Source organism: Streptomyces albospinus, assembly GCF_014648695.1.
Classification (GTDB): Bacteria; Actinomycetota; Actinomycetes; order Streptomycetales; family Streptomycetaceae; genus Streptomyces; species Streptomyces albospinus.
The window spans coordinates 95363-152774 of record NZ_BMRP01000004.1 but is presented as its reverse complement, the minus strand read 5'-3'; the positions used below and the strand labels follow the sequence as shown (position 1 = coordinate 152774).

Below are 57412 nucleotides of genomic sequence, written 5' to 3'. Positions count from 1 at the left end.
GCTCCAGCAGGCCGCGTCCCGGCGCCGCAGGACCTGGCGTCTGCAACTGGCCGGCGCTGCCGCCTCGCTGACGTTCATCGCGGCAGCGGCCGGCGGCACTTGGCTGGCGGCCGTCGGAACCCTGGGCACTCAGGCCACGCCGCCCGGGCCCACCGCGCCGGCTACCTGGCGCACCTTCTCCGGAAGCGATTCCACCACCGGCGTCACCGCCTCGGTGAAGGTCTCGCCCTCTGCCTGGGGCAGTGTCGTGCAGGTCTCCGCCAAGGGGGCACCCGCCGGAATCACCTGCCGTCTACAGGCGATCGGGCCCGGCGGAGCCCGGACGGACGTCGCCACCTGGCGGGCAGGCACCTACCCTCCCGGCACCACCATCCAAGGAGCGGTCGCCATGTCGCCGGGAGCCATCGAGCACTTCGAGATCCACGCAGGCAACGGTCAGAAGCTGGTCACCATCCGGGCGTGACGCGAGGCCAGGACGGTCGGGCCCTGGTCACCCTCGCCCCCGGGCTCCAACGAATCGGCCCAGCCCTCAGCCGACTTGATGCGTGAGTGCGCCGACGGGTCGTGCACTCCCTGTCCGGGTGGCCGGTGGCGCCGCCTGGTCTTTACGGTGGCCCGGCCGAGGTGTTCCCCTCCCCCGCGCGAGCAGCGGTATGCGGTTCACCGGACGGCCCGCGACCTCAACTCTCCTTTTCCTCCGAAGTCCGTGCAGCCCGGAGGAGAGGATCCAGGATGTCCGTACGCCGAGTGGCGCGACCAAGCCGAGGTGCGGGCAGGGACGTTCGTCCGGCTCGACGGCGTGAGGTTCCCGCGAGGCCGTCCGGAAGACCACGGGCGGGGAGACCGAGCCGCCGGTGCCTGGTTCGGCCGAGTGCGGCATCGAGCTCCGACAGAGGCGAGTGGGTCCAGCCAGGCCGCCGGCAGTGACATGACTCGCAAGAAGTCGAACAAAAGGGATGAATAACTCGAACCGTTCGGCATGCGTCGTCCGTGGAACTTAATGAGCGCGGCCATACAGGATCCCGCCCACCGACCGCCCCCGAAGTTGTCGGCGGTCCCCCATTCCGGCCTCCGCACATCCACAGAAGAGCCAGAAGACCATGTTTGTGACCGATTTCCCCAGCCCGAGTTCGCTGCTCGGCCGGCCCAGCCGCCACGAGGCGCTGCTCACCCTGCCCGCGCAGGAGGCGCACGTCTCCGCCGCTCGTCACTTCGCGGCCGATCTGCTGGAGACCTGGAGTGTGCCCGCGAGCGAGCGGGACTCCGCCGTTCTCATCGTCGACGAACTCGCCGCCAACGCCGCGCAGTACGGCCACGAGCGCATGACCCTGCTGCTCGTCCTCGACGACGGCACTCTGCACATCGTGGTCACCGACTCCGGCACGACCGTGGAACACCATCGCCCCGACATCGCCCCCGACGAACACGGTCGCGGCACCGGCATCGTCCAGTACCTCTCCCAGTCGACCGAGGTCCACCAGACACGCAGTGGCCGCGAAGTCCGCGCCTGCCTGAGGTGCTCGCCATGACCGGGCCGGACGTTCCGCACGAGCTGCGACCCCCTGCCGGGGCCGGCGCCGCCGCACAGCGACGGGTCACCGGGGGCGGCTGCGGCGCCGGGTCACCCGACGACCCGTCGCGTGGGCCTTCGCGACCCACAAGCCGTGCCCCGTCGACGGCAGCCCGAGCCCGGCCCCAGGTGCCCATGCGGTCCGCGGCACACCCATCGAGCCTTGATCACGGCGACCCCGACCACGACACGGTGCTGTCAACGCTGCGGCGCCGGCCCCTACGTACCGACGGAGGTGTGAGCGTGAACGCCACCCCGAACAGCGACGCGGGCATCAGCGCCCCGCCCCCGCACGAGGCGTACGCGAACGCGCCGGACCTGCGCCGCGAGATACACCAAGTGCTCGCACTCGGGGCCGAACGCGACGGCCGCCAGGCCAGGCCCGTCACCGGCCCCCCGGTCGACGCGACGGCCGCCGAACGCACCTGGCGGCTACGCCAGGCCGCCCTCATGGACCGGATGGCCCTGGACGACCGCGGCCCCGGCCCGGTCGCAGCCGCCGCAGAGACCGCCGAACGACTCGTCCTGCTCGACCGCCGCCATCCCGACCTGGTGGCCGGCCCGCACCACCCCGACGCGATCACGCTCGCCCCCAGCCGCCGCCTCTACGTCCGCCAGGAGTACGCCGCCTGGACGGCCGCCGGGCACCCCGGGACCTGAATCGACCCCGACCCGACAGGAAGAAGGAGACATGACCCGCAACGACATCGACACCCGGCACGCCCCCGCAGCAGCCGGCCGACTCCACTCGCCTCGCCTTCCACGCCCGACAGCCAGGTGTGAACATCGCGCCGGCCGTCGACAGGAACGGTCACGCCAGGGAAGGCCGTTGAACGCACCGTGGCCGAACGCGAAGACGCATCGGCTGCTCCAGGTGCCCGCACGTGGTTGCTCCCAGGGACGGCGGCTGGGCCTCCATCCGGCGGCCCAAACTCCCCCGCACACTCCGCGGGCCGGACAGTCGGCGCAAGGGGCCATGCAGGTCACAGGCGGCGAACTGCGCCTCGCCGTACGCCCGTTGCCGGTCGGGCTCCCCGCGATTGCGCCGGCGGCGCACGACGAATTCACTTGCCAGGCCCGGCTGGACGACGCCGTGGGAATCTCCCGATGGTGCGGGCGGCGGACACCGGTGAAACCGCCGTGCCACGTGCACCGGGAATCCTCCTCCCAGGCGCCCGCGCACGAGACCGCGCGCGCTCCCGCTCCCACCGCTGCCGCGCAGGAACAAGCGGCACGGATCGCCAAGTCCGGTATGAAGGCCGACGCGTTCGAAAGGGTGGTGTGACGATGTTCCGCAACGCGCTGGAACCCTGGCACCTGCTGATCCTGGTCGCGGTGGTGGTTTTGATCTTCGGCTCGAAGAAACTCCCCGACACGGCCCGGGCGCTGGGCAAGTCCATGCGGATCCTCAAGAGCGAGACCAACGCCATGAAGGACGACGGCGCCTCGAACGAGCCACGCCCCGAGCCCGAGCCTGCACCGGGACCGCGGACGATCTCGGGCGCTCCCGGAGACACCGCCACCGCCCGCACCGCGCCCACCGACAGCACGACCAGCCACTGGGACTGAGCCCGGTCCTGCGCGCCCCTGGCAGCACTGTTTCCCGGCCCGAGCGCGGCGCGCGGACGGTCTGAGGACCTTCGTAAGCCGCCCACCCTCGGGCCGGGCAGGGCAGATCGGCTCGCGGTAAGTGGGCCGACCTGGACCAACTGCCTCCTGGACGCGCTACCCGCCGCAACCGGCGCCGTGGCGAGCTCGCGCCCCACCGGGTGACGGAGACGATCAAGTACTGACGCAGGGCCGGTAGTTTCCGGTCTGCCGCACGAGATGAGGACTGGCGTGTCCCAGTCGGCCCGCACCAAGCAGAAAGATCCCGAGGGGCGGATGCCGCTCGCGGAGCACCTTCGTGAGCTCCGCAACCGGCTCGCCAAGACCGTCCTTGCCATCCTGGTCGTCACGATCGCCGCGGCCTTCTCCTACAAGGGCATCGTCAACTTCCTCACCAGGCCGGTGCTGGACTCGGTCGGCTGCCCGACGTCCTTCGCCGATCTGGCCAAGCAGACCGCGGACACCGCCTGCGCGCGGATCACGATCAGCGGTCTGCTCGCGCCCTTCACCCTGGCGCTGAAGGTGTCCCTGATGGCCGGCGTCGTGTTGGCCTCGCCGGTATGGCTGTACCAGCTGTGGGCGTTCGTTGCCCCCGGCCTGCACAAGCACGAGCGGAAATACGCCTACGCGTTCGTCGGCGCGGGCGTCCCGCTGTTCTTCGGCGGCGCCTTCTTCGCCTACAAGGTGCTGCCCAAGACCGCGAAGGTGCTGATCGGCTTCACCCCGCACGGGGTGGACAACCTGCTGCCGTTGGACGATCTGCTCGACCTCGTCACCCGCATGGTGGTCGTCTTCGGTCTCTCCTTCGAGATGCCGCTGCTGCTGGTGATGCTGAACCTCACCGGAGCGCTGTCCGGTCGGCGGATGCTCGGCTGGTGGCGCGGCATGATCATGGGGATCACGGTCTTTTCGGCTGTGGCGACGCCGAGCACGGACCCGCTGACCATGCTGGCGATGGCCGCGCCGATCTGGGGGTTCTATTTCGCCGCCGTTGGCTTTTCGCTTCTCCATGACCGGCGCAAGGCCCGAAGAGAGGCAGCGGGACCCGGCGACGACGAGATCTCCGACCTCGACCTCACACCGCAGGACATCGGCGAAGTGGAATCGGTGTCCGCCGGCCGGGCCCTGCCCGCGCAGCCGGACGCCGGCGACGACCGCGTCGACGGTGAGACGACGTGACCTGAGGGGGCCTTCACCAGGGCCGGGGACCGGCGCGGTGGCCTGTGAGGGCTCCGTGTGACGCTTCAGCCAGCGACTTCCGCCGGTCCGGCCGCCGGTCGAGGAGTTCGAACGGTGCGCAGGCCGCGCGCTGTGGAGGGGCCTTCCCAGCGCACGGCTCGCTCACTGTCCAGGCCGAACTGGTCCATGACACGGGCGACGACGTGGTCGACGAGGTCGTCGATGCTCTCCGGCTCGTTGTAGAAGGCCGGCATCGGCGGCAGGATCGTCGCGCCCATCCGGGACATGGCCAGCATGTTCTCCAGGTGGAGGGTGGACAGGGGCGTCTCGCGGACACCGAGTACGAGGCGCCGGCCCTCCTTGACGACGACGTCCGCGGCCCGCGCGATCAGATCGCTGCCGTACCCTGCCCGGATCGCCGCGAGGGTCTTCGCACTGCATGGCAGGATCACCATGCCGTCGGTGCGGAAGGAACCGCTGGAGATCGACGCCGTTTGATCGTCCGCGCCATGCGTGACGTCGGCGAGGGCGGCGACGTCCTGGGACGTCCACTCCGTTTCCATGGCGATGGTCGGCTTCGCCCAGCGGCTCATGACCAAGTGGGTCTCCACGTCCGGCTGTTCCCGCAGTTGCTGAAGGAGCCGGATGCCGAACATGGCCCCGGTGGCTCCGGTCATTCCGACGATCAGTCGCATGAGACAACCTTTCGTGTGCTTCTCTTCGTGTCGTTGGGTGGTCCTGCTCGCTCAACACACCGGCCCCCGCGATGAACCGGGTCAGCGCGACAACCAGCGACGGCAACGTCAGCGCCGGACGAACGGCTCACGCAAGCTGTCGAGGCGGGCGCGGATCATGCCCGCAAGCCGCGGGTCGCAAGCCGCGGGCAGGCCCGTCGAGACCGGCCCGCGGCTGCCAGGGCGCCGGGACCGAGTGCGCCGGGCGCCCTGGCGGTACGTCAGCGTGCGTACCGCGCCAGCACCTTGGCCCGCACCTCGACCGGATACGCGTCCGCGAAGGTGCTCTGCCGCTCGCGCTCGCCGGGCGCGGGGAGCAGGGCCTCGTGGACCACCTTGGTCGCCCGGGCGGCGTGCCGCTCCTGAGCCGTGTAGCAGGTGAGCAGGGGCAGGACCGGGCCGTCCTCGAAACGGACCACGCGCCCGTCGGGGTGGACGCGGGTGGCCAGCGCCCACAGCAGGTCGGCGTCGTCGGTGGGGTCGAAGTCGTCGTCCAGCAGGAAGACCTGCGGGAGGCAGGAGCCGAACCTGGTGGCGAACACCGCCTCGCCGACGCGGCGCGCGTACTGCTCCTCGCCGACCCCGGGCAGCAGCTCACGCCAGTTCCCCGGCGCGGTGACGACCAACCAGTGACTGGCACAGCTCAGCGGTGCCCAGGCGGAGGCCGCGGGCAGCCCGGCCTCGCGGATCGCGTCCAGCGCGCCCGCGGCTTCACCGATCCCGGTCACCGTGTGGAAGTCGTCCACCGGCCTGCCCTCCGCGACCAGCGGCCAGATCGGCGCGTCCCGGTGGGTGATGGCCTCCACGCTGTAGACCGGCTGGAGGCTGGTCTCGCGCGGGACGTAGCCGGCGAACTCGCCGAACGGGCCCTCCAGGCCGTCCCGTTGGACGGACAGGTGGCCCTCGATGACGATCTCGGCACCGGCCGGGACCATCAGGTCGGACAGCTCCGCCTCGACCACCTCCAGCGGGCGGCCGATCAGCGCGCCTACGTACGCGGCTTCCGCCACGCCGTCCCCGATCGGGATGCCGCCGACGTACGGGATCGCCGGGTCGCCGCCCTGGACCAGCGCATAGGGCATGGGTTTGCCGAGGTCGGCCCACTGCTGCCAGACCTGTGCGATGTGCTGGGGGTGCATGACGAGACCGGTCATGTGCTTGCCGTCGATCATCATGATCCGGGCGATGGACCAGTTGGTCCACGAGCCGTCCGGAGTCCGGGCGATGATCACGCCGTAGGTGTTGGCGTAGCGGTTGCCGTCGCCCTCGTGCACGAAGGGGACGGGGAAGCGGTTGAGGTCGGCGTCCTCTCCGAGCAGGACGTTCTGCTTGACCGGGGCCGCCTCGGCGGCGACCGCGACCGGCGGCACACCCGGGCGGTGCCGGGTGGCGACCAGGTGCTCGACGATCTCCCGCCCGGTGGCCTCCGGCCGCAGGCCGACGCTGAGCGCGACTCGCGCGTAGGGCCGGCTCGGGTCGGAGCTCAGTGCGGCCGGGGCGCCGAGCAGGCGGAAGCCGTCGGCGACGCCCGCGACGTTCTCGAAGAGCGGAGCCGGGAGGCGGCGCTCGGTGCTGTACCGGGTCTGGGCGGCGGCCTCCAGGTTCCAGTCCACCTGCTCGTGGACGTGGTCGAGATCACCCAGCTTCTCCAACGCCTCGATGTGCTCGCGAAGATCGGACGGATGCTGCACGGGAACCTCCTTGACGAAGATCATCAGTACACTGACATCAGCATACGGACACTCAGTGTACTGACATTGAGGGTTGGCGGATTCGTCCTGTTCCCGGCCGTCTGTGCCAAGATCTTCGTCAGGGGCCCGCACGCCCGGCCCCGCTCCACACCCGCCCGCACTGGAACGATCGGAGACACCGCGCTCATGGCCGAGCAGCCCCTCACCGACATTCCGATGCATCTGCTGCGCCGTGCACTGCAACAGCTCACCGCGGTCTGGCAGGCCGAGGTCCCCGACCTCACCGCCCCTCAGTACGCCGTCCTGACCGTCCTCGCCGACTCCCCGGGCCTCACTCAGGTCGAGCTCGGCAAGGCCACCGCCATCGACCGGTCCACGATGGCCACCATGCTCGACCGGCTCGCCTCCCGCGGTTGGATCACGCGCGAGGTCGACCCCGCCCACCGCCGCCGCCACCGTGTCCAGCTCACCTCCGAGGGCCGCACCCTCCTGCACCGCGTCGCCCCCGCCGCCGACCGCGCCAACAACTGGCCCGTCGAGCGGCTCGGCGCCCAGCGAATGGAGGAACTCCTGCCGCTGCTGCGGGTGTTGGCCGAGGTGGACGCCGAACCCGGCGACTGAGGGCTCGCCATGACCGACGGCCTTCGATCCGCGTGGGGGTGCGCGACGAGGAGCCGCCGAAGGTCACCGGCCGGCCGAGGGGCCAACGGGGCCCGCCCCCGCCACCTGATCGCCTCCGTGGCCGCGACTGCGCCACTCCCCTCATGCCCGCCGCGTCCTGCGCCGGGGCAGCGTGCCGAGCCCCCGTCCCCGCGGTCGCGCCGGGTCCGTCGATCGATGCAGCGGCTCATTCGTCATGGGCGGGAGGAAGCCGACGGAAGGTCGGGACCATGCGCGGAGGACGCTTGCGCCTTTCGGCCGTCCCGCTGGGCGAGGCCGCTTCGTACGGTGCTTGAGCAGCCGGACGTCGGCTGGGCAGCGGGGGAAGGGATTTCCCCTTCACCTGACACCCGACTCCGACAACGGCTATGAGGCCAAGGCGGCCCTGCACCAGGTCGGGTAGACGGACTGGGTAAGGCGTGACTTCGGCTCGTCAGGTGGTGCGGGAGGTATGCGGATGGCGGTCTGACCGCTGCGGGGCACAGGGCGATGGACCTCGGTAGCCGCTCTTTGCGCTCTTCGGCATGGCGCGAAGTGTGGGGTGTGTGTCGTTGACGCCACCGGCGTCGGATCACAGGGTGGAGGGGTGAAGCAGCGCCGCATCGTCTTCGTCGTCTTCGAGGGTTTCCAGCCTCTGGACCTCTTCGGTCCGTACGAGGTGTTCCAGCACGCCGACCGGCTCACCGGCGGATACTCCTGCCAGATCACAGCACCGCTGCCGGGCCCGGTGCGGTCCGGCAGTGGTCTTTCGGTACACGCTCCCTACGGTGTGGCCGATCTGGACCCTGCCGGGATCGACACGTTGGTGGTGGCCGGCGGCGACGGAATCGACCAAGTTCGGCACGATCCGACGCTGACACGTTGGATCGCCACCGCGGGGGCCACCGCTCGGCGCGTCACCTCGGTGTGCAGCGGGGTGTTCCTGCTGGCCGCCGCCGGACTGCTGCACGGGCGGAGGGTGACCACTCACTGGGCGCGCGAGGCGCAGCTCCTCCGGGAGCATCCCGAACTGGTCGTCGACTGCGATCCGATCTTCCTCAGGGATGGGCGGGTGTGGACGTCGGCCGGAGTGACGGCGGGGATGGACCTCGCGCTCGCCTTGGTGGAGGACGACTTGGGCCGGGAGGTCGCCCACGCCGTCGCGCAGGAGATGGTGTTGTTCCTGCGCCGCCCCGGCAGCCAGTCGCAGTTCAGCGTGGCGTTGTGGTCCGCGCAGCCGGCCAGCGACCCGATCCGCGCCGTGGTCACGGCGATCCACTCTGATCCCGGTGCCCGGCATGGCATCAACGACCTCGCTTCGCACGCCGGTCTGAGTTCCCGTCATCTCCAGCGCAGGTTCACAGCCGAGCTCGGCATCCCGCCCGCGACGTATGTCGAGGGCGTACGCATCGAGGCTGCCAAGCGGGCGCTCGCCGAGAGCGACCACCCCATCGAGACCCTCGCGCGTCGGTACGGCTTTGGCACCGCGGAGACGTTGCGCCGCGCCTTTCACCGGCATCTGGGCGTTGCACCGTCCGACTACCGCGACCGATTCCGATCCACCAAGGAGTGCATATGACCACCTACGGGATACTGATTTTCGACGGAGCGGAGGAGCTGGACTTCACCGGGCCGTGGGAGGTGTTCACCGCCTCCTCCATGCTGCGCGACCACACCGACACCGTGCTGCTCATCGCCGAACACCCCGGCGCCGTCCGCTGCAACAAGGGCATGCGGGTCCTGCCGGACCACACCCTGGACGACCACCCTCCGCTGGACGTCCTGCTGGTCCCGGGCGGCAACGGGACCCGCCACGAAGTGTCCAACACCGTGCTCATCGACTGGATTCGCACCACCGCCGCCGGCGCCGCATGGACCACCAGCGTGTGCACCGGAGCCCTGCTGCTGCACGAGGCAGGCCCGGCCCGCGGCCGAAGGGTCGCAACCCACTACCTGTTCGAGGACACCCTGGAGGCCAGGGGCGACGTCACCGTGGTCCGCGAGGCCCGCTACGTCGTCGACGGGAACCTCGTCACCAGTCAGGGCGTCTCGGCCGGAATCGACATGGCCCTGTGGCTCATCGGCCGCCTCCACGGCCGCGACCACGCCCGCGCCGTACGCCAGTACATCCAGTACGAACCTGCCCCGCCCTACCTCGCTGACGAGCCCTTCGCCGCAGGAGGGGAAACCACCCCAGCTGCCCCGTCAAACGACTGTGACTCCTGTGCGACTTCGAGGACGACAGCGGCCAAGGTGTGCAGCTGACGGAGGTCTGATGCCGACGATGTCCTGAAAGCGTCCCCCGCGCACGCCACCGGCGCGCGCATCGGGTACGTCCACGTCTCCGCCAAGGGACGGACGTGCGGCCGCCAGCTCGCCCCGCTCGTAGGCGCGGGCTGTGCCCGCTTCTTCGCAGGCAACAGTCCGACGCGGTCCGATGCCTGTTCAATGGCCTCCGGTGCGGCTCCACAAGGCGGCCTGGAAGACGCGTCCTTTGTTGCTGTCGCCGGTTGCGACGAAGATTTTGAACGAGACGACGGGCTGCTTGGGGTGACGAGGACACGATCGAGCGTGCTCTGTTCGCTCTGGCCCGCGCACAGGGCATCGACCCCGACACCGCCCCCCGACATCTGGTTTCCCGTCGTCGCGTTGTCTGTCCTCAACCGGCAGTCAGCGCGACCCGGCCAGCCGAGTTCGATGTCAGTGGTGGCTGGCAGCATGGCGATCATGAGTCGAATCATCTCGTTCAACAGCGCCGACAAGGCCGACGTCGTGGCCTTTCTCGGGGCCGCCGGGAACCTCACATCTGACCAGCAGCGCAACCTCCGCGTCATGCGCGAACTCGCGCAGGCCAGGCAACTCGACCTCGACGGCCAGGGCATCGACTGGGGCCTGTCCATTCCCGATGCGCTCGACCACCTGATAGCCGGCCACGCCAGCTCGGACGCCGAGTACGCAGCCGAGGGGCAGCACGTCATCCCCTACCCGGCTGGCCGACGCCGGTGATCGTTCACCGAGTCCACGGACGGACCCGGCATGTCAGCGCAGGCCGATGAGTTCCGCCTCGCCGCGTCGTCTCCATGTGGGGAACGTCCCCCTTCCGCGCCTGCGGAGGCCAGAGATGAGATGACAAGGAGCGTGCACACCGTGGACCAGGAGAACGTGAGCGCCACCCTGACTGTCGCCGTGCCCGCCGCGAGGGTGTTCGCGGTGCTGGCGGACCCGACGACCCATTCTGCGATCGATGGCACCGGCTGGGTCCGGGAAGCTGTCGACCAGGCGCCGCTGACCGAGGTGGGGCAGATTTTCCGGATGCACATGTATCACGCCAACCGTCCAATCGGTGACTACCAGGTGGCCAACAAGGTCCAGGTGCTCGACCCGCCGCGCGCCATTGGCTGGCTGACGGGGCAGGAGAAGGCCGACGGTCACCTGGAGTTCGGCGGCTGGATCTGGCGTTACGAGCTTGCGCCGCTCGGTCCGTCCGAGACTGAAGTCACGCTCACCTACGACTGGTCGGCGGTGCCGCAGTCCATCCGGGAGAACATCCGGTTCCCGCCGTTCGGCCCTGAGCATCTCACCAACTCGCTGCACCACCTGGCCGAGCTTGTCTCCGGTAGGTGATGTCGTCGACCAAGATGCCCACCAGCGCCGGAGACCTCGGATGCGGACGATGCCGGATGGCGCCCGCTTGATCCGACCGAGCCCAGTGGGCGGTGCTCGAACCGCTGCTGCCGGTCGGGGCGGCGCCGGGCCGACCGCCGGTTCACCCGCGGCGGCGTCTGGTCGACGGGGTGAGCCGGCGGGTGCGGGTCGGTGCGCCCTGTTGGACGACGGTGGAGGTGGATACCGGCTGTTGCGGACGGCCGCGGCCGGGGTGCAGTGATCCCCAGGGGCGGCGCAGGTGAAGGACGACAGGGCCGGCTTCGTCTCATGTTGCGGCCGTCGGGACGGCTGTCTGTCCGTCGTCCGGACTCGGCTCGGCGGTGCCGTCCGAGGTCGTTTCGGTTCTGCTGTAGAGGACTTCGCGTCCCTGTTCCGCGGCGCGGATGAGTCCTTCGCTGACGAAGTCGAGGAAGCGGGCGGCGTTTTCGAGGCGGGTGGCGGCCGGGGTGCCGGGGCGGAGGATGCCGACGCCCTGCCGTGCGGTCTCGATGAACTGGTCGTTGGCCCGGGCGCTGCGGAGCATCGCCTGGTACCAGAGGTCGTCGTCGACGACGTAGCGCTCGCGGCGGCGCTGTTCGTCGCGTTCGCGGCGGACGAGGTCCTGGCCTTCGAGGAACGTGATCGCTTTGGAGATGGACGCCGGGCTGACCTGGAGGCGTTGGGCGAGTTCGGAGGCGGTGAGGCTGCCGGTGTCGGTGGTGTAGAGGCAGCCCAGCACCCGGGCCATCATCTTGGGCAGGCCCGAGGTCATGTAGACGGTGGTGAGGGCCTCCTGGTAGTCGCGCACGGCTTCGGCGTCGCGTCCGTAGGGTTGGTGGGACGCCTGCGACCCTCTGGGTGCGGCCTGCCTGCGCTGGTGGGTGCGCTGTTGGGTGGCGCGGTGGGCCAGGTCGGCGCGGTAGCCGGCGGGGCCGCCGTTCCGCATCACCTCACGCGTGATGGTGGAGGTCGGACGGTCGAGACGGCGCGCGATCTCGGCGTAGGCCAGGTTGTCGGCCAGCCCCATCGCGATCTGCTGGCGTTCCTGCTGGGTGAGCCTGCCTCCCGGCATCACGACCCCCTTCCTGCCCCACGGGTGCCCCATGGCGCTGCTCGGTGTACCTCGACACCTCCACCATAGCGTTCACCTTCAATGCATTGCAACGGTCGACTGCCTCATCGTTGCGTTAAGCGAGAGGGTGTTGCAATGATTACCCCGCCACCACCTGCATAGATACCACTCCCAAGCAAAGGAATCGTTGCGCATACTTGGAAAGCAACGTAGCGTTTCCATCGTTCGGAAACAGCGAGTCGCAAGTACAAGGGAGAGCACGATGCAGAAGTTCCACACCCCCGCCCCGATCTCCGCCGTCCTGGAGATCCCCGCCGGGCGCGTCCAGTTCATCGCCGCAGACCGGGCCGACACCGCGGTCGAGGTCCTGCCCGCGAACGCCTCGAAGGGCCGCGACGTGAAGGCAGCGGAGCAGACCACGGTCCAATTCGCCGACGGAGTCCTGCGGATCGAGTCGTCGGCGAAGGACCAGTACTTCGGCCCCACCGGATCCATCGAGGTGACGGTCAAGCTGCCCGCCGGTTCCCACATCGAAGCCAAGACGGCCAGCGCCGAACTCCGGACCCTCGGCCGCCTCGGCGACGTCGCCTTCGAAGGCGCCTACCGCCAGATCAAGTTGGACGAGGCCGCGAGCGTCCGCCTCACCGCGGTCGACGGCGACGTAGAGATCGGCAGGCTGGGCGGCCCCGCGGAGATCAGCACCTCAAGGGGCGACATCCACATCACCGAGGCCACCGGCGGCAAGGTCGTGCTCCGCACCCAGTCCGGCGACATCACCATCGGCGCCGCCGCCGGCGTCTCCGCCGCCCTGGACGCCGGCACCAGCCACGGCCGCATCAACAACGCCCTCAAGAACAACGGCACCGCCGAACTCGACATCCACGCCACCACCCCCAACGGCGACATCACCGCCCGCAGCCTCTGACCCGTTCCCTCCAAGGAGTACCCCTCGTCCGCCCCGCCCGCCGGCCCGACACCAACCGGGCCGGCGGGGCGAACAGGCCGCGCAAGTCCTTTGGCGACAAGGTCGTCTGAGGTGCCCGCAAGATCACGGGCAGGTGCAACCGGACTCTGACCACGACAGGCCCACCAGGCCGAACTCGCCAACGCCATGGACGCCGCGCCAGGGAGGCATCCCGCACGGCGCACGCAGCACGGCCACCGCCCTGGACGCGCACGCCCGCTCACGCCCACGCCCTCGGCGGCCGGCACCACCTCATCGCCGCCCTGGGCAGCCACACCCGCACCGCAACAACCACCCACGCAACTCATAAGGAGCACAGCCATGTCCCTCACCCTCACCGGGCAGGATCGCCCGGAGCTGCACAAGGCCATCGAGGAGATCGTCGATTCCGGTTTCGCCGGAGTGCAACTGCGCGTGAACGACGAGCGGGGCGAGTGGGTCGGCAGCGCCGGGGTGCGCAAGCTGGGCGAGAGCGCCAAGCCGCCGACGAACGGGCACTTCCGGATAGGCAGCACCACCAAGACCTTCACCGCGACCGTGGTGCTGCAACTGGTGGCCGAGGGCAGGATCGGGCTGGACAGCCCGGCGGATGACCACCTGCCCGAGTTCGGGCTGGACCGGCGGATCACGGTGCGGATGCTGCTCCAGCACACCAGCGGGCTGTTCAACTACACCGGCGAGTACTACGACGACGGGACGGTCGCGCCGGGGATCCCCTGGCAGGGCCAGGAGTACGTGGACAACCAGTTCCACACCTACCAGCCGCAGGAGCTGGTACGGCTGGCGTTGTCCAAGCCGGCGCGGTTTGAGCCGGGGACGGACTGGAGCTACTCCAACACCAACTACGTGCTGGCCAAGTTGCTGATCGAGGAGGTCACCGGACGCTCGTTGGCCGAGGAGATGCGGCGGCTGATCCTCCAGCCGCTGGGACTGTCGGGCACCGTGGTGCCGGGCGCCTCGCCGGAGATCCCCACCCCGCACGCTCACGGCTACTACCGGTACGAGCACGCCGGCCAGTGGAAGGTGGTCGACGTCACCCGCTTCAACGTCTCCTGGATCTCCGCCGCCGGCGACATGATCTCGACCACCGAGGATCTCCACACGTTCTTCTCCGCCCTGATGAGCGGCAAACTGCTGCCGGACTCACTGCTGGCCGAGATGCGCACGCCGCACCCCGAACTCGGCTACGGCCTGGGGCTGTTCGTGGAGGAGACGGACGGCGGCACCGTCTTCCACCACAACGGCGGGTTCTTTGGTTGGGCGGCGCTGATGTACAGCACGCCCGACGGCAGTAAGACCCTGACCGCCTCGCTGACCACCGGTGACGCCGAACTCGACTTCGCCGCCACGGCCGAGGCGTTCCAGAAGGCGCAGCAAAGGCTCGTCAAGGAGGTGTTCCGCGGCGGGCAGGCCGAGCCGGCTCACGAGACGGCCCAGTCGGCTCGGTAGCGACGATCTGCCGGCCAGGCTCGACCGGCACACCGCCGATCATCCGGAAGAATCCTCTGTTGCGCGCCAGGCAGCCTCATCCCCCCGAAGGACTCCCGGAGCCAACCACCAAGGCCGGTCCGGGGGATCCCGAGGATCCCCGGGTGCCGGCCGCCCCACCGGTCGAGCACCAGCCACACCGGACCGCCGGTCGGTCGAGGAGGAGCTGCCTTTACGCTGGGGCGCCAGGTGCGAACGATGAACAGCGACGGATGGTAAGGGAACGGGGCATGCGGTGACGGCGCGGGAAGCGGGCGGCGATGAGCTGATAGGCAAGGTCCTCGGGGGCCGGTACCGGGTGACCGCGACGATCGGGCGCGGCGGCATGGGCGTGGTCGCCCGGGCGACGGACGAACTGCTGAACCGCGAGGTCGCCGTCAAGGTCCTGCGGGCCTTCACCGACGCCTCCGCACCCGAACTGCGCGATCTGCGGACCCGGATGCAGCGGGAGGCGCAGGCCGCAGCCCGTATCCGGCACACCGGTGTGGTCACCGTGCACGACGTCACCGAGGAGCAGGGCCTGCCGGTCATCGTCATGGAACTCGTCGACGGGCCGTCGCTCGACGAGGTGCTGACGGAGCGCGGCCCGCTGGATCCGCACGAGGCGGCGGCGATCGGCGCCAAGCTGATGGACGCGCTTGACGCCGCGCACCGGGTGGGCGTACTACACCGGGACGTCAAGCCGGGGAACGTGCTGCTGGAGCACGGCGGACGGGTCGTGCTCACCGATTTCGGCATCGCCACCATGGAAACCTCCGACGACGAGGCCGTGGCCAAGCTGACCCAGAGCGGTCAGCTCGTCGGCTCCCTCGACTATCTGCCGCCGGAGCGCGCGCAGGGCACGCTGCCCAGCCCCGCGTCGGACATCTGGTCGCTCGGCATGACGCTGTACGCGGCGGTGGAAGGCACGGCACCGTTCCGCCGCGCGTCCGTGTGGACCACCCTGTCGGCGATCATCGCCGAGCCCCTGCCGGAACCCCGGCGCGCGGGGCCGCTGACGCCGGTGCTACGGGCCCTGATGTCGAAGGCGCCGGAGGACCGGCCCACGGCCGAGCAGGCACGCGAGATGCTGGAACGAGCGGCCTCAGGCCGGACGATGAACCTCACGCCGCCAACCCCCGTGCCTCTCGCGGCTCCCGTCCCCGCCCCTACATCGACGGAGTCCGCGGCACCGCCCCCACCCGGGGCCGCCGCCCCGACACCGCCCCCCGGCTTCAGCGCCGCACCGACGTTCCAGCCCCCCTCCCCCTCACCTCAGGCTCCGTACACCGGCTACCCACCCTCCGGCCTGCCGCCCACACTTCCCCAACCCGGTATGCCGACCGCCGGTCACGCTCCAGGCGCCGACCCCACCACGGCCGACAGCGGCCGGCGCCGAAGCCGTACCCTCATCGCGGCGGCGGCTGCCTTCGTCGTGATCGCGGGAGGCGGCGTCACCTACGCCTTGACCAGTGGGGCGAGCGGTAACGAACCGCCGGCCGCCTCCGCAAGCAACTCCCCTGCCGGCAGCGGTCAACCGAGCGGCGGTGGAACGGTCGACGGCGGGAACTCCCTGCCCTCCGCCTCTCCGTCGTCCAAGCCGAGCGCCAGGCCGAGCACATCCGCTTCTTCATCGGCCAAGCCCACTTCGGTGCCGAAGACCTGCGGCGGCTGGAACCATCTCGACCCGAAGCCGGGAACGTACGGCTACCTGTCCGGCGACCACAAAGTCCTCACGGGGCCCTACAAGGAGTGCTCCTCCGCGGCCTCGGCCAAGTCCGGCACGAAGCTGTGGTTCCACTGCTCGGTCGAGAACGCCTACGGCCACAAGTGGATCTACGCCCGCATCGCCGGGACGAAGGACGCGGGCTGGATGTCCGCCGACAACATCATCCGCCAGAGCGGCAAGACGGTCCACTGCTAGAGATCTTCAACGGTTGGGGTTACGGCGGTTGGGGGTTGAGCCCGGTCTCGGCGATGAGGCCCTCGATGAGGCGTGGGGCGGTACTGCATCCCTTTCGGCCGTGTCTTCACCAGCGCGGTGAGCTGGTCGAGGCTGTGAGACGCTCGCGTCGAGCGCGGCCTCACGGAACACCGCACCCTCCGCATGAGTGCTCTGCGCCAGGAGACGTTCCCGGCGCATCGGCACCGGAATCCGACAGCATGGTCATGCTCGTTTCCGGGCGTTGACACCGATCATGCCGCGGCGGCGGGACCGGGCGGCTGCGGCCAGGATCGGGGTGGTCGCGGCGGTGGCGGCGGCGCCGAGTGGGGTGTCGGTGGCCAGGATCCAGCGGACTGTTTTCATGGCCAGGGTGAGGATCTCGCTGCCCCGCCGGCGCATGCCTGCCTCGAACCGGCTGACGGCCACGGTGAGAGCGGTGGTGCCGTCGGCGGCTTCGCTCAGCTGGTCGAGCAGACCGGCGGCGTCGCGGATGGCCGCGCCGGCGCCCATTCCGGCGGTGGGTGGTGTCGCGTGGACGGCGTCGCCGAGTGCGGTGATCCGGCCTGCCGGCCATGGCGCGAGGTCGGATGCGCGGGTCGAGGCGGCGTTGAAGCGGAATGCGGCCACGCTGTGCGGGTCGGCGCGGGCGATGACCTCAAGCGTGTGCTCGGCCCAGCCCCGCTCACGGAACCGGTCCAGCAGCGCGGCCTGCAACTCGCCGTCACGCAGCCCACGCAGGGCGTCGGTGGCGGCGGATTCGGGGAACATGCCGCCCCAGATGTAGGTGGGTCCGGTGGTGACGGACATCCGCAGCTCGGGTGCGTCGAGCACGGCGTTGCCGACCGGGTCGAGGAAGCCGACGTAGAGCGCCGCGCCCCGAGGGCCTATTGCCAGCCCCGATCGTGGTCCGAGCCGCTGCTGTTCGCGAGGGCTCAGGTCTCCCAGGGGGGTGCGGCCGGAGAACCCGATGATGCCCGCCGGGCGGTTGGTCGGGCCTCCGGCCAGGTGCCGGGCGACGAGGGAGTGGGCACCGTCCGCGCCCACCACCAGATCAGCCGTGACGGGTGCGGCGTCGGTGAACCGCACCTGGGGTGTGCCGTCTTCGTCGAGGCCGACGCCGGACACGGTCCGTCCCAGGTGCAGATCATCGCCGACCGCCTCGGCCAGCAGCGTGCGCAGGGTGATGCGGTCGATATCGACGCCGGAATCACTGCTGAGATCCGGCCCGTGGCCGAGGAGCCTGCCCCGGCGGTCCCAGAACGCATCGCGGTCGCGCAGCCGCAGCGCCGAGGCCGACGCCAGCAGACGCTCCATGATCTCCGGCGCCACCAGTTCCCGAAGGGCCGACTGCGCCCGCCCGTCCAGGGTGATGTGGTAGCCGCCCGTCGCCGCGACCTCGGTGTCACGGTCGAACGCCGCCACTTCGAAACCCCGGCGACGCAACCCCGCGGCCAGCGCGACCCCACCGATCCCGCCACCCACCACAACGACACGCATATCGTCCCCTTTCACCGCCGGTTGGCTTCGTGGACCGACGATGCCACCGGTAGTGGACACCGAGTGGCCGGTACCGGCCATGATGGGGCGATGGCGAGCACTTCACGACGGGCGTTGCGGCTGCTGTCCCTTCTCGGGTCGCGCCGGCAGTGGCCGCTGCGTGAACTGGCCACCAGGCTCGGGGTCAGTGAGCGCACCGTCCGCCGCGACATCGAGACCCTGCGCCGGCTCGACTACCCGATCACCACCGTCCACGGCCCCGACGGCGGCTACCGGCTCGGTGCCGGGCACACCCTCCCTCCGCTGCTGTTCGACGACGATCAGGCCCTTGCGGTCGCGGTGGCCCTCCAGACCGCGCCCAGCACGGTGTTCGGCCTGGGGGACGACGCGGCGAGGGCGCTGGCCGCCCTGGAACAGGTGATGCCCGCTCCGCTGCGGGCGTCCATGGAATCCCTGCGTCTGACCAGGCTTCAGAACTACTGGGAGTTCCCGGCCCCACCCATCGACTCGACCGCGCTCACCGCCGTGGGGGCCGCGGTGCGCCACCGCCACGTGCTCGTCACCGAAACGCTGCGCGCCGACGGCTCACGCCCGGAACCCGGCGACGACGACTTCCTGCCCGCCCGCCGCATCGAGCCCCACCACCTGGTCGTCTGGGCCGGTCGGTGGTACCTGGTCGCCTACGACCTCGCAGACCACGAGTGGCGGGTGCGCCGCGTCGACCGGCTCCGCCCCCGCCCGACAACGCACCGCTTCACCGCGCGCGAGCTTCCGGGAGAGGACCTCGCCCAGTTCGTCATGGGCACCCACGACCGCGGCGACACCCCCGTTGCCTGGCAATGCACCGGCAGCGCCCGACTCAACCTGCCCGCCGGCGTTGTCGCCCGCTGGGCGCCAGGCGGCTCGGTCGTCGAACACCTCGACACCGACCACTGTCGACTCACCCTCGGCGCCTGGTCCTGGGCCGGGATCGCCGGCATCCTTGCCACTTTCGATGCCGAACTCACCGACGTTCGCCCGCCCGAACTCGTCCAGGCCGGCCGACGCCTCGCACACCGCTGGGCCACCATGACAGAGACCGGCGACAGCAACAGCCCGACCCGTCCCTCATCGACGATCGACTGACGGCAGGCGTCGCGGGCGTCCAATGAACCCGGAAATCCGGGGCGTTGGGGCGGCGGCGATCCGATGAGGCTCGACGACGACTGCCGACAGGGTTTGATGACAGCTGAGCGGACGACACGAAGTCACCTGCTGACCCCGTGCGATCCTGACGGCTTCGCAGCCGGCAGGATCGTCACGGGATCAGCAGCGGACGCAGTCCCGCCCGCTCAGCTGTCCTGTACCGCCAGGGCCAGTACCGCGGGGATTGCTGCGAAGGCCTGGTGCATGTGCCGGATGAGTGCCGCGCGGTCCTGTTGTGCGGCGTCCGATGAGGTCCAGCTCTCCAGTGCGCAGTGCCAGGCGGCCAGCATGAGGTCGAGCAGCAGGCGCAGTTCGGTGCGGCCGGGGGCCTGCCCGGCCAGCCGGTCTGCCACGGTCCGAACGACGTTCGCGGAGACCTCCGAGCAGTGGCGCAGGCTGTGTGCGGTCAGCGCGGGGGTGCGGTCGGCCAGGCTGCGGCTGGCCAGGAAGCGCTGCTCCCACCCGTCCGTCATCTGCTCCAGTGCCGCGAACAGCGCGTCTTGGTAGGCGCCGACCCCGAACCCGCCGCCCACCAGGCCCTGATCCAGGTCCACTCGTTCTCCCTCAACGCCGGCGAGGTCCACCATGTGGTCCCCGAGGGCGAAGCCGGCACGGTGCCCGGCTGGGACGCCGCGGGCGTGGTGGTCCGCGCAGCCGCCGACGGCTCCGGTCCCGCGGTCGGCACCCCCGTCGGCACCGTGGGGGCCGACGGCGCCTGGGCCGAACTGCGCGTCGTGGACACGGACTTGATCGGCACCGTGCCCGAGGGAGCCGACCTCGGCCCGATCAGCACGCTGCCCGTCGCGGCAGGCACGGCCCTGCGCGCCCTGCACCGCATCGGCCCGATCCTGGGACGGCGCGTCCTGGTGACCGGCGCGGGCGGCGGCGTGGGCCGCTTCACCCTGCAACTCGCGGCCCGGGGCGGCGCACACGTCACCGCGGTGACCGGCGATCCGGCGAAGGCGGACGCACTGCGCGCACTCGGCGCCGACCCCAGACGCGTCAACCGGCGTCACGCACCCAATGGGACCGGTACCGGCCATCACGTCACTGTCGCACATTCTTCCGGTCGCTATTCTCTGGCGCTCGGGGAATATCGCGGATCCCGATGGATTCCAGGAGTTCTGCTGGTGCCGGCGAAACTCCAGCGGATAAAATTTCGCGCGCTGCTCGCGATGGCGGTCGGCGAGATCGGCGGTGGGGGCGAGGGTGCCGTGATCGAGCTGCACAAACACGCAACCCAGGGCGGTCACGCCCGAGGCTCTGAACGCGTGTTCGCCTTTTCTGGCCTGCGACGCCTACGACTCGGCCACAACATTCTCAAACGACACCACAAAGCGGTCCACGCAACAGCAGTGGCACGGTTCCCCTTTCCGTGGCATTGGCGACTGGCGTCCGCATTCGGGCCCATGAAGTGGACGTGCAGCGAGAAACAGGGGCTTCGTTTTCATGACAAGAGAAGTGTGGAGTGTGATGCCATGATCCGATTCGGCAGAGGCTCGCACCGGTCGGCCTGCCGGCTTGTGGAGCCGCTGGGGCGCATAGGGTTATCTGTTCTCTTACTGGCGGGCAGCGCCGTGGGAGCGACGGCAGGGCCGGCCGCGGCTTCGACCGCCGACGGCACGCTGACGGTCGAGGTGCTGCGCGACTTCTTCGGCACCGGCGTGATCAACGCGACGATGGACGTCCCGCAGCGGGGCATGAAGGTGGAGATCTCCGACCCCGCCGGGCACGCTGTCACCAGCGTCACGGATGCCACGGGAAAGGTCGTGGTGTCGCGGTCGACGGTGCTGAGCGGCGGCCGATACCGCGTCGACGTCAGTGTCCCGGCACCGTACAGCGACTATCTGCGGGCGGCGCCCGCATCGACGGCGGGGAACCACTTCGACAGCTTCACGTCGTTCGTGGATGTGTCGGGCGGAAAGAACGCCTCGGTGGTGACGGGGGTGTGGGATCCGGCCGACTACACACTGCCGGACTCGCGGTATTTCGTACCGGTCCAGAATGGCGCCAACGGAACCGACACCCGGGCGCTGGTGGCGTTCGGGACGAAGACCCGAGGCACGTGTCCTGCCGAGGTGTCGTGCCCGGCCACGCTGGACACGCAGGCCCAGGTGGGCACGACGTTCGGGTTGGCGTACGACAAGTACCGGAGCCGGCTGTTCCAGAGCGCGTTCGCCCGCCGGTACGCCCCGTACGGGCCGAAGGGCGGCGGCGCGATCTATACGGTGCCGGTCGGCGGCGGGGGTGCGCCGGAGCTGTTCGCGCGGGTGCCGGGCGCTGCCGTGACGCCGCACGACACCGCCGACATGATCAAGGATCCCGGGTTCACCGACGCGCCGGGCAAGGAGAGCATCGGTGGCCTGGCCCTGTCGGAGGACGGTTCCACGCTGTACGCGGTGAACCTGCTGACTCGCAGCTTGGTGAGCTTCGACGCGACAGGGGCCACCGCCTCGGTGCCCGAGGCGGCGGTGCGGATCCCGGACCCGGGGTGCGCGAGTCCGGGCGACTGGCGGCCGTTCGGCCTTGCCACCCACAACAACTCGCTCTACGTCGGCGGCGTGTGCGACGCAGAGAGCACGCAGCAGCGCGCGGACCTGAAAGCCGTCGTCTACGCCTACGACGGCAAGCGGTTCACCACAGTGCTGACCCACCCGCTCACCTATCAGCGCGGCACCGTCTTCGTCGGTGCCGGCGACGCCGCCCAGGCCACCCACTGGAACCCGTGGAACACCACCCTGGCCACGTGGGACGAACGGAAGGTGGGCGGTGCCTTCATCGATCCGCAGCCGGAGTTCGCCTCCCTCGCCTTCGCCCGCGACGGTTCGATGATCCTGGGTTTCCGCGACCGGTTCATGGACGTTCTCAGTGCGAAGGGGCTGGACCCTCGCCCGCTGAACAACACGCCGGAACTCGGCATGTCCGGTGGTGACATCACCATGGCCTGCGCCAGTCCCGCCGGCGGATACGCGTGGGAAGGCACCGGAAGCTGCCCCAACCACGCCAGCCGCGCCACCGATGGCGGCCAGGGCAACGGTGTCGTCGAATACTTCCCGGGCGACTTCTTCGCCGGCGGGCACCAGGAGACCGCGCTGGGGTCGGTGGCCTACATTCCGCAGCAACAGTGGGTCGTCAGCACGGAGTTCGACCCGACCGTCAACATCGAAACCGCCGGGACCGGTTACTACGACATCACCACCGGTCAGGGCCCGGGCAACGCCCCGGCCGCCAACGCGTACCAGTTCATCGGTCAGGAACAGAACGGGTTCGGCAAGGCCGGCGGGCTCGGTGACATCGCGTACGCGGCGGCGAACGCGCCGATCCAGATCGGCAACCTCGTGTGGTTCGACGGCGACCACGACGGGATCCAGGACCCTGCGGAACCGCTGCTGCCCGGAGCGACGATCAACCTGCTGGACGCGGGCGGCAAGCAGGTCGCCACGACCAGGACCGATGCCGCCGGCGAGTACTACTTCGGTGGCGTCGGCGCCGCGTACCAGCTCACGCCGGGTGCGAAATACACGGTGCAGTTCGACGTGTGTACCGCGGACACCAGCAAGGTGCCCGGCCGGCCCCCGGCAAGCGCGCTGCGGTTCACCCGCCCGCGAGCCGGTGCCAACCGTGCGCATGACTCCAATGTGACGCCGCCGACCACCGGTCGGTTGTGCAACGGCTACGCGCCTGTCACGGCGCCGGACAAGCCGGGCGGGGTCGATCACACGATCGATGCCGGGGTGTACATCCCGAAGGCGACGCCGACCCCGACTCCGACTCCGACCCCGACTCCGACCCCGACCCCGACCCCGACCTCACCGCCGGCCTCTACGCCGCCGTCACCCGCGCCGCCCGCCAACCCGTCCCCGGCCGGCGGGAGCACGGGCCGCCTGGCGCACACGGGCATGTCCGGGCTGCCAGAGATGATCGCCCTCGCCGGTCTGCTGGTGGGAGCGGGCCTGGTCATCGCGTTCGTGAGCCGGAAGCGCCGCGCCCGGAAACACTGAACGAACCGAACAACAGTGATCTGCCTGCCCGCGATCCGGATGGCGCGGTCGGGCAGATCACGTCTCGGCCGGTCCACGGGGCCGGCCTTGGCGTCGTCCGTCACGGGACCGCCGAGTGTCACCGCGACCGCACGGCGGCCGAGCAGTGTGGTGATGGAGAGGGTGGATCAGAAGAGTGTCAGCGTCGAGCCGCGTGCGGCGCGTGAGAATCCAGCAAGCTCCACCGGGCCGTGCGGCTGACCGACGCCGATGGCTGCGGCCACGCTGGGCGGCAGCCGTCATCGGCATGGCGGCCGTCGCGGTGGCCGCGTTCCTGGTCGCCGGCGGCGGCTCTGGCCCCAGCGGTCCGCGCGCACTGACTTCGGATGAGGCGAACCGGCTGGCGATCACACGGTTCCGCAACTACGAGGCGCACGGCCGCGCGGTGACGATCACCGTGCCGGACACCACCGGCGGGCTGATCGTCACCGGGTCCGTCGACTACCGAGGCAAGCTCGGTTACGGCGTGGTGCACGGCAGCGGGCGCGACACGTCCAGCGACGGGCTGATCGAGTGGACGGCCGCCTCGGTCCTCGTCCACCCGATGGCGAACGCCCCGGCGCACGCACCCGCGTCGCCGCCCCGCTCGGGCTGGTACAGGCGTCCGCTGAAGTCGTCCGGCAGCTCGTTGGACAGTTCGCTGGCCGTCGCGCTCAGGCTCGGCAGCGACCGGCCGGACAACGCCGAACTGCTGCCGCAGAACGGCGCCGCCTGGTGGGGACGAGACCAGGTGGACGGGCATCGGGTGGACGTCATGACCGGGCCGTCCTCCCGTGACCGCTCCGGTACCGCGGGCAGCGTGCGCTACTGGGTCGGCCCGGGCGGCACCATGTACCGGGTCCGCGTCAGCGTGGGTTCCGAGTCGCAGCCGGTGGTCATCGATTTCGACACCCAGAAGTACGTTCCGGTCAAGGCGGTACCCGGGGCCACCCCGACGCGGTAGCCGCTGTTCAGGAGGTCTGCACCCGCGCGCCCGCGGCGAGCAGGGACGCCGACGGCAGCGGGATGCCTGCCGTGTCCGGCAGGGCCGGAACGGCCGGGACAGCGGTGGCGCCCGTAGTGGAGGCGTGGGGGAACTGCGGCTGTGGACCAGGCGCCGCGACCTCGGTGAACGGGATGCCACCGGGTGCTGTCGGCATCGCCCATCTGCCGGCCGGGGAGGGCGACTTGGCCGGAAGCGGGCAGGCCGCGGTTGCCGCGAGCCGGGCGGGCACTGTGGTCCGCAGATCGTTGCCGCGCAGGCAGTTGTCCCGTCCCCGCGTGGCGGTGGGGAACGTCCAGCCGACGTCGACGCCGTTGCCGGTGAACGTGTTGTCCAGGATCTGGTTGCCGACCGGAGGCATGTCGGCGGTTGCGGTGATCACCAGCCCGGCGTTGCTGTTGTCGGCGATGCGGTTGCGGATGAACCGGTTGTCGCTGCCGCCGTCGATGCCGATGCCGGTACCCCACCCACCGTCGGCCTGCTCCGGGGTGGCCCGCTGCTGGTTCGCGGCGATCAGATTGCCTGCGATGACGGCGCCCCGCTGCGGGAGCAGCTTCTCCTGGTGGTCGGAGTCGGTGGTCAGGCCGACCCGGTTGCCGACCAGACGGTTGCCGACCACGTACATGTCGCCACTGGCGTTGGTGCCTTCGTAACCGACCGCGTTGAGTTCGGCGACGTTGTCCCGCACCACGGTGTGACACGGCTTGCACTGCCCGACGTAGATCCCCGAGTCGGCCCCGCCTGACGTGTACGAATGCTCGATGACACCGTTCTGCGCGGAGAACGCGTAGATGCCGTACAGGCCGTTGCGGGTCGCGGTCACATACGAGACCAGGAACGACTTCAGGAAGGTGACGGGCTCATCGCCGGTGTCGTAGCCGCCCGAATGCCCTGGCAGCCCGCCGGCCGCCTTCGCCGAACCGGTGACCAGCACCCCGTTCTGCGTGTTGTTCTCCACGGTCAGGTTCTCCACGGCCACCCCGGGCGCCGCGACGACGACACCGTTCGGCTGCTGCAACCGCCCGTCGATGACGACCTTGTCCCGGGACGCGCCGCGAAGGGTGATGCGCGCCGTGCCGATCTTCACCGACTCGTGGTACACGCCCGGAGCGACCAGCACCAGGTCACCGGGCCGGGCCGACGACACCGCAGCCGAGATCGTCGGGGCGTCGGCAGGCACTCGGATCGTCACCCGCACACCGCTCGGCCGCCGGCCTTTGCCCGATCCGCCATCGCCGCCGGTGCAGCCGACCACAAGTGTCAGCGCGCCCAGTACCGCGGCCACCACGCGAAGAGCTGATCGAGGCATGATCCCAGTCTGGCATGACGCCCAATTCCCCGCCAGAATACGGAGGTTGACCGGCGCGCACGATTCGGGTGTGGCACTCTGCACACCATGCACCGAGCCGATCACCACCCGTCGCGCCGCGCGTTCCTCGATGTCGCCGGCGCCCTGGTGGCCGCCGGTCTGACCGCCGGGTGCACATCGGACTCCGCCCGGCCAGGCCCGCACGCCCCTGCCGCGGCGGCCACACCCATGCCGGTTCCGGCGACGGGCCCGCACCAGGCAGGCATCACGCTCCCCCAGCCGGCCCAGCGCAACCTGCTGGCCGTGGTGGCCGACCTCGGTGCCACCGTGTCCGTCGGCCCGTTACTGGCCGAACTCGGCCGGGCCATCCGTGCACTCATCGCGGGGACCGACCCGCGGCTGTCGGGCCTGCCTCCGGGCGACCTCACCGTGACCGTCGGCGTGGGCCCCCGGCTGGTGCGCACGGCCGGGGCTTCGCTGCCCGGCGCGGCCGACCTCCCGCGATTCTCCCGCGAGCGGATCGCCCCGCGGGCACGCGGTGGTGACCTGCTGCTACAGATCTGCGCCGGCGACCCGCTGCTCCTACCGGTCGTCGCCGCCGCGCTCCTGGACCAGGCCGGTGACCGCCTCCACGAACGCTGGCGGCAGTCCGCACGCCGCGGTACGGACGTGCCCGTCGGCAACGGCCTTACCGCGCCACGAAACCCGCTCGGTTTCATCGACGGCATCGTGGGCCCACACACGACCGCCGAACAACAACGCGACCTCTGGCTGGCCGGACCCCCTGCGGTCGCCGGCGGCACCCTTGCCGTACTGCGGCGCATGGAACTCGACCTGCCGCGGTTCGCCGCCCTGTCCGTAGCCGAGCAGGAGGCGGTCTTCGGGCGGCGCCGGGCCAGCGGCGTCCCCCTCTCCGGCGGCGCCGTCGCCTCGGGCCCGGAACTCGGCGCCAAGACACCGGACGGTCGCTATCTCGTCCCCGTGGACGCCCACGTGCGCAGGGCGAACGCCGCCGTGGTCGGCGCCGGCCTCATGCTCCGCCGCTCCTACAGCACCGACGAGCCCGCCCCCGGCCTGCTCTTCATCAGCTTCCAGAACGACCTGAGGACCTTCACCGCCACCCTCACCCGCATGGACACCTCCGACGCGCTGCTGCCATTCACCACCACAACCGCCAGCGCGACATTCCTGATCCTCCCCGGCTTCGACCGGCAACACCCGCTCGGCTCCCAGCTGTTCGGCTGATCACGCCGTGCCTCTTCCCTTCGGCCCGATCAGACCGCTGACGTCGGCGGCTCGGCAATCATCCGCTTTCCGAACGTGATCGTTCGGGTCGGGTGGGCACGAACTCCGTCCAGCCGCGGGAGAGAGGGTGGCGATTCGTCCGCTCGCGTCGGCCGTGGAGGTGGCTGGTGCCGTCGGTGCTTGGTTTGCCGGAGACCCGGGAGAACAGGGTCCGGGAAGAGGGGGACCCCGTTCGACTCATCGAGCTCTTCGAGCGGTAGGCGGAAGGCTTCTCGGTGTCGGGCGCCGTCCGCCCTGCACCTCAAGTAGCGCTGATGCGCCCGATCAGGCCCCGCAGGGTCGTATCGATCAGTCGCGGCCTGCGGTGTCGGGGCGCGAAACCGGTTTCGGCAGGCCGGCCGCCGGTGTGCCCGCCGGTCCGGTCTCCAGCACCGCGGCCCAGTGGTCGGCCCAGTGGACGAGTGGGCGAAGCGCCTCGTATGCCTCTCGCCCCAGTGGGGTGAGCTCATAGCGGCTGTCGGGTAGTTGGTGAACCACGAGAGCATCGTGCAGTTCGGTCAGGCGCTGCCGCATCACGCTGGAGGACATGTCGTCGCACCGCTTCTGCAAGGGGCGAAACCCGAGGGGGCCATCGCGCAGTTCCCACAGGATGCGCAGACTCCACCGCCGTCCGAACAGATCGAGTGCGGCCATGAGGGGGCGACCGGTGGTCGAGCCCCGAACGGGCTTGCCGGGTCTTGGTGTTGCCATGGCGCGGTGTCCGACTCTCTCCCTGCTTGATGCTTCGAATTTCGGTACGCTACCATCAGCGATCCGCTTCGGAAATCGAAACGAGGGGGCTGCCGTGGCCACTGCCCTGACGACCCAGGTGTGCCGGACACTGGGGATCCCGACGCCGATCATCCAAGCGCCGATCGGATCGGCCGCCACCGCGGAGTTGGCCGCCGCCGTGAGCCGGACCGGCGGCCTGGGGACGCTCGCACTGACCTGGGTCACGCCCCAGGAGGCCGCCCGTCGCATCCGCAGCACGCGACGGCTCACCGACCGCCCCTTCGGAGTGAACCTGGTCCTGGACTTTCCGGTCGACCACGTCCTGACGGCGTGCCTGGACGAAGGCGTGCCGATCGTTTCCACGTTCTGGGGTGACCCGGCCTCCGTGCACGAGCGGGTGCACGCCGCGGGTGCGCTGCATCTGCACACCGTCGGAAGCGCCGAGGAAGCACGCCGCGCGGTCGACGCCGGTGTCGATGTGATCGTCGCCCAGGGATGGGAGGCAGGTGGCCACGTACGGGGGCAGGTCGCCACGATGGCGCTGGTGCCCGCGGTGGTCGACGCGGTGCACCCTGTCCCGGTGATCGCCGCCGGAGGCATCGGGGACGGGCGCGGCCTGGCCGCCGCGCTCGCTCTGGGAGCGCAGGCCGGGTGGCTCGGCACCCGGTTCCTGAACGCTCTCGAAGCGAACACGCACGAGACCTACCGCGCCCGCGTGCAACACGCAACCGAGTCGGACACGGTGTACACCCGTTGTTTCGACGGCGGTTGGCCCGACGCGCCGCACCGTGCGCTGCGCAATCCCACCATCACCGCCTGGGAACGCGCGGGGCGGCCCGGAAGTCCGCACCGTCCCGGCGAGGGAGAAGTGGTGGCGACCACCCCCGATGGCGGCAGCCACCTGCGCTACGACGACATGATCCCCACCGCAGACGCATCCGGCGATCTTGAGGCGATGGCCCTGTACGCGGGGCAGATCACCGGGCTCGTCACGCGCCCCGCGTCGGCTGCGGACATCGTCACGACGATCGCGGCACAGGCCGCCGGCATTCTCGGCAGCGAGCCGCCGAGCCCGTACCACGAGGGCCGGTCGACGACGAACTGACAAGCGCTCGGCGCGACTTGGCGAGTCCACGGCCGCGGTACCGGACCGACCGGCGATCAGACACGGACCACGGCCTTCCCGGTGTTGCGCAGGCATCGGGCAGATTGCTCGCCATCTCCACAAGATTGGCCCGAGTCACTGCACACCTCTCATGTCGTCGACCGGCCGTTGCATCGCGTTACGAGGGCTCCTCAACGGGTTTCTGAAGCCGACAAGATCCCCACCGCGTGCGGTCGACCGGGAGGCAAAGAATCGTGTGACTGCACTGGTGCCCATGGGGGAGGCGGTCTCACGCCCGCGGAGGAACGACTTCCGGTTCCGACAGGCCCTTCGTTGCGATGAGCAAGCCGAGTCGGGCTGCCTCGCAGGTGTCCGCGTACAAGCTCATCCATGTGCAGCGACGTACGAGCCGACGTGTCCGGTTGTGCAGCGTGTCCGAGTTGCGTACGGGAGGGAGTCCGGGAGGCTCCCGCCTGACCTGACGGTGGGAGCCCTCGGAGACCTACATGCTGCACCCGGCCGCCGGCGGGGATGTCGATCGGGTCGCCCTGCGACGCCATGGCACAGGCGGGCATGAGCGCCCGTCGATCACGTGAGCCTCGGCGACCCACATGATCAAGGCGTCCATGCCCGCCCGCCCACCGCGAAAGAGTGCCCTGCGCTACGACTTCGGCGAGGCGCCGGGCAGCACGCCGGAGAGCCGCAACAGCTTGCCCTGCCGGTTGCTGACGTAGATCCAGCCGTTGTCGCGGTCGAGCCCGACGCCGCAGACCGTGCCGAGACCGTCGGCCACCACGCGCTGAAGGCCCTTGGCCTCGCCGTCGGCCACGGCGACCTCATGCAGCTTGCCACCGCTGGAGTCGGAGACGTATGCGTTGACCGCGCCGTCCAGCGCTACACGGACGCTGTACCCGAGGTTGGTGGCCACGCTCCGCGGGGCGCCGCCATCCGGCTTCAGGTCGACCTCGTACAGGCCGCCGCGGTCATACTGCCCGACGTACGCCTTGCCCCCGTTCAGCTTTACTCCAGCGGCCCTCGGCACGTCCCAGATGCGCTGCTTCGCCGCCGGGGCTCTGTTGAGGTCGAACTCGATCAGCTTTCCGCTATCGACGTCGGTGACATAGGCCTTGTTGCCCGGCAGGTCCAGCGCGACGCCGTACGCACGCATACCCTCGGCAACCGTGACCGGGGAGGCGGAGCGGTCGGACAGGTTCACCGTGAACAGGCGCTTTCCGCTGTAGTCGGTGACGTAGGCCTTGTTGCCCGGCAGGTCCAGCGCCACATCGTTGACTTCGCCCAGCTTCTCCAGGACCCAGTCCGTGCCGCCACCGGCGAGATCGACCTTGTACAGCTTGCCGCCGTTGTACCGGTCGGTGACGTACGCCTTCTGGTTCGTCAGGTCCAGCGCCAGGCCGTCCGCCGTCCCCAACCCGGTGGCGAGCTCGACGGGAGCCTCTCTCGGGCTCTCTTGCTCTCCGCTACCGCCCTTGTAAAGAGGGTGATTTTTCTTGTCGAAGTTGAGCGTTTCAAGCTCGAAGACCTCGTGCACCCCGGCGAGGGTGGATACGACCTCGGCTTCCCCTTTCTGCATGAACGGCTTGCCCTCATCGGTCAAGTCGAAAGCCTCCGTGGCCGTGCCGGTCTCGCCGAGCTTCCAGGCAATCACCCTGGAGTATTTCGGTTCCTTGGCCTGCGGGCCGTCCGGACGGGTTTCCTTGACCTCTACTGGCTCGGGGTAATACAGAGCGACCCACCCGCCGAAGGAGATGGGGTATTCGTAGTCGAACCTCCTCACCTGACGTCGCTGCGTGGCCACGACATCTACCCGGCTGGCAACTTCCCCGCTCAGCGTGGACGACGTCTTGAACGCAGTGGTCAACGAACCACTGACAGAAGCAGTGATCCCAAGCATCAGCTGTGCCGACAATTCCCCGGTGCCCGTGGCGGTACTCGTGGCCGTTGAGGTACTTGTCATTTGCGACTGGGACTCTGCGTCAGCACCCTGGTTGTCTTTGCTGTTCTTCAGGGTAATCTTCTCGGACTGGTTCATCGCCATGCTCTTCTGTAACTGCTGTTGCAGCGATGCGATGGCCTTTGCCCCGAAAGTGAGCTGCACCTGCCCCTGGAGCGACCAGCTGATGGTGTTCGAAATCGAGAATTCGACAGTGTGTGACCATTTGGTGGGGACGGGGTCGGTTCGATTGACGTACGTCTGCTTGGAGATCACGTCGGGAGGAGGCTGCACAATGTCGCCTCGCTCTTCGACAAGTGGTACCCCCACCGTCATATAGGCACGCCACCCGCGCTCGTGTGCCGCCGCCTCCCCAACGGGAAATTCACTGAATCGCCCCTTGTTCAAGGAAAACCCGACAGGGGAGACATACCGGTCCGTTCCGTCTGCCGATTTCCTCTCGGCCTTCCTCTTCAGTTTGCCCTGGTCCCGCTCCAGGATGGCAGCGGCCTTGTCGGCGATGTTCAACTCCTTCAGGTTGCGCCCCGTCAGTGGGTGACGCATAAATCGTTCGCCAAGATAGGCTGTACTCACGTTGTTCTTGGTGGCGCCGCCCATACCCTTCGGTCTCCTCGCGTAGTAGAACTCAACGATGTGTCAGTGATTGTTTGTGCGCTGTTTCCGGCCTGGCGTGACCGAACGAGAACTCGCCAGGCTGCCGAGCGGGGCCGCCGCTGCTGCACAAGAGCCGGATCCTGAAACCTGGACTTCTGGACAGTCCTCCGACCCTTGAGTCGACTTCCCGATCGGCCCTCACTCCTTGACCGACCCGTCGTCAGCTCCTCTTGACGTTCTTGACCGATTGGTAGTTATCCTTTCTGAATTCGTCCAGCCGTTCGTCGCTGGTCTTCGGCTGGTCTTCGTCCCTGATCTCCACCTTCACCTTCTTGACTGCCTCATCCTTGACCGAAGACGCCATACCGGATGTCGATTCAGGATTTTCGCTGGTTGCCCGCTGCCTGTCGGCTACTGTCTGGGTGCTCTTGAACAGAGGGGTGAGGAAGTTGTTCATGATGCTGAGCGCCTCAGGCGACGTCTCGCGCATGATCTTCGGGTCGCGCACAGCTTCAGGAATACCGTCGTAGAGTTCCGGATCGACCCCTTCCCGTTCGGGCCGGGCACCAGGAATGTTTTCAGAGACCTTTTGAGCGGACTCTTCGGCGGACCTGGCTTCACTTCCGCCGCTGTCGAAGATGTTCTTGAAAGACATGAACTTCCCTCCGGTTCCTCTCGGTGGGCGCAGATCCCCCCTGCAAAGAGGGGGATCCTTCTCGCCATGATTAATCATTATCAAGTTCTTCGCATTCGAAGACTTGTACGCCCCGGCGCGGTGGCAATATTTCCGGTTCCGTGTCACGCGCTGTGTGCACCGGGATCATCGTGCGCCTTCCTACCCCCGCGGTGATCGATCCATCCAGCTCGGTCCTGCGGTTTCTCGCCATTCGCCGGGCCGCGGGCCGGCTGTGACGTTGCCACTTAGGCCACCATGGCGGCTGGAAATGATCCCCGGTCGGTTACTTTTGAACGATTCCCTGAAATGGCCCGGCCTGCGACCTGCAACGACCAGCTTGGCGGGGCCACTTCAGGACGTTATCGAACTGCTGATTGCGTTGAGTCCTGGCCAAATCGGTGGTCCCCCGTATTGAGCCGAAACTGGTGGGTCTTCTGTTTATTGGTCGGGGGTGAGTGCCGAAGGTCGGGACATGCGTCGGCTGGTGTTCGCAGCGCGGGAGGATCTGCGGCTGCGGGGCGGCGCGGCGCTGGAGTCGGGCGAGGCCGCCACCGTCGCCCCGGCCCAGCTGGTGGGGCACGCAGGGGCGGTGCTCCTGCGGATCACCCGCAAGGCGCTTCCCGCCCTCCCCGACGAGTCCAACACCGGGCGGAGCAGCGGCAATTCACCAGCCCCCGAGCTGCCGGGGCACCCTGCCTACCAGCAGATCACGACCGCCTTCGCCGACAGCGACGAGCCGCTGCGAGCCCGAGACCTGTGCCTGGCCCTCGACCTGACGATCGTGCCGAAGAGCACCGAAGAGCACCGAAAGCATCCGCTCCAAGCTCAAGCGCCTGGTCAGCCGTGGAACCCTCACCGCGAGCGAACCCGGCCTGTTCGCCCGACCCCGCCCGTCACCCCGCACCGAACCCCACAAGCAGCAAGCCTCACCCGACGCCAACCCTGCAACGGGCATCGAGCCTCATGGCGACCTCTCAGTGCTTGACCAACCGGTTCGCCGCGCGCGCCGCGAGGAACAGCAGAAGGGACGTCACCACGGCGGCGACCAGCGCGACGCGGCCCGCGGTGGCAGCGCCTGCACCGTGGGCCAGGGTGGAGTGCAGTGTGAGGGTGAGGCCGCCGACGGCGACGAGGGGGCCGGTCGCGTACCAGGCCGCGAAGAGGAACGGGCCGGGGGCGCCGGTCGGGGAGCTCGCGCCCATGAACATCAGGTCCGTGCGCGCCGGGCCGCGGCACGCGCCGAAGACCGCGGCAGCTGCGAACGGCGGTGCGCACAGCGGCATGACCAGCAGCAGCCAGGGCGCGCCGGACAGCGCGTACGGTACGGCGGCGAGCACGCCGAGCAGGGCGCCCAGCGCCGCCGGGACGATCGCGTGGTGCAGCATCAACGTGCGGAACCGGAACGGGGACCAGGCCGAGCGGCGGGCGTCGTCGGACTCGACGCGGGCTGGTTCGGCGAGCGCGCCGACCGCGAAGTAGCCGCACAGCAGCGCCGCGACGAGCCCGAGGACGCCCTTCGCGCCGCTCAGCCCCGCGCCCGGTCCGGCCGCCGTCGCACCGCTCGCACCCCAGGCGAGCGCGCGCCCGAGGCGGCCCGGGGTGCGCAGCAGGGCGAGCAGATCGCGCCAGACGACGATGAGGTGCCGGCTGCGCGGCGCGGGTAGGCCCATCGACCGCCTCGGCGTGTCGCCGCCCGCGTTGATGACCGCGAGCTTGGCGGCCCGCAGCTCCAGCGTGGACATGCCGGAGGCGACCGCCGACATCGTCGCGGCACGGCCGCGCAGTTGGGCGCCCGGGACGTGCGCCGCGTCCCGGTGGCCGTACCAGAACGCCGCGGTGGCAACCGCAGCGAGCAGTGCGACCGCGACCGGCCAGCCCGGCGCCCCACCACCGGTGGCCGCGACCACCGGTTGGGCGGCCCAGCCCCACGGGCCGGACCACAGCTCGGCCCACTCCAGCACGGCGAGCCGGTGCCCGGTGAAGGCCAGCGCGACCTGCCCGGCCAGCAGCGCCAGCATGACCGCCGCGTATGGTGTCAACCGCCGTACACGCCGGGCCAGTTCGGGCCTGCGCTCCACCGCCGCGCCGAGGGCGAGGGCGAGCGGCGGCAGGCACAGGGCCGCCGGGAGCGCGGCGAGCAGCGCGAGGCCGAACGGTGCCAGACGGATCACCTGGAGCACGACCGCCGCCACGAGGCCCATGAGCAGTCCGGTGCCGAGCGAGAGGGCGGCGGACATCCGGTAGCGGGGCCGCAGCACCGCGGCGCGCCGCACCGGTTGCGTGAGCAGCCAGGCCATGGTGGGGCCGTCCACGACGACCGGGCCGCGCCACAGCGCGTCGCGCGCGGCGACGAGGGCGAGGGCGAGCGTGAGTACGGCGAAGAGCGAGGGGAGGGTGTGCTGGACGTGCCCGCCGAGCCCGCCGTAGTCGGCACTGATCCGCAGCGAGTGCAGGAAGCGGGCGGTACAGCCGCCGCCGTAGCCGACGGCGGCGAGCGCGACGGAGTAGACGAAGACGGCCGTGTCGCGGCGCCGACGACGGTGGTGTGCGCGGCGCTTGCGGCGCAGCCAGCGCAGGGTCTCCTCGGTGCGGTCGTCGTCCTCCTCCGTCCAGACCTCGTCCTCCACCTCCTTCTCGGCCAGGGCCTCCGCGGTGTCCGCTGTGTTCTCGGCGTTCACTGCGTTCTCGGCGCGTATGTTCATGCCCGCATGCCCAGCTTCTTCAGCACCGCCGCCGGAGTGCCACGCGCGATCACCCGGCCGTCCTCCAGCGCGATCATCCCGTCCGCGACCGCCTCGGCCAACTCCGCTTGATGGGTGGCGAGCAGCACCGCCACACCGTCCTCCTTCTCCGCGATCAGCAGCTCTGCAAGGCGTTTGCGGGCGTCCGGGTCGAGCCGCTGCTCCGGCTCGTCGAGCACGAGCAGGTCCCGGGGGCGCACCAGCGCGGACGCCAGCAGCAGCGACTGCAACTGCCCGGAGGACAGCGAACCGGGCAGCGCGCCCGCGTGATCGGACAGCCGCCGGTCGGCGAGCACCTGGTCGACCCACGCCGAGACGCCGTCCACGGCGTGCGCGACGGCCACCAGCTCCAGGTGCTCGCGGACGGTGAGGTCCGGATAGCAGGCGGCCATGTCGCCGACCACCGCGACCCGTGCCCTCACCACCGGATCGTCCTCGTCCGCCTTACGCCCCGCGAAGAGCGCCGTACCGCTGGTCGGCGCATCACGGCCGCTGGCGATGCGCAGCAGCGTGGACTTGCCGGAGCCGTTGTGTCCGAACAACGCGATGCAGCCGCCCGCTTCCAACTCCAGGTCGATGGGGTGCAGTGCCTTGCGCTCGCCGTAGTCGCGGCTGATCTTGCGCAGGTGGAGCAGAGCCATGCCGCCTCCAGCGGGTTCGGGGTTCGTCCGGGCCTCCCGACTCTAAGCCTCGATCCACCGATCAATTGCTGCTCCAGAGCCTGGACATGAACACGCGGTTGCTCTGCGATCCGGGACGGTGGGACTTCTTACGGTTCTCCAGTCACAGATCGCGGGGGCACCCGGGAGTTCGGATCGCGGCGGGGATGGTTCGTCGGAAGGTGCGGCCGAGCATTGCTGGCAGGTGACCGCGCGCCTCGGGAGCCGGCAGGCGGTTCCGGGCTGTGGCTTCCCGTGCGGCGACGGTCATGCCGTGGCCGTAGACGGGTTGAGTATGCAGACCGCGTCGCCGATGGCGAACCGTCCTTCGGGCCGGTGTCGCATCGGGTGGTGGAGCCGCCAGTGGTTGTCAGGCCGCCGTTGCTCCCGTACCTACCGTGGGCCTGGTACACGCCTCCTACGAGCGGAGTCGCACAAGGACGCCCGCACCGGCTCTTCCGGCAGGGGCCTTCAGACGTGGGGGACGTGCAGCATGTCCCAACTGGACTTGCCGGGGATGCCGTCGGACTCGTTGTCTGAGAAGTGGAGCTTCCGCTGCCAGGCGGTGTAGGACTTCACATCGCCCGTGCCCCACACGTCGGTGTCACGGCTGGACTCGTACCGATTGCATCCTTCAGCGACAAGCCTGTCGTGCATCGCGGTGATGACCGGCGATTTCTTTCCGGTGTGGAAGAACGAAGCACCAGGGAAGGGCTCGAACTTTCCGGTGCCGCCATCCATGAACTGGCGGTAGGCCCCGTTCGTGAACGTGGACCATCGGCTCCAGCCGTGTGCGTCCTTGATGGCCTTTGCTGTCTTGGCGTTGTAGACCGGGTCCTTGAGCTTTCCGGCAATCCTGAGCGAGTCCGGCGGGGAGAACTGCTCTGGGTGCCTGAGGGAGCGTATCTGGAAGAGACCAAAGGACGGCCCCCACTTGTTGTCGGCCAGGCCCTCGTCCCCGACGATGCCCGGGTCGCCGCGGGACTCCGCCATGGCGACGGCTGCCGCGATGTTGATGTCGCTGCCGGTGAACCCCACCTGTGTGGCCAGGGCTCGCAGCTCGGTCAGGTTCATTGTCATTCCCTACGCCTTCTGGCTTTCCGATCAGGAGCCATGTCGCCATGGTTCGTTACGCTGTCGGATCGAGGATGGGGTGTGGGCCGGAATCCCCGGCCCGGGTGGTTGTATTGCCGGAATGTGATGCCTGCGCTTGCGGATAAGGCTGCCATCCCGGCTATGAGCGCCCCCTTGTTGACGCATATACAGATAGCCGATCAGAGTCCTCTTCACCGCGCCTCCGTGGAGAGCGAGGGCGGATTCGCGAGGCGGAGAGATCAGTTACTTCGACCGTATGGCCGGGTCAGCACCGGGGCAAACGGAGGGCTAGGCCCTGTTGTGGGCCGGCCTGCGAACCGTCGGGCGAAGATCCAGGAAGAGCACCGCGTCCGCCGCTTCTCCCGCCTCCACGAATCGACCGCGAGGGGGGCTTCGCCCGCTCGTTGTGGTCGGCTTCGGTCTCGCCAGAGAAGACGACGGCAGGGTCGTCGTCCGAAGTGTGCCGGTTTCGGCGCTGGTGGGCCGGTGTTCGTTGTCGTTGTCCTGGCGGGCGTAGTCGCGGAGGATCTGTTCCGCGTGGCCGCCGTCGAACAGCTAGCGGGCATCCGCCCGGCTGGCCGGCATCAGGGCCAGTCGCTGCAACACGGTCTGCCGACCGGCACTTCGCCGGCCATGGCGGAATGTGAGCCCGCTGATCTGCTCGACGAACGCTGTCCGCGGACACGTGTCCGCTGCCCTCTCGGCCCTCTCGGCCCTCTCGGCCCTCTCGGCCCTCTCGGCCCTCTCGGCAGAATCATGATTGCGTTTCGGTGATCCTCCAGGGCTCTGCACAGAAAGACATCGGGGCGACTTTCAGCCGCCGCCCGCATTGCTTGACTTCCCCGAGCGTGCAGATGCACCCTGATAAAGACGCTACATACGTGCTATGCGCCAGCAAAGTCGCGAACATCGCACACGCGTCTGCGGTGAGATGCGCAAGGCCCCCGGGGATCGTAGTTACTTGCGCCTTCACCGACCCGACTTTGGTGACGTCCTATGCACTCGCGTATCGGTAAGGCAAAGGTGCCCAACACGGCGCACCTTCCGTCCGTGACTGCACCCCAGCCTCTGAGCCCAGGAGGAACACACTCGTCCCTTCACGAGACCCGTGACGGTCAGCCTGATCGACCGTCGGTCGAGAACCGACGAGCCTCTTGAACCGCAGGCCGGGCAGACAAGCCGACTCGATTCGTCGTTCGCTGCCGACGTGTTCTCGCAAGCTCAGCCCACGGACTCGTGCCGCTATGCGACGGCGTCGACCCACAACTCGCAAGGGAGTGCGGAATGCACCTCGTCACTCGTGCCGAGTGGGGGGCCAAGCCGCCCCGCTCGCCCCTCGTGCAGATCGCGTCCACCCGGGGCGTGAAGGTCCACTATGAGGGTGCTGCCGTCCCGGCCGATCTCGCCAAGCCGGAGAACCACCCCAAGTGTGCCGGCCGGGTGCGGACCATCCAGGCTGATCATCTGGCGAACCGCAAGGAGAACTACTCCGACATCGCCTACAGCTACGTGGTCTGTCCGCACGGCTCTGTCTTCGAGGGGCGTGGCCTGCACAAACTACAAGCTGCGAATGGCAACCACCAGCTCAACCTGAACCACTACTCGGTGTGCGGCATGGTGGGCAATTCCGGCCTCACCCAGCCGACCAATGCTCATCTAGACGGTATCCGTGACGCCATCGAACTCCTGCAAGAGCAGGGCGGCGCCGGAGCGGAGATCAAAGGCCACCGTGACGGCTTCCCCACCCTATGCCCCGGCGACCCGCTCGAAGCGTGGGTGAAGAAGGGCGCTCCACGACCCGGTGCCCCATCCACGCCCCCACCTACCGGTATCAGGGTCAGCCTCTCCCATGTCGTCGCTGCCGCACACACCGACCCGGACGCCGCCCAGGGGCACACCACGTTCCCGGCGGACGTCAGACCCGTGGAGGCGGCCCTGGTCGAAGAGGGGCTGCTGGAGCCGGCGTTCGGCGATGACGGGTCTTTCGGGTCCCGTATCATCGCCGCCTACGCGGCTTTCCAGCGCAGCCAGGGGCTCACCGGAGCCAACGCCGACGGCATTCCTGGCGAGTCCACCCTCACCGCGCTCGGCAGCCGGCACGGGTTCAATGTCGCCGCCTGAGCCGAAATCTGGATCCACCGGCCGTGTGTGGGTGCGGACGGAATCTACTGTCCGCGGCCGGTGGTCCGGTGGTGCGGCGAGGTGAGTGAACGCAATCCGTACCCGAGTGACTTGTCGGATGAGCAGTGGTCGCCGCGCTTCAGCAAGCACGGCGAGATGCGCGGCATTCCGGGGGCTCGCTTCACCGCGGAGTGCGGCGAACTCCTGATTCGCTGCATCGGCACATATCAGCCACGGTCAGGCACTTGCCAGGACCCGCAGACCTTCTCCTCAGATCTGGTCCGCTCGCCACCGGATCGCTGTAGTCAAAATCGTCCCACGGAACGTCGACTTCATCGAATGTGGCCAGGGGAAGGAGATGGTCGCACCATGACCATGAAAAGTCTGACCTACGTGTCGGTGCCGCAAGTTGCGGCGGGCTGTCGGCGGTGCTTGCCTGGAGGTAATGACATGTCCGACGTCAGCTGCGGCAGACGTGGCCGTGGGGTGTGGGGGTGCGCTTGCCGTCCCCCGTTCGCCCGGGCGCTGTCTCGTTCGGGAACTGCAGGTGTGCGATGGCGGTGTTGCGGTTCGATACGCGTCCTATGGAGTTCAAGGACGTCTTCGGAAGCATCGACTTCCTGAAGAACGACGTCAAGATCGAGCTGGACAACGACAACTTCCAGAACACCGTGATCATCGATAGCGAGGTCGCCGGCGATAAGGGCGACATCCGCCTGTCGGTCGAGTATCTTCCCCTCGCGGGTAAAAGCTTCTACCAGCAGGTGATGGCTGCGGGCGACACTCTTGAGGGCACGCAGGTGACACTCGACGATGTCCTGGACAGGCTCAACAGGCTGGCATTCCAGGAGGACATCGCCTGGCAACTCTTCCCGCTGGAGCTGGAGTTCGGGTCCGGGCAGACCTGCTCGCGGTGCCTGGACCGCTGGCAGCGGGCCGGAGTCTTCGAGCGGTTGCACCGGATCCTGCTCGCCGAGCCCAACGCGGCCAGCGAACTCGACTGGACCCGCGCGTGCGTGGACGGCTCCGCTGTCCGCGCCGTGCGCGCGAAAGAGAGGGAGCCGCGACTGGTCCGTCACCGGTCGACCGGCGGAAGACGGGCAGCAAGCATCACCTGATCTGCGACGGCAAGGGCACCCCGCTGCGCGTCATCACGACCGCCGCCAACGCCAACGACATCACCCGGACCCTCGAACCTCGACCTCGTCGACGGCATCCCGCCCGTCGCCGGACGACCCGGCCGGCCCCGACGGCGGCCGGAGTGCCTCCTGGGCGACAAGGCGTACGCCTCGAAGGCTGTGCGCGGTGAGCTGCGACGCCGCCGCATCCAGGCGGTGATCTCCCGCAAGGACACCCCGAACATCAAGGGCCTGGGCAAGCTCCATCCCCAAGCTCTCGGCTTCGCTCTAGCAGGGGAGACCCCATTCGTCGTCGAGCACGAGCATGCCTTCGTCCTGCTCCACCGGTTCAAACGCCTCGCGGTCCGCTGGGAATGACGTATCGAACTCCACGGCTCCTTCCTCTCGTTGGCTTGCAGCATCACCTGCTGGAGGCGCCTCAAGACGACCGGATCGTGATCGCGATACGAGCTCATGGAAAAGGGTTTGAGCGAGGCGGCGTCCCGCTGCTACTTTCGTGGTGGATCGTGAAGTCGTCGTAGGAGGTGAGCCCCGTGAACACAGTTACCCATGGGTGCTCCCTCAACCCGTCACGGTCCGGCGGCTGACGTTCGGTGTCGCCAGGAGCGCCTGAGATCGAGGCACTCCTGGAAGGAGACTCCGATGAACACGAAGCCTTTCACATCTGGCCTGAGCGAGAACGCGGTGATGATCACGCGCGTCGCGGACAGGCAATGGCATGCACTGGATGACGACCTGGTGGTCGGCTGCGGGTATGCGGAGCACCGGCCCGACGGACGCTTGTTCGTCAGCATCGACGCCTGGCACGACGCCACCTTCGACCGGCTCGCCGAGGCGATGCTGGCGGAACTGCCGGCGCCGCTGTACACGGTGGTCGACGAAGCCGACGTCGAGCTGACGGACGGCTGGCTCCGGGCCGGTTTCACGATCCGGCGCCGCGAGTGGGAGTACGCCGTCCCGACCGACCCGCGGGTCACAGGGCTCGAAGAAGTCCTGCCGCCTGCGGGCGTGACGATCGTGCCCGCCGGACAGGCGGACGAGAGTCTGCTGCGGGCGGCGGACCGCGCGATCCGTGACGAAGTCGAGGCGACCGTCGGGTGGTGGCAGTCGATGCCCGCGGAGGTGATTCCCCGCCCCGAAGGCGACACCATCGTCGACCCGTCGAAGTACGCGGTGGCCGCGGCGCCGGATCGCTACCTGGGTCTGATCCGGGTGGTGACGGTGAACCGGCCGCGCATCGGGCTGGTCGCGGTCCGGGCCGGCGAGCAGCGCCGCGGCATCGCGCGGGCGCTGCTGGCCCACGCGCTGGGGACGCTGCACCGCTCCGGGTTCGCCGCGGCCTGGACCGAAGTCCACGAGTCCAACCAAGCAGCCTCGGCGCTGTTCGAGGGCATCGGCGCCCGGCCGATGAGCAGCAACCTGGAGCTGGTGCGATGAAGAAGAACAAGAACGTCATCGAAGTCGAGGGCAAGGTCGTCGAGTGCCTGCGCAGCGCCATGTTCACCGTGGAGCTGGAGAACGGCCACCAGGTGCTCGCGCACATCAGCGGGAAGATCCGCAAGAACTACATCAAGATCTACCTGGAAGACCGGGTGCTGGTGGAACTCCCGCCGTACGACCTGACGCGCGGCCGGATCGTGTTCCGGTACCGGAACTAGCGGCGGTCGGCACCTTCCGCGGTAGCTGATCCTGGGGCCCCGGTCACGGCGTATGCGCGGCATTTGCGTGACCGGGGCCCCGGGTGCGCCGGGGCGGACAGTATCGAGGATGCCCACCGGCTGCGGCACGGCGCGATGCCGGTGGCCATTCCATGGGGTACGGGCGCCATCAACTCTGGGCACGTGCCTGCGCTCGTTCCCCCGTGGCCATGTCCTGCAACTGCACGCGGTCCACCGCAGGTTCCTGGCCGGCCTGGCGGCGCATACTCCGCTGCTGCCGGATGCCGACCAGGTCGCGAGTCGCGTTCATCGACATCGATTCCACCCACAAGCGGGTGTTCGGCAGAACCGAACAGGGCGCTCAGGTCGGCCGGTTCAAGGGAGTTCGCACCCTGCACCCGCTGCTGGCCGCGGTCTGCACTCCGACCTCGCACCCGGTCGTCGCTGCTGTGCGGTTGCGGCAGGGCAAGTCCGCCGATGGACGCGGCGCCCCGCGCTTTGTCACCGAGGCGGTGGCGGCGTCGCCGTCCGCGTCGCACAGCATGTCGTCGCACCCCTGCCGCGAGCCGCGCTTGCCTTCAGGGACAGGCGTATCCCCGGGTGTCAGAGAATGACCTGGTCCGGTCCCGCCTCCAGGCGTGCGATGGCCGAGCGGCAGGCGGCCGTGAACCGCCAGAACGTGTCGTTGGTGCTCTTCGGCCGCCCCAGCCGGGTGAAGGAACCGAACATGCTCTGACGGAGTTCCGTGGTGAGTTCCAACTGTCCGCCCTTGCCCAGCATGGTGCGGTTGCAGAGGTTGCCGACATGGTCGCCGCCTCGTCGGTCGCCGCGACTCCCCGCGCCGGGCAGGCATGGCCTGATTCCAAGGGCGCACCAGTGCCGTCTTCGTGGTCGGGCAGTCACTGGGCTGATGCAGTGGCAGGGCGTCTGCGGCTCCCCCCCTGGCTCATGGCTCGGTTCGGGGGCCTGATTATGTTGCCTGCCACGCAGCTTGTGTGCGAGATGGGTGCGCCACTCCGGCGGCTCATAGGAAAGGTGGAGTCATGGCCAAACCTGTTCGCGCGGCTCTCGGGGGCGTGTGGATCAAGTGCAACTTCTGTCAGGGGGACCTGTTCAGGGACCGTGAGGTGAAGCTCAACAGCTCCGGCCTGGAGTTCATGAGCTTGGGTTGGGCGAACGAGTCGGCAACCGGCCTGATCTGCTGGAACTGCGGCTACGTGCATCTGTTCGTGAACAGGGACCTCGAACTGTACAAACAGAAGAAGGGCTAGTAGTGCTTGGTCAGGTTGGTGCGGGTGTTGGTATGTCGCGGTGGCAGGTGGGGCAGGCGCCGGTCCAGACCGCGAGGAGTAACTGCAGCTCGCGGGCGACTTGGTAGAGGCTCAGGCCGACGCCGTCTCTTTTGGGGATCGAGTCAGTCGCTGCAGGGTGCGGAAGGCGTGCGCTGCGGAGACGAGGGTGACGTGGTGGTGCCGGCCTCGCCAGGTGCGGCCTTCGAAGTGGGCCAGGCCCAGGGCTTGTTTCATCTCGCGGTAGTCGTGCTCGATGCGCCGGCGGAGTTTCGCGGTGCGCACGAGGGTGGCCGGCGGGGTGTCGGCGGGCTGGTTGGACAGCCAGAACTGCACGGGTTCAGGTTCGGTGGCGGGCCATTGGGCCAGTAGCCGGCGCACGGGCAGCTCGGGGCCGTCGGCGGCCTTGCGGATCTCGCGCCCGGCGGGCCTGACCCGCAGGGCCACGAACCACGAGTACATCCGCTTGACGCCGCTGCGGCCGGTGCCGGGGCGGGAGCCTTCCCGCCACTGCACCGGCTTCGCGGCCTGCTTGCCGGCCCCGATGACCAGCTTCTTCACCGTCTTGGCCGACTCGGGGTGGACGGGCTGGGGCCGGGGGCCGCGACCGCTGCAAGGCGGGGCATGCGGCCGTGCCGCTTCCGGCTGGACGGTGGTCGTGGTGGAGATGCCGACCGCGTAGCCGAGCTGGCGTTCTTCCAGGCCCAGCCGGCAAGCTGCCGCATCGCCGTAGCCCCCGTCGGCAACGACGAGCGGAACATCGATGCCCCACATCCTCGTCTCGTCGATCATGTCCAGGGCCAGCTGCCACTTCTCGACATGGCCGCCCTCTTCGGGGATGCCGCACTTGGTGCGGCGGGCGACCTCAGAGGCAAAAGGCCACGGAAGAAAATGCGCCTTGATCCTTCGCCTTCATAAGGAGTATGAACCTTACGCAAAGGGAAAGTTCGAGGTTTCCGAAACTGGGCAGCGGTTCTACTACGCCTATCGCGGCACGCTACTCAGAGGCATCGCAGGGGATCGGCTACGAACTCAACTACGGTGCTGCGCCGGTGACTTCTTCGGCCAGGAGGAGCTGGCGGATACGGCGCTGAAGCGACCGTGTGAGGCGTCCGGTCCCACGCCGCTCGGTGCCCCGTCCCGGAACCTGCGGCGCGGCCGATGGATGGACCGCGCGACCGAAGCAGCCCCGAGCCGGCGGACGTCTCCGACATCCGCTCCCTAAACGCGCGAGAACTTCTCTGCGACGGGCGAGCGCAGCAAGACCGAGACGCAACCGCAGTCCCGGAAGCGGGAGTCCAGGCCGTGAGGTTTGCGAATGTCGCTGGAATTACGCGAAGGCAGGCGAGTTCGACCCATTCGAGGAGTGCGACCCTGACGAGGATCCGGGCTGTGGCTTGGAGGGAGAGTCGCTGGCGCAAAAGAAGGGGGCGGCTTGGCTCGGTGAGCGCGAATCGGTCGTCCCCGCCTGGCGCGCTTGGGGTGCGCGACTTCGTGAGCGACGACCAGGTCCTCCGGCAGGAACTCGACGAGACGCACGCGTACACCTCCAGATCGAGCATGCAAAAAGCCCCCGACGGATCGGAGGCTTCAAGGCTTGCAGGCGCACGAGGCCTCATGGAGAGCAGTGCGATATTCAACTATCAAGTGTGCAACCACTTTGAGGTCACCTCACTTGCCAACGGTTTCGCCAACTCCAGGTTGGGCCGTTGGGGCGGGGGGGCCGGCGCCTATCGCGGTAGAGCCACCCGTTCGCGACAGCCCCGAATCCGGCGCGCCGCCGAACACCTGCGACATATCTCGCATTAGGCTCTTGTGACTGTACGAAGTCGCTATATCACGGATTGCATCCGTGTGACCACCGGAGAAGAAATGCGCAAGCTTCAGAAGGCCACCGTCATGGCCGTCGTCCTCGGCAGCTTCGGCTTCCTCGGCGCCGGCACCGCCTACGCCCACGGCGAGAAGGGCGGCACCGACATCGACATCAAGCAGGGCAGCCAGTGCAGGTCGCACGACACCAACGTCGACGTCCTCGGCGAGGTCGGGATCCTCAACGGCCTGGCGGGCAACGCCATCGGCGGCGAAGGCTCCCCGGGTGCGCAGAGCACCAGGATGGGCTCGTCGATGGGCTGCGACAACAGCGCCGACTTCAAGGAAAGCAAGAGCCACGACGAAGACAGGGGCGGAGGCTCGGAGGGCAGAGGCTCGGAGGGCAGAGGCTCGGAGGGTAGAGGCTCGGAGGGTAGAGAAGGCAACGGAGACAAGGGGGGCGACGCACACAAGTGTGGATGTTCGGACGGTGGAGAAGGCAAGGAGGGTAGGGAACAGCAGGGAATGACGCCGCAGCCCGGTCTCCGCTACACAGTCCGAACCGAGACCCTTACGACCCCATAGGGTCAGGCTGCGGGAGGCCGCTCGACCCGCATGCGAAACGCTCGGCCGCTGGCTGGACTTCTCGGGGAGGTCCGGCCAGCGGCCAGGGTTCTGGCCCGGTCAGCCCGCCACGGGAAGTCCGCTGTCTCCGGCGCGACGACACGGCCCCACCCGCTCTGGGGTCTCGGCGTGAATCCGCTGATCGCCCGTCGGGGCACCGGGTACGGTTTCGGCCGGGGCACCCAACACTGGCTCGTGGAGGGCGCGTTCGCCTGTCTGCACTGGTTCCGCCGCCTGTGGATCCATGGGAGATCCGCGACGACGTCCACGACGCCTTCCTCACCCTCGGATGCCCACTCATCTGCGGGCGACGCCTGAACTCCCGATAGGGGTTTCACGGCAGGCACGCTTACGTTGACGGCCCGGTGGCCGACCTCAGGTCGGCTTGCGCCACACGGAGACGTGCTTCGCGGAGTCTGGGTGAACGGCGCCCCGTCTCAGTCCGCCACGCGACGTTCCAGTCGAGCCCAGCGGCCCGTGCCAGCAGGTCGAGCTCTGCCTACCAGGCGTACCGGTGTCGGGAGTTGCCGCGGCGGTAGCGATCGTCGTCGCCCTCGTCGGTGAAGTGGTGTGAGACGAGAACTGCTCGACCAGGTCGAAGGGGCCGAAGCCGATATGCCGCACAAAGACGTCGAACGGCACCGCGACCTGGCCGGGCGGCAGGAACCTCAGCGGCGGCACGCCTGGCTCGATGACGCATCGGCCGCCGGGTGCCAGGCGACGTGCGGCGTTGCGGAAGCACTCGACCTGCTCGTCCTCTGAGACCAGGTGCGTGATGGTGTGGTGGACGAGAGAGACCAGGGTGAACTCGCCGGGGGCGCTGATGGCGGCCATGTCCCCGATGACTACCGGGAGTGCGTCCTCGTCGATCTTGCGCCGCAGGACGGCTGCCAGGTGCTCGGACAGTTCGATGCCCACTACCGGAACGCTGCGTTCCCGGAGTGGGACGCCCACTCGTCCGGTTCCGGTGGCGGACTCCAGTGCCCGGCCGTCTCCGGCGAGCTCGGCGAGGAGGGTGAGAGTCGGTTCGAGAACGGCGGCCGAGGACATCTCGGTCTCCTCGGCGTCGTAGCGGTCGGCGGCCCCATGGGTCCGCAGCTCACTGCTCGTCGCGGGCGGCCACTTGGCAGGGTGCCGTGGGGCGCTGTCGACGCCTTTGCTTTCCACCGGCTCCGATGTCACGGTTCCAGGGCGGGCTGGTACGGACCTTCAGGGCACCGTTCGGCTCGGGGGGCAAGGTCACGGCGGTGGTGCGGTCCTTGTCCTCGGCGCAGCGTGCGCCGCCCTCAGCTCGTCGTCTACGTCCCATGGCTTCACCCGAGCCCCCAGCAACCCGGATCGTCGGTCTCGGAGTGATCCAACCGCCTTGAAGATCATTTCGTTAAGAGTCCTGGGACAACTGATGGGCAACCCTTGACGCCGGCGGTGCGTCTCATCCCACATCAAAAGTACCTTTGCCTGCCCGTCACGGACCTCTCATCCGAACGAGGTAATCTCCCACCCCTGGGCGCAGCTGGGGGATCTCGGGGCGCAGGTGGGGGGTTCGCGAAATTTCGCTGTATCGGGCCGTCACGTAATCCGGGAAAGAGAGCGCATGCGCGGGCGAAGGATACGAATAGTGCTGATATTGGTCGTGGCACTCGGGGGGCTCTTCGTGGCCACCGACCAAGTCGCAGTGACGTATGCCCAGTCAAGGGTGGCGAGCAAGATCCAGAGTGCGCTGGGACTCGCGGCCGAGCCGAGCGTCTCCATCAAGCACTTCCCGTTCCTCACCCAGGCCCTCAACCGTGACCTGGACGAGGTCACGGTCAGCGCGAACAACCTCAAGGCGCCCACCGGCGACCCGGGCACGGACGGCTCCGACCCGTTGAGCATCGACCGCTTCACCGCCGAACTCCATCACGTGCGCATCAACAGCAGCTTCAACGGCGCCGTCGCCGACTCGGCCACCGGCACCGCCCTGGTCTCGTACGCCGCCGTCACCAAGACCATCTCGCACCAGCTGTCCGGTATCGCCTCCGGCGTCGACGTCTCCTATGGCGGAAACAACCAGGTCAAGCTGGCCGGCAGCATCCAGATCCCGCTGCTCGGCAGCCAGCAGATCAGCACCTTGGCCAACATCACGCTCGGGAAGGGCAACACCCTGGGCATCACGCTGCCCGACGGCGCGCAGCAACTGATAGGCCAGGCAGCCGCCCCGCAGTGGCCGATCTCCGGTCTGCCCACCGGCATCAGGCTGAGCGGCGTGCAGGCCACGTCGGACGGGCTGCAGGTGTCGCTGAGCGGCAAGGACATACACATGACCGGGTAGCCAGGAAGCCCAGGTCCCACCCCGCGGCGCGCAGCTGCTCCAAGCCAACGAGGAAGAAATACATGACCGACGTCAACAGCTGCCAACTGACAAGGCCCGAGGAGGAAGTCGCAGACGAGCCAGGGACAGGCCATCCCAGTGGCTGTCTGGAGGAGGCCCCCGCATCCGGCGAGGTTTCCCTCACCGCGACCGGGCTGACGACCTGGGTCAGGCACAAGGGGAAGACCAAGACCCTGCTGGAGGACGTCAGCCTCACCCTGGAATCCAACTCGCTGGTCGCGGTGATCGGGCCGTCAGGGGCGGGGAAGTCGACGCTGCTGCGCGCGTTGACGGGGTATCAGCCTGCCAACGAGGGCGAGGTGCTCTGCCAAGGCCTGGACCTGTACGAGAACTTCCCCGAACTGCGCCATCGCATCAGCCTGGTGCCGCAGGACGACATCCTGCACACCCAGCTGACCGTGCGCACCGCCCTTCGCTACGCCGCCAGGCTGCGCTTTCCGCGCGAGGCCGACCGGGCCGAACGGAACCGCCGAGTCGGCGAGGTACTCGACGAGCTGGGCCTGACCCACCGCGCCGAGACCCGCATCTCCGCGCTCTCCGGTGGCCAACGCAAACGTGTATCCGTCGCTCTCGAACTCCTCACCAAGCCCTCACTGCTCTTCCTCGACGAGCCGACATCCGGCCTCGACCCCGGCCTGGACCGCCAAGTCATGCAAATGCTCCGGGACTTGGCCGATGACGGACGCACCGTCGTGGTCTCCACCCACAGCGTGGCCAACCTGGAACTGTGCGACCAGCTGCTGGTGCTGGCGCCGGGCGGCCGGACGGCGTACTTCGGTCCGCCGCAGGAGGCACTGGACTTCTTCGGGCGCCGAGACTGGGCGGACGTCTTCTCCGACTTCCACCAACAGCCCGACCGCGACTGGCCGGGAGAATATCGCGCCGCGCGGGCAGACCGGCACGACTCGGCGGGCCGGACTCTCCTCGCCTCGCCGGCCGGGAAGGACGCGCACTCCAACGTGCCGCACAATCCGCAGCGTTGGGCCTCGCAGTTGGTGACACTGATACGGCGGAACTGCTCGGTGCTCGCCGCCGATCGCGGGCACGTTCTGCTGCTGGTGGCCCTGCCGATCATCATGGGCGTGCTGAGCATGGCCGTCCCCGCCCAGTACGGCTTCCTGCGAGCGACCCAGGCCGGGGGTCACCTGACCGGCTTCCCGCCGAACTACAACGTCGATGCGCAGTGCGTCCTGCTGGTCCTCGCGATAGGGGCCTGCCTGACCGGCACCGCGAACTCGGTACGCGAACTGGTCTCCGAACGCGTCATCTACCAGCGAGAACGCGCCACCGGACTGTCCCGGTCGGCGTACGTGGTCTCCAAGGTCACTGTGCTCGGCGTCATCACCGCCGTGCAGGGCCTCGTCGTGGCTGCAATCGGCCTGGCCGGACGCCGAATGCCGGCCAACGGCCTCCTGCTGAAGTCGTCCGAGTCCGAGCTGGTGCTCACCGTGGTGCTGCTGGCCTTCACTTCGATGATGCTCGGCCTGATCGTCTCCGGCTTCGTCCGCACCGCCGAGAAGACCATGCCGCTGCTCGTCGCGGCCACGCTCGTCCAGGTGATGTCCACCGGCGCCGTCTTCCCGCTGTTCAACCAGCCGGGCCTGGCCCAGATGTCCTGGCTGGCCCCCTCCCGCTGGGCCGTCGCGGCGCAGGCCGCCACCATCAACCTCTCCCACATCGGCCCACCGGCGGTCGCCAAGCACCCCCGCCTCACGGACTCACTGTGGACACACACTGCGGCCCAATGGGGTCGGGACATGGGCGTGTTGGCCGGCCTCGCCGTGATCGGTGTCCTCGTCGTCACCCTGCTGTTGCGCCGCCACGAACCAGCGGTCATGCGCCGGCGCTGACGGATCGAACTCCCGTCGTTCACGTCGCAGCCGAGGGGCCTGCGGGAGCGTCACCCCACACGCTCCCCACCACTCGCCTGCGGACGAGCCCTCTGAGAGGACGACCTCTCACCACGCCGGTCACCCCGGGCGGCCGGTAGCCTTGAGCATGCGGCCGTTGCTCCCCCTCTCCTCGGGGTGAAGCTCTTGTCCGCGAGCCAGCTGGCGTCGCGTCATCCCATTCTCCAGACCGCCTCGCGGACGAGCGCGGCGTAGAGCCGGTAGTCCTTGCTGATACGCGGGAGGCGATGGAACTGCTGGCGCCGTCGGCGCAGAGCGGCTCGGCCGTGACGAGCTCCACGGCGTCCGCTCAGCTATCGACGTCGGTAGTTCCACCCCCGCCGGACCGGCTTTGGGCGGCGTGCCGGATCAAGCTTCTTACATTCTTCTTAGAACTGCGCCGTAGAGATAGACCCATGGCGATCAAACGTGTTGCAGTCGGTGTCGGAGTACTCGTGACGATGACCGTGACGGGCGTAGTCGGAGCGGCCATCGCGACTCCCGCTCCCGGGCCTCACACGGCTGCCACTCCAGCGCTCGGAAAGAAGACAGCGACAAACTATCTGTACGCTTCCATTGGCGATTTCGACGCCGATGTGAAACCACTGATCGATCGTCCGGACATCGCCGGCGTGCAGCTGGTGGTGCCGTGGAAGGCGCTCGAACAGAAGAAGAATCAGTACGACTTCTCGTCGATCGACCAGGCACTGAAATATGTTCAGGCCCGCCACAAGAAGCTTTTCATTCAGGTCCAGGACCGGTTTTTCGCGCCGCCGACCAGGCTACCGGGATACCTGCTGAACGACCCGGAATATGCTGGAGGCGCGGCTCCCACAAAGAACGAGAGCGGCCTTGGCCCCGGGCAGCCCGGAACGGTCGCGGCGCAATGGAATCCGCAGGTACGGGGGCGATTCCAGCATCTGCTGAAGGCACTGTCACAGCGTTTCGACGGTCGCCTCGCCGGGGTGAACCTTCCAGAAACCGCAACCGAAGTGGACACCAAGAAGGACCACACGGGCTACAGCGACGAATCCTACTTCCGCGCAGAGCTCGACAACATGGCCTATGGCAGGAAGGTCTTCACCAAGACGCCGTTCATTCAGTACGTCAACTTCTGGCCGGGCGAATGGAACAACAGCCGCAACTACATGAAGCGGACCTTCGAGTTCGCCACGTCGCACGGAATCGGTCTGGGCGGACCTGACATCCTGCCGGACCGTCCGGCACAGATGCAAAACTCGTATCCCTTCTTCAAGGAGTACCGAGGAAAGCTCCCGATCGTGGCGATGGCCGTGCAGGAACCGGACTTCGAGTACAAGAGCCCTAAGACGAAGAAGCCGTACACCCGGCAAGAGTTCACCGATTTCGGCACGAACACCCTCGGGGCCGACTGCATCTTCTGGGCCACCAGCGCACCCTGGCTCCACCAGCCGGCGGCGCGATAGCGCCACCGGTTCAGGTAACTGGCCTGCCGCACTGAGCGGTTCGGAGTCGTGCGGTGATCGTGACGTTGGCTTGGCCGCCGCCCTCGCACATGGTCGGAGGGCCGAACCGCCCTCCGGTGTGTTCCGGGCCTCGTCCCGACACCGGAGCAGACCCCCGGATCAGGTCCAACCCGTACACGACTTCCCAGGACGCAACCGCTACAAGGCATGGTCGTCCCAGCTGTCGGTGGAGAGGTCACCGGGACTGTGACCACGACCGGCCAGTCCTTCAGCTTCCCGGGCCTCCTGGTGATCCGGGTACGGAACGGCCAGATGCTGCACGGCCGCGACCACACGGACGGGCTGGGCGCGGCTCACGCCATGGGCCGACCGACGGCCATCGCCCCCCTCCTCAATGACCGCCCTTGAGCCTCTGACTTCGGACTCATCCGTCCAGGTACCGCACAGGCCCCCAACTCGTCCGCCCCGCCCCCCGTTTTCCGGTCCACTTTCCCCGAATTGGCTCAGGAGGCGGGGGGCTCGCCCCCGCTAGCGTCGCCCACGAAAGGTTCCCGAACCGACGAACGGAGCACCCGGTGCACCCCCACCTCGCCGCGGATCTCGCCGCGCTGCCCGAGCTGTTGGAGACCACCCGGCAGCGGGCCGCGGCCTTCCTCGACGGCCTCGCGCAGGCGCCGGTCGTCCCCGCTCGGCCGGCGCCGGAGCCTCGGTCGCTGCCCGGGCACGGCACCGGACTCCGGCACGCGCTCGCGGACTTCGCGGCGCGCTGGCAGCCCGGCCTGTCGGCGAGCGCGGGCCCGCGCTACCTCGGCTTCGTCACCGGTGGCGTGACGCCGGCGGCCCTCGCGGGTGACTGGCTGACCGCCGCCGCGGACCAGAACTCCATGTCGTCCCTGGACGCCACCGGACAGCATCTGGAGCGGGAGACGGTGGGGTGGCTGCGTACGCTCTTCGGGCTGTCCGACGCCCACGAGGGCGCGTTGGTCAGCGGCGCCACGATGTCCAACACGGTCGGGCTGGCGATCGCCCGCGAATGGCTCGGGGAGCGGCGCGGCGTCTCACCGGCCGAGGACGGGGTGGCGGCCCTCGGCCCGGTGCGCGTACTGTCCGGCACCCCGCACTCCAGCGTGGCCAAGGGGCTGTCGATGCTCGGCCTCGGCCGGTCCGCACTGGTCACCGTCCCCGCTCTCCCCGGCCGCGAGGCGGTGGACCCGGCGGCCCTGGAACGCGCCCTCCGGGAGGCGGACGGCCCCTGCGTCATCGTGGCCAACGCCGGCACGGTCAACACCGTCGACTTCGACGACCTCCGCACGCTCGCCGCGCTCCGCGACCGCTACGACTGCTGGCTGCACATCGACGCCGCGTTCGGCGCCTTCGCCGCGCTCTCCCCGGACCACGCCCATCTGGCCGACGGCCTCGACCTCGCCGACTCGCTCTGCATCGATCTGCACAAGTGGCTGAACGTGCCGTACGACAGCGCAGTCCAGTTCACCCGCCGCCGCGACCTCCAGGCCCGGGTCTTCCAGAACGCCGCCGCCTACCTGGGCCCACTGGGCGACTCCCCCGACCTGGTCCACCTCACCCCGGAGAACTCCCGCCGACTGCGCGCCCTCCCCACCTGGTTCACGCTGCGCGCCTACGGCCGCGAGGGCCATCGCGACATCGTGGACCGCTGCGCGGAGAGCGCCCGCACCCTGGGCGAGGCCGTCGCGTCCCTCGACGGCCTGGAACTGCTCTCCCCGGTCCGCCTCAACGTCGTCTGCTTCACCCTCGCCCACTCCCCCACCGCCGAGCGCCTCGCCGCGCTGGCCGACGCCCTGGCCGCGGAGGTGTTCCTGACCCCCACCGTCTACGCCGGACTGCCCGCCTTGCGCGCCGCGTTCAGCAACTGGCGGACCACCGGCGAGGACGTCCGACGGATCGTCACGGCTCTTGCGAGCGCGGTCCGGAATCTACCGGCGGACTGAAAGGAGTCACTTCCGGGTCACTGATGGACGGTCCAGTGATCATTGGCGCCCGCCTGGACGAACTTCAGCGGCGGGCACAGGAACGCGTTCGGATCGGGGTTGGTGTCAGTCCACGGCGAGTCGGACGGGCTGGCCGGCTTCCAGGCACCGTTGCTGCGCAGCTGCACGGCGCTGCTGTCGAAGGTGGTGTTCCGTGCCTCCGTGCAGTAATACCCCTCTCCCGTGGCCGGGTTGGGGCTCGCATAGATCTCGAACATGTCCCAGCCGTGGTCCAGCCCGCTCTGGTCCGTCCCCGACTGCTGGAACAGCAGGTCCCAGGCAGCGGTGCGGTAGTTGTAGAGATAGGCCGACCAGCGGTTGGCAGCGGCGTCGTCCTGCACCATCTGCACGCTGTACGCGGCCGGCCCACCCTGGCCGGGGGTGTAGTTCTTCAGGAAGTTGCCGTCGATGGGGACGGTCTTGGCCGGGCCGACGGTCCCGCACCAGTCCCACGCCCAGATCTCGTTGCCGGTGTTGGTGTACGCGGTCACCACTTCCATGCAGGAGTTCTGGGCCTTGGTGGTGGGCGCATAGGTGACGTTGTCCGCGTCGGTGACCTTGTAGGACGGGTCGACGGTATGGGTGGCCATGATGCCGTCATGCGTGCCGGGCTGGGGGAAGACGCCCCACCAGTTGTGGGTGACCTGGCCCGCCCGGGGAGCCGATGCAGTCGGCCGGCTGCCGGGGATCCGGGGGTGGTGCGTCCACGCCGGGCCGGAAACGGCGCGGCGCCCGGCCAGGAACGTACGGACGGCGTGCGCGCGCCCTGGTGTGCGGGCCGGTGTGCGCGCTCCGGCGACGACGCCGGTGTGCGGGGCCGTGGGGGACGGCGGCGGAGTGGTCCGGGCGGCGGCCGGGTGGGCGGTGGCGGTGGCGGGGGCGGCCAGGGTCACGGTCACCAGGGCGGTGAGGGCGGAGGCGGCGAGAGCAAGGGCGGTGAAGGGCGAACGAGATCTTGCTCTGGAACCGGTTCTGAGTCCGGGGCTGTTCACGGTTGACCTCCAGGGCGTGTGGGGGGTTCCCTGAGCTGGTCCGAGTGCGCTTGTACTTGGCTGCGCCGATCTGAGCGTGCCTGTACATGCCAGCGCACGACGTGAGCGTGCTCGTATTTACCTGTACTTGCCTGTACTTGCCTGTACTTGCCTGTACTTGCCTGCACTTGCCTGAGCGTGTCCGTGCCGGCCTGCTCCGGTCTGGACCAACCAGGGTCTAAGGAAATGTCCATGACAGGGCATCCGGTGTCAAGGGATGCGGTGGAGAGGCAACGCAACGCCATCCGGCTCCATGCGGACCCATAACGCCCGGGCCCCCGCCTTCAGTTGAGGAGCGTGGGCCCGGCGCCGGGGGTGTTGGGTGGGTGGAGAAGAGTGTTACCGCGCGCTGATGGACTCCAGCGGGTTGAGGCGGGCGGCACTACGCGCCGGCCAGGCAGCCGCCAGCTCTGTCCGAATCTGCTCTGTGGACGTCCAGCGGCTGTCCGGTGAGTCGCGTGACGGGCCTAGCTTCCGGCCGTGGCACTGGTAGCAACGGCAATCGCCGCTACGGCCGCTTGCATGTCGCGGATCGCGCTACGAACGCTCTCGCCTGCCCACTTGCCGGCCGCGACCTCTGCGATCCGGTCGGCCACCTGCTTACGCGGGACGTTGGGGAATGCCAGGCGGTGCAGCTTGGCGGCGTGGATGAGGGCGATGAGGCCCGCCGTGCGCTCGTCCGGGGCGGCGCCGTTCAGGACGACGGCTTGGAGTCGCTGCCGCAGCTCTGTCTCGGGCGCGCTGTCGGCCTCGGGGTAGCGGAGGGTCGGGAACAGGCCGAGGGTCTTGCGCTGCTGCTCGATGACCACGCCCCGTGCGCAGAGGCTTTCCACAGCCGCTTTGATGGCCTTGGCCCGGTCCTTGGTCAGCCACTCCTTCACGCGCCGCTTTTCACGGCCGCCCAGCCAGCCTTCGAGCAGTGCCAGCCGGCCATCGAGCAATGGCTCACCGGTCGGCGTCGTGTCCGTCAGTTTGAGGTACTTGCCCTCGACGGATGCCCTCTCGGCGAGAACCAGTTCCAGCAGGATCCCACCAGCAACAGCCCACCTCACCATATGCCGCTGCTCCGGCACCCCGGACTCCTCGTCCAGAGAGAGCAGCATGATTTCCTCGGCCAGCGTGACGGCCATCCGATCCCCCGACATGTCTCGTTGGTCATTCGATTCAGCTGGGCAGACGTCTGGAGTCACCAAGGGGTTCCCAAGGCGCGGCTTCCGCTGAACCGCCCGTGTTGTGGTCCGGCAGTGGCTCGCCGTGCTACGTGCCGGGGAGATGGCGGCGGCGGCAACCGACGGAGTATCGGGTCCGGCTCTGTGGTGGGACGCTCGGCCGGCAGGACGAGGGAGAGACCGGCCTTGTTCTGGTCGGCGGTGAGCGGTGCGGAGACCAGGACTCCGTCTGCCGGATCCAGGACGACAACGGCCCAACGGCCCCCATAAATGGGCCGCTTATCCCGCCGAGCCAGAGCGCGGCTCTCGATTGGGTGCGAGAGAACAGTGTCGGCGCCGCCCACCGGCCCAACGGCGGCGCCGTGACTTTTCCCGGTACCTCCCCCCTGTGGCAGACAAGGCCAGCGTGCCTTCCGTCCGACGGCAAGCACGCACTTTCTGTTGGCGTTGATTCACACACGGGGGAAAATCGTGGCGACTCCGCCGCAACCACAGCCTGCGCCGTTCCACGCTCCTCAGCCGCAGCCCGGCCAGCCGTACCAGCCGCCGCACCCGCAGCCCGTCCAGCCCGGCGCCTGGGGGCAGGCGCAACCCCAGCCCCCTGCCTGGGGGGGCAAGCGCAACCCCGGTCTCCTGCCGCCTGGGGTCAGTATCAGCATCCCGCGCCCGCCTGGGTCCAGGGCCACCCCGCACCATTTCCGCAGGCTCCGCAACCGCACCATGCCGGCTGTCGGTTGTACGGTGCCGCGCCGGCCATGGACGTCACCGTGCGCGGGCATCACCCCTCGGCTATGACTACGGCCGTGCCGTGAACTTCGCACGCTGGGGCACCTGGGCGCGCCCGCTTCACCGAGGAGCCCGAGGCGACCGAGGCGACCGAGGCGCCCCAGGCCGTGATCCGCGCCGGTGAGTTGCGCCGGGAACGGTACCGCTCCTAGGAGGAGTACTCCGCTCGCTACGTCCTGGGCCGTGTACTGCGCTTCGACGAGGCGTCCTTCGGCCACGCCTACGGATCCGCACTGTCCCCCACCGGATCCTCCCGACGGACCCCGGTAGCCCCTGGCGGAATATCGCGCTCAGACGGTCCGCCTGAGACCGGTCGGCGTCCCCTCTTTGATCGACCGGCCCGCCGCCACGAAGGGACGCGCTCCCAGCCGACCAACCGGGCAAGCCGGGGGTCGCCAGGGCGTAGTGCCACACCGGGGGTACATCGGTATAGCTCGGACCTGGCGAGGGGGCAGGGTGGGCCGGGCATCGCCGCGTCAGTAGGGTGCCGCCATCTAGCGGGGCGGGGGCGGCGACGCCAGAGGAAACGGACAACCGCATGGACTACTGCGTTGGATGCGGGAGCTATCTCGGCGGAGCGGAGGTGTGCCCGAGGTGTGCCCATGCACACGTTCGTGCAACCACCGGTTACCCCCCACCACTCCCGCACCCTCTCTACCGGAACGGCGTCCCGCCGATGCCCGAGCCGCCGGTCTACGAGCACACGGGAACGCACGGGTACGACGGGGGCCCCGGGGCCACGCACGCGTACGAACAGACTCCGGTTTACGAGCAGACCCAGGCGTACGAGCAGACCCAGGCGTACGAACCCCTCGCGCCTTACGGGACAGGCCCCCTTCCCGAACAGGGCGGCGAGCCCAACGGACCCGGCCCGGCCGATGGAGACCTCGACCCCGACATGGCCACCGGCTTTGACGCGCCTGCGGCTGCCGGTCCTGGTGACGGCAACGAGGCGTACGCCTCCCACCGAACGTCTGCAACGCGCCGCCGCGGCAAGGGCCCACGCCGGGCGCGACGCCACAAGGGCGGCACGACCAAGCTGGCCCTCAGCGTCGCGGGTGGGATCGTACTGGTCGGCGTCGTCGCGACAGGCCTGTCGGGGGAACTGCTGCCCACCGGTCCCACGCACGACAGGGACACGGAGTCGCAGGCGTCGGCCACGCCCGCCGACCCGTCCGTCGCCGCGCAGCCCTCACCAAGCCAGACCGCGGGAGAGTCGACTCGTCCGTCGCACGCCGCGAAGCCGTCGGCATCGGCAACAGACGCCGCCCTCTCCCACTCGGCGGTTCCCATATCCGCGACCAAGGCCCCGCCCGTCGCCACCCGGCCCACTGCCAAGGAGCCACCCCGGCCAAAGCCATCACCCACGAATACGGGGCCGAACCCGACGCCCGCACCACGCCCCACACGGTCGCAGACCTGCTTCCTCTTCTGGTGCTCCTAGATGTCATTCTCCCCATGCCTGCCGCTGCCATCCACAAGATCTGTCAGGCGGTCAACCGTGACCTCGCCCCGCAGGAACGGGCAGCGTACCTGCCAGGCCAATCAGTCAGGCTCGCATGCCCATCAGGCTGATGCAGATGCGCCGGCGGTCGCCACAGGGCCTGCGCCCTCGCGGAAACCGCTGGTCACCGAGTCCGACAGCTGGGACGTGACGCCGTGATGAAGCACATGCACGTCCACCTCCCCC

Annotated in this window: 49 protein-coding genes and 4 pseudogenes (1 of these 53 only partly in view); 34 read left to right on the top strand and 19 right to left on the bottom strand. The window is 69.0% G+C overall.

Translation table 11 applies throughout. The features are described 5' to 3' along the window. The 6 genes and pseudogenes from IEZ17_RS08130 to tatC all read left to right on the top strand — a co-directional run. Positions 1-463: the 3' portion of an anti-sigma factor gene (locus IEZ17_RS08130; RefSeq protein WP_189297952.1), read on the top strand. It extends 326 nt beyond the left edge of the window; the window shows 463 of its 789 coding nt (coding positions 327-789); its start codon lies off the left edge, out of view; it ends in the stop codon at positions 461-463. Between the two features lie 637 nt (positions 464-1100). Continuing rightward, positions 1101-1529: an ATP-binding protein gene (locus IEZ17_RS08125; protein WP_229852045.1), complete on the top strand. Its 429-nt coding sequence runs from the start codon at positions 1101-1103 to the stop codon at positions 1527-1529. Positions 1530-1813: 284 nt separating this feature from the next. Continuing rightward, positions 1814-2230, top strand: coding sequence for a hypothetical protein (locus tag IEZ17_RS08120; RefSeq protein ID WP_189297950.1), 417 nt, complete (start codon positions 1814-1816; stop codon positions 2228-2230). A 316-nt stretch (positions 2231-2546) separates the two neighbouring features. After that, positions 2547-2855, top strand: coding sequence for a hypothetical protein (locus tag IEZ17_RS08115; RefSeq protein ID WP_189297947.1), 309 nt, complete (start codon positions 2547-2549; stop codon positions 2853-2855). 2 nt (positions 2856-2857) lie between these two features. Next, positions 2858-3139, top strand: a complete 282-nt coding sequence (gene tatA / locus IEZ17_RS08110; RefSeq protein ID WP_189297945.1) for a Sec-independent protein translocase subunit TatA — start codon at positions 2858-2860, stop codon at positions 3137-3139. Positions 3140-3397: 258 nt separating this feature from the next. Continuing rightward, positions 3398-4362: pseudogene (gene tatC, locus IEZ17_RS08105) on the top strand (twin-arginine translocase subunit TatC). Between the two features lie 60 nt (positions 4363-4422). Here tatC and IEZ17_RS08100 read toward each other — a convergent pair. Further along, positions 4423-5052, bottom strand: coding sequence for a UbiX family flavin prenyltransferase (locus tag IEZ17_RS08100; RefSeq protein ID WP_189297941.1), 630 nt, complete (start codon positions 5050-5052; stop codon positions 4423-4425). A gap of 260 nt (positions 5053-5312) precedes the next feature. Next, complete coding sequence (locus IEZ17_RS08095) at positions 5313-6782, bottom strand: UbiD family decarboxylase (protein WP_189297939.1); 1470 nt, start codon at positions 6780-6782, stop codon at positions 5313-5315. A 186-nt stretch (positions 6783-6968) separates the two neighbouring features. On the opposite strand from IEZ17_RS08095, the gene IEZ17_RS08090 reads away from it, so the two are divergent. The 5 genes from IEZ17_RS08090 (at position 6969) to IEZ17_RS08070 (ending at position 11045) form a co-directional block, all read left to right on the top strand. Then, positions 6969-7403, top strand: a complete 435-nt coding sequence (locus IEZ17_RS08090) for a MarR family winged helix-turn-helix transcriptional regulator (protein ID WP_189297937.1) — start codon at positions 6969-6971, stop codon at positions 7401-7403. Between the two features lie 625 nt (positions 7404-8028). Beyond that, a complete protein-coding gene (locus tag IEZ17_RS08085) occupies positions 8029-9000 on the top strand; it encodes a GlxA family transcriptional regulator (RefSeq protein ID WP_189297935.1) in 972 nt (323 codons plus the stop codon). Beyond that, entirely contained in the window at positions 8997-9686 is a 690-nt protein-coding gene (locus tag IEZ17_RS08080) for a DJ-1/PfpI family protein (RefSeq protein WP_189297933.1), read from the top strand. The genes IEZ17_RS08085 and IEZ17_RS08080 overlap by 4 nt, the downstream gene beginning before the upstream one ends. A 462-nt stretch (positions 9687-10148) precedes the next feature. Next, complete coding sequence (locus IEZ17_RS08075) at positions 10149-10427, top strand: DUF7691 family protein (protein WP_189297931.1); 279 nt, start codon at positions 10149-10151, stop codon at positions 10425-10427. A 141-nt stretch (positions 10428-10568) separates the two neighbouring features. Continuing rightward, on the top strand, positions 10569-11045 hold the full coding sequence (locus tag IEZ17_RS08070; RefSeq protein WP_229852043.1) for an SRPBCC family protein: 477 nt from the start codon (positions 10569-10571) through the stop codon (positions 11043-11045). 307 nt (positions 11046-11352) lie between these two features. On the opposite strand, the gene IEZ17_RS08065 is transcribed toward IEZ17_RS08070, so the two are convergent. Continuing rightward, positions 11353-12138: a GbsR/MarR family transcriptional regulator gene (locus tag IEZ17_RS08065; RefSeq protein ID WP_189297928.1), complete on the bottom strand. Its 786-nt coding sequence runs from the start codon at positions 12136-12138 to the stop codon at positions 11353-11355. Positions 12139-12400: 262 nt separating this feature from the next. Here IEZ17_RS08065 and IEZ17_RS08060 point away from each other — a divergent pair, with 262 nt between their 5' ends. The 3 genes from IEZ17_RS08060 (at position 12401) to IEZ17_RS08050 (ending at position 16493) form a co-directional block, all read left to right on the top strand. Further along, entirely contained in the window at positions 12401-13063 is a 663-nt protein-coding gene (locus IEZ17_RS08060) for a DUF4097 family beta strand repeat-containing protein (RefSeq protein WP_189297926.1), read from the top strand. A 360-nt stretch (positions 13064-13423) separates the two neighbouring features. Further along, positions 13424-14551: a serine hydrolase domain-containing protein gene (locus tag IEZ17_RS08055; protein WP_189297924.1), complete on the top strand. Its 1128-nt coding sequence runs from the start codon at positions 13424-13426 to the stop codon at positions 14549-14551. 274 nt (positions 14552-14825) lie between these two features. Beyond that, positions 14826-16493 (top strand): serine/threonine-protein kinase, encoded by a 1668-nt coding sequence (locus IEZ17_RS08050; protein WP_189297922.1) that lies wholly within the window; start codon positions 14826-14828, stop codon positions 16491-16493. A gap of 19 nt (positions 16494-16512) precedes the next feature. Here the strand turns inward: IEZ17_RS08050 and IEZ17_RS45220 are convergent. Together IEZ17_RS45220 and IEZ17_RS08045 are read right to left on the bottom strand one after the other, a co-directional pair. Then, positions 16513-16633, bottom strand: a pseudogene (locus IEZ17_RS45220) (IS630 family transposase); the annotation flags it as partial. A 103-nt stretch (positions 16634-16736) separates the two neighbouring features. Next, on the bottom strand, positions 16737-18011 hold the full coding sequence (locus IEZ17_RS08045) for an FAD-dependent oxidoreductase (protein WP_189297920.1): 1275 nt from the start codon (positions 18009-18011) through the stop codon (positions 16737-16739). Positions 18012-18101: 90 nt separating this feature from the next. Between IEZ17_RS08045 and IEZ17_RS08040 the strand changes: the two genes are divergently transcribed. Further along, positions 18102-19136, top strand: coding sequence for a helix-turn-helix transcriptional regulator (locus tag IEZ17_RS08040; protein WP_189297918.1), 1035 nt, complete (start codon positions 18102-18104; stop codon positions 19134-19136). A 206-nt stretch (positions 19137-19342) separates the two neighbouring features. On the opposite strand, the gene IEZ17_RS08035 is transcribed toward IEZ17_RS08040, so the two are convergent. Next, complete coding sequence (locus IEZ17_RS08035) at positions 19343-19750, bottom strand: acyl-CoA-like ligand-binding transcription factor (protein WP_229852096.1); 408 nt, start codon at positions 19748-19750, stop codon at positions 19343-19345. Here IEZ17_RS08035 and IEZ17_RS08030 point away from each other — a divergent pair. The 3 genes and pseudogenes from IEZ17_RS08030 to IEZ17_RS08020 all read left to right on the top strand — a co-directional run. Further along, positions 19649-20185: pseudogene (locus tag IEZ17_RS08030) on the top strand (alcohol dehydrogenase catalytic domain-containing protein); the annotation flags it as partial. The gene IEZ17_RS08035 and the pseudogene IEZ17_RS08030 overlap by 102 nt on opposite strands. 588 nt (positions 20186-20773) lie before the next feature. Beyond that, on the top strand, positions 20774-23197 hold the full coding sequence (locus IEZ17_RS08025; protein WP_229852087.1) for an SdrD B-like domain-containing protein: 2424 nt from the start codon (positions 20774-20776) through the stop codon (positions 23195-23197). Between the two features lie 286 nt (positions 23198-23483). Further along, on the top strand, positions 23484-24179 hold the full coding sequence (locus IEZ17_RS08020; protein ID WP_189297915.1) for a hypothetical protein: 696 nt from the start codon (positions 23484-23486) through the stop codon (positions 24177-24179). A 7-nt stretch (positions 24180-24186) separates the two neighbouring features. Here the strand turns inward: IEZ17_RS08020 and IEZ17_RS08015 are convergent, their stop codons facing one another. Then, positions 24187-25527, bottom strand: a complete 1341-nt coding sequence (locus tag IEZ17_RS08015; protein ID WP_189297913.1) for a right-handed parallel beta-helix repeat-containing protein — start codon at positions 25525-25527, stop codon at positions 24187-24189. 87 nt (positions 25528-25614) lie between these two features. Between IEZ17_RS08015 and IEZ17_RS08010 the strand changes: the two genes are divergently transcribed. Then, a complete protein-coding gene (locus IEZ17_RS08010) occupies positions 25615-26772 on the top strand; it encodes a Dyp-type peroxidase (RefSeq protein ID WP_189297912.1) in 1158 nt (385 codons plus the stop codon). 348 nt (positions 26773-27120) lie between these two features. Here IEZ17_RS08010 and IEZ17_RS08005 read toward each other — a convergent pair whose 3' ends face one another. Beyond that, the gene (locus IEZ17_RS08005) at positions 27121-27465 is read right to left on the bottom strand and encodes a winged helix-turn-helix transcriptional regulator (RefSeq protein WP_189297910.1); all 345 of its coding nucleotides are present in this window, start codon (positions 27463-27465) and stop codon (positions 27121-27123) included. A gap of 151 nt (positions 27466-27616) precedes the next feature. Here IEZ17_RS08005 and IEZ17_RS08000 point away from each other — a divergent pair, with 151 nt between their 5' ends. Next, a complete protein-coding gene (locus IEZ17_RS08000) occupies positions 27617-28648 on the top strand; it encodes an NAD(P)H-dependent flavin oxidoreductase (protein WP_229852031.1) in 1032 nt (343 codons plus the stop codon). Positions 28649-29309: 661 nt separating this feature from the next. Here the strand turns inward: IEZ17_RS08000 and IEZ17_RS07995 are convergent. Continuing rightward, positions 29310-31217: a YncE family protein gene (locus IEZ17_RS07995; RefSeq protein WP_189297906.1), complete on the bottom strand. Its 1908-nt coding sequence runs from the start codon at positions 31215-31217 to the stop codon at positions 29310-29312. Between the two features lie 217 nt (positions 31218-31434). After that, positions 31435-31869 (bottom strand): hypothetical protein, encoded by a 435-nt coding sequence (locus IEZ17_RS07990; protein WP_189297904.1) that lies wholly within the window; start codon positions 31867-31869, stop codon positions 31435-31437. A gap of 493 nt (positions 31870-32362) precedes the next feature. Here IEZ17_RS07990 and IEZ17_RS07985 point away from each other — a divergent pair, with 493 nt between their 5' ends. Further along, on the top strand, positions 32363-32875 hold the full coding sequence (locus tag IEZ17_RS07985; protein WP_189297902.1) for a hypothetical protein: 513 nt from the start codon (positions 32363-32365) through the stop codon (positions 32873-32875). On the opposite strand, the gene IEZ17_RS07980 is transcribed toward IEZ17_RS07985, so the two are convergent. The 3 genes from IEZ17_RS07980 to IEZ17_RS07970 all read right to left on the bottom strand — a co-directional run bounded on the left by IEZ17_RS07980 (position 32865) and on the right by IEZ17_RS07970 (position 36370). Beyond that, positions 32865-34592 (bottom strand): hypothetical protein, encoded by a 1728-nt coding sequence (locus IEZ17_RS07980; protein WP_189297900.1) that lies wholly within the window; start codon positions 34590-34592, stop codon positions 32865-32867. The two genes, IEZ17_RS07985 and IEZ17_RS07980, sit on opposite strands and share 11 nt — an antisense overlap. After that, the gene (locus IEZ17_RS07975; protein WP_189297899.1) at positions 34589-35272 is read right to left on the bottom strand and encodes an ATP-binding cassette domain-containing protein; all 684 of its coding nucleotides are present in this window, start codon (positions 35270-35272) and stop codon (positions 34589-34591) included. Before IEZ17_RS07975 ends, IEZ17_RS07980 begins: the two co-directional genes overlap by 4 nt. A 489-nt stretch (positions 35273-35761) precedes the next feature. After that, entirely contained in the window at positions 35762-36370 is a 609-nt protein-coding gene (locus IEZ17_RS07970) for a peptidoglycan-binding protein (RefSeq protein ID WP_229852029.1), read from the bottom strand. Between the two features lie 1299 nt (positions 36371-37669). Here IEZ17_RS07970 and IEZ17_RS07965 point away from each other — a divergent pair. The 5 genes from IEZ17_RS07965 (at position 37670) to infA (ending at position 41303) form a co-directional block, all read left to right on the top strand. After that, on the top strand, positions 37670-38506 hold the full coding sequence (locus IEZ17_RS07965; RefSeq protein WP_189297897.1) for a peptidoglycan-binding protein: 837 nt from the start codon (positions 37670-37672) through the stop codon (positions 38504-38506). Between the two features lie 584 nt (positions 38507-39090). Beyond that, a complete protein-coding gene (locus IEZ17_RS07960) occupies positions 39091-39624 on the top strand; it encodes a transposase (protein WP_189297895.1) in 534 nt (177 codons plus the stop codon). A 180-nt stretch (positions 39625-39804) separates the two neighbouring features. Next, positions 39805-40002 (top strand): hypothetical protein, encoded by a 198-nt coding sequence (locus IEZ17_RS07955; RefSeq protein ID WP_189297893.1) that lies wholly within the window; start codon positions 39805-39807, stop codon positions 40000-40002. A gap of 285 nt (positions 40003-40287) precedes the next feature. Next, on the top strand, positions 40288-41082 hold the full coding sequence (locus IEZ17_RS07950; protein ID WP_189297891.1) for a GNAT family N-acetyltransferase: 795 nt from the start codon (positions 40288-40290) through the stop codon (positions 41080-41082). Beyond that, complete coding sequence (infA, locus tag IEZ17_RS07945; RefSeq protein WP_189297889.1) at positions 41079-41303, top strand: translation initiation factor IF-1; 225 nt, start codon at positions 41079-41081, stop codon at positions 41301-41303. The genes IEZ17_RS07950 and infA overlap by 4 nt, the downstream gene beginning before the upstream one ends. 169 nt (positions 41304-41472) lie before the next feature. Here infA and IEZ17_RS44395 read toward each other — a convergent pair whose 3' ends face one another. Both IEZ17_RS44395 and IEZ17_RS43810 read right to left on the bottom strand, forming a co-directional pair. After that, the gene (locus tag IEZ17_RS44395) at positions 41473-41613 is read right to left on the bottom strand and encodes a hypothetical protein (protein WP_189297887.1); all 141 of its coding nucleotides are present in this window, start codon (positions 41611-41613) and stop codon (positions 41473-41475) included. Positions 41614-41906: 293 nt separating this feature from the next. After that, positions 41907-42206, bottom strand: a complete 300-nt coding sequence (locus IEZ17_RS43810; protein ID WP_268249810.1) for a poly-gamma-glutamate hydrolase family protein — start codon at positions 42204-42206, stop codon at positions 41907-41909. A gap of 140 nt (positions 42207-42346) precedes the next feature. On the opposite strand from IEZ17_RS43810, the gene IEZ17_RS07930 reads away from it, so the two are divergent. After that, complete coding sequence (locus tag IEZ17_RS07930; protein ID WP_189297882.1) at positions 42347-42574, top strand: hypothetical protein; 228 nt, start codon at positions 42347-42349, stop codon at positions 42572-42574. A 111-nt stretch (positions 42575-42685) separates the two neighbouring features. Here IEZ17_RS07930 and IEZ17_RS07925 read toward each other — a convergent pair whose 3' ends face one another. After that, positions 42686-43495 (bottom strand): IS701 family transposase, encoded by an 810-nt coding sequence (locus IEZ17_RS07925; protein ID WP_268249811.1) that lies wholly within the window; start codon positions 43493-43495, stop codon positions 42686-42688. A gap of 969 nt (positions 43496-44464) precedes the next feature. Here IEZ17_RS07925 and IEZ17_RS07920 point away from each other — a divergent pair. Then, complete coding sequence (locus IEZ17_RS07920; RefSeq protein ID WP_189297880.1) at positions 44465-44986, top strand: hypothetical protein; 522 nt, start codon at positions 44465-44467, stop codon at positions 44984-44986. Between the two features lie 479 nt (positions 44987-45465). On the opposite strand, the pseudogene IEZ17_RS07915 reads toward IEZ17_RS07920, so the two are convergent. Next, positions 45466-46075, bottom strand: a pseudogene (locus IEZ17_RS07915) (class I SAM-dependent methyltransferase); the annotation flags it as partial. Between the two features lie 568 nt (positions 46076-46643). Here IEZ17_RS07915 and IEZ17_RS07910 point away from each other — a divergent pair. From IEZ17_RS07910 to IEZ17_RS07890, 5 genes are all read left to right on the top strand, one after another. Continuing rightward, on the top strand, positions 46644-47336 hold the full coding sequence (locus IEZ17_RS07910; RefSeq protein WP_229852027.1) for an LmeA family phospholipid-binding protein: 693 nt from the start codon (positions 46644-46646) through the stop codon (positions 47334-47336). A gap of 62 nt (positions 47337-47398) precedes the next feature. Then, a complete protein-coding gene (locus tag IEZ17_RS07905; RefSeq protein ID WP_189297876.1) occupies positions 47399-49246 on the top strand; it encodes an ABC transporter ATP-binding protein/permease in 1848 nt (615 codons plus the stop codon). Positions 49247-49701: 455 nt separating this feature from the next. Then, positions 49702-50730 carry a hypothetical protein gene (locus IEZ17_RS07900; protein WP_229852025.1) on the top strand — a complete coding sequence of 343 codons (1029 nt, stop codon included), beginning with the start codon at positions 49702-49704 and terminating at the stop codon, positions 50728-50730. A 246-nt stretch (positions 50731-50976) separates the two neighbouring features. Beyond that, a complete protein-coding gene (locus IEZ17_RS07895; protein ID WP_189297874.1) occupies positions 50977-51138 on the top strand; it encodes a nuclear transport factor 2-like protein in 162 nt (53 codons plus the stop codon). Positions 51139-51305: 167 nt separating this feature from the next. Then, a complete protein-coding gene (locus IEZ17_RS07890) occupies positions 51306-52697 on the top strand; it encodes a pyridoxal phosphate-dependent decarboxylase family protein (RefSeq protein ID WP_189297873.1) in 1392 nt (463 codons plus the stop codon). Between the two features lie 17 nt (positions 52698-52714). Here IEZ17_RS07890 and IEZ17_RS07885 read toward each other — a convergent pair whose 3' ends face one another. Next, positions 52715-53728 carry a carbohydrate-binding protein gene (locus IEZ17_RS07885; RefSeq protein ID WP_189297871.1) on the bottom strand — a complete coding sequence of 338 codons (1014 nt, stop codon included), beginning with the start codon at positions 53726-53728 and terminating at the stop codon, positions 52715-52717. A 506-nt stretch (positions 53729-54234) separates the two neighbouring features. Further along, entirely contained in the window at positions 54235-54897 is a 663-nt protein-coding gene (locus IEZ17_RS07880; RefSeq protein WP_189297869.1) for a GOLPH3/VPS74 family protein, read from the bottom strand. Positions 54898-56398: 1501 nt separating this feature from the next. On the opposite strand from IEZ17_RS07880, the gene IEZ17_RS07875 reads away from it, so the two are divergent. Continuing rightward, positions 56399-57166: a hypothetical protein gene (locus tag IEZ17_RS07875; protein ID WP_189297867.1), complete on the top strand. Its 768-nt coding sequence runs from the start codon at positions 56399-56401 to the stop codon at positions 57164-57166. Positions 57167-57412 lie beyond the last annotated feature (246 nt).

Bases quoted from the DNA above. Each gene is read 5' to 3' on its own strand.
- IEZ17_RS08090 (WP_189297937.1), top strand. From the start codon at position 6,969: ATGGCCGAGCAGCCCCTCACCGACATTCCGATGCATCTGCTGCGCCGT.
- IEZ17_RS08040 (WP_189297918.1), top strand. From the start codon at position 18,102: ATGGCGAGCACTTCACGACGGGCGTTGCGGCTGCTGTCCCTTCTCGGG.
- IEZ17_RS08005 (WP_189297910.1), bottom strand. From the start codon at position 27,465: ATGGCCGCACTCGATCTGTTCGGACGGCGGTGGAGTCTGCGCATCCTG.
- IEZ17_RS07905 (WP_189297876.1), top strand. From the start codon at position 47,399: ATGACCGACGTCAACAGCTGCCAACTGACAAGGCCCGAGGAGGAAGTC.
- IEZ17_RS08080 (WP_189297933.1), top strand. From the start codon at position 8,997: ATGACCACCTACGGGATACTGATTTTCGACGGAGCGGAGGAGCTGGAC.
- IEZ17_RS07880 (WP_189297869.1), bottom strand. From the start codon at position 54,897: ATGGCCGTCACGCTGGCCGAGGAAATCATGCTGCTCTCTCTGGACGAG.
- IEZ17_RS07960 (WP_189297895.1), top strand. From the start codon at position 39,091: ATGGAGTTCAAGGACGTCTTCGGAAGCATCGACTTCCTGAAGAACGAC.
- IEZ17_RS08055 (WP_189297924.1), top strand. From the start codon at position 13,424: ATGTCCCTCACCCTCACCGGGCAGGATCGCCCGGAGCTGCACAAGGCC.
- IEZ17_RS07990 (WP_189297904.1), bottom strand. From the start codon at position 31,869: ATGTCTTTCAAGAACATCTTCGACAGCGGCGGAAGTGAAGCCAGGTCC.
- IEZ17_RS08015 (WP_189297913.1), bottom strand. From the start codon at position 25,527: ATGCCTCGATCAGCTCTTCGCGTGGTGGCCGCGGTACTGGGCGCGCTG.
- IEZ17_RS07995 (WP_189297906.1), bottom strand. From the start codon at position 31,217: ATGGGCGGCGCCACCAAGAACAACGTGAGTACAGCCTATCTTGGCGAA.
- IEZ17_RS44395 (WP_189297887.1), bottom strand. From the start codon at position 41,613: ATGAACGCGACTCGCGACCTGGTCGGCATCCGGCAGCAGCGGAGTATG.
- IEZ17_RS07985 (WP_189297902.1), top strand. From the start codon at position 32,363: ATGCGTCGGCTGGTGTTCGCAGCGCGGGAGGATCTGCGGCTGCGGGGC.
- tatA (WP_189297945.1), top strand. From the start codon at position 2,858: ATGTTCCGCAACGCGCTGGAACCCTGGCACCTGCTGATCCTGGTCGCG.
- IEZ17_RS08100 (WP_189297941.1), bottom strand. From the start codon at position 5,052: ATGCGACTGATCGTCGGAATGACCGGAGCCACCGGGGCCATGTTCGGC.
- IEZ17_RS08010 (WP_189297912.1), top strand. From the start codon at position 25,615: ATGCACCGAGCCGATCACCACCCGTCGCGCCGCGCGTTCCTCGATGTC.
- IEZ17_RS08125 (WP_229852045.1), top strand. From the start codon at position 1,101: ATGTTTGTGACCGATTTCCCCAGCCCGAGTTCGCTGCTCGGCCGGCCC.
- IEZ17_RS08075 (WP_189297931.1), top strand. From the start codon at position 10,149: ATGAGTCGAATCATCTCGTTCAACAGCGCCGACAAGGCCGACGTCGTG.
- IEZ17_RS07970 (WP_229852029.1), bottom strand. From the start codon at position 36,370: ATGACAATGAACCTGACCGAGCTGCGAGCCCTGGCCACACAGGTGGGG.
- infA (WP_189297889.1), top strand. From the start codon at position 41,079: ATGAAGAAGAACAAGAACGTCATCGAAGTCGAGGGCAAGGTCGTCGAG.
- IEZ17_RS07875 (WP_189297867.1), top strand. From the start codon at position 56,399: ATGCCCGAGCCGCCGGTCTACGAGCACACGGGAACGCACGGGTACGAC.
- IEZ17_RS08020 (WP_189297915.1), top strand. From the start codon at position 23,484: ATGGCGGCCGTCGCGGTGGCCGCGTTCCTGGTCGCCGGCGGCGGCTCT.
- IEZ17_RS07900 (WP_229852025.1), top strand. From the start codon at position 49,702: ATGGCGATCAAACGTGTTGCAGTCGGTGTCGGAGTACTCGTGACGATG.
- IEZ17_RS08045 (WP_189297920.1), bottom strand. From the start codon at position 18,011: ATGCGTGTCGTTGTGGTGGGTGGCGGGATCGGTGGGGTCGCGCTGGCC.
- IEZ17_RS07965 (WP_189297897.1), top strand. From the start codon at position 37,670: ATGCACCTCGTCACTCGTGCCGAGTGGGGGGCCAAGCCGCCCCGCTCG.
- IEZ17_RS07950 (WP_189297891.1), top strand. From the start codon at position 40,288: ATGAACACGAAGCCTTTCACATCTGGCCTGAGCGAGAACGCGGTGATG.
- IEZ17_RS07920 (WP_189297880.1), top strand. From the start codon at position 44,465: ATGCGCAAGCTTCAGAAGGCCACCGTCATGGCCGTCGTCCTCGGCAGC.
- IEZ17_RS07975 (WP_189297899.1), bottom strand. From the start codon at position 35,272: ATGGCTCTGCTCCACCTGCGCAAGATCAGCCGCGACTACGGCGAGCGC.
- IEZ17_RS07930 (WP_189297882.1), top strand. From the start codon at position 42,347: ATGGCCAAACCTGTTCGCGCGGCTCTCGGGGGCGTGTGGATCAAGTGC.
- IEZ17_RS08115 (WP_189297947.1), top strand. From the start codon at position 2,547: ATGCAGGTCACAGGCGGCGAACTGCGCCTCGCCGTACGCCCGTTGCCG.
- IEZ17_RS07980 (WP_189297900.1), bottom strand. From the start codon at position 34,592: ATGAACATACGCGCCGAGAACGCAGTGAACGCCGAGAACACAGCGGAC.
- IEZ17_RS08060 (WP_189297926.1), top strand. From the start codon at position 12,401: ATGCAGAAGTTCCACACCCCCGCCCCGATCTCCGCCGTCCTGGAGATC.
- IEZ17_RS08065 (WP_189297928.1), bottom strand. From the start codon at position 12,138: ATGCCGGGAGGCAGGCTCACCCAGCAGGAACGCCAGCAGATCGCGATG.